This window comes from Streptomyces sp. NPDC048590, assembly GCF_043199535.1.
Lineage (GTDB): Bacteria > Actinomycetota > Actinomycetes > Streptomycetales > Streptomycetaceae > Streptomyces.
Window position 1 is genome coordinate 1 of record NZ_JBICWC010000020.1, and the last position, 57671, is coordinate 57671.

Annotated in this window: 48 protein-coding genes, 2 tRNA genes and 1 riboswitch (1 of these 51 running past the window's edge); of the genes, 23 read left to right on the forward strand and 27 right to left on the reverse strand. The window is 70.4% G+C overall.

The features are described 5' to 3' along the window. Window positions 1-347 precede the first annotated feature (347 nt). Complete coding sequence (locus ACGFNN_RS34220) at window positions 348-905, reverse strand: MarR family winged helix-turn-helix transcriptional regulator (protein WP_393561839.1); 558 nt, start codon at window positions 903-905, stop codon at window positions 348-350. A gap of 142 nt (window positions 906-1047) precedes the next feature. Here ACGFNN_RS34220 and ACGFNN_RS34225 point away from each other — a divergent pair, with 142 nt between their 5' ends. Then, window positions 1048-2367 carry an MFS transporter gene (locus ACGFNN_RS34225; RefSeq protein ID WP_393561885.1) on the forward strand — a complete coding sequence of 440 codons (1320 nt, stop codon included), beginning with the start codon at window positions 1048-1050 and terminating at the stop codon, window positions 2365-2367. A 6-nt stretch (window positions 2368-2373) separates the two neighbouring features. On the opposite strand, the gene ACGFNN_RS34230 is transcribed toward ACGFNN_RS34225, so the two are convergent. Both ACGFNN_RS34230 and ACGFNN_RS34235 read right to left on the reverse strand, forming a co-directional pair. After that, the gene (locus ACGFNN_RS34230) at window positions 2374-4032 is read right to left on the reverse strand and encodes a SpoIIE family protein phosphatase (protein ID WP_393561840.1); all 1659 of its coding nucleotides are present in this window, start codon (window positions 4030-4032) and stop codon (window positions 2374-2376) included. Between the two features lie 321 nt (window positions 4033-4353). Continuing rightward, window positions 4354-5742: an NAD(P)/FAD-dependent oxidoreductase gene (locus ACGFNN_RS34235; RefSeq protein WP_393561841.1), complete on the reverse strand. Its 1389-nt coding sequence runs from the start codon at window positions 5740-5742 to the stop codon at window positions 4354-4356. Window positions 5743-6126: 384 nt separating this feature from the next. Between ACGFNN_RS34235 and ACGFNN_RS34240 the strand changes: the two genes are divergently transcribed. Both ACGFNN_RS34240 and ACGFNN_RS34245 read left to right on the forward strand, forming a co-directional pair. Then, complete coding sequence (locus tag ACGFNN_RS34240) at window positions 6127-6921, forward strand: TetR/AcrR family transcriptional regulator (RefSeq protein ID WP_393561842.1); 795 nt, start codon at window positions 6127-6129, stop codon at window positions 6919-6921. Between the two features lie 211 nt (window positions 6922-7132). Beyond that, window positions 7133-9181: a sigma-70 family RNA polymerase sigma factor gene (locus ACGFNN_RS34245; RefSeq protein WP_393561886.1), complete on the forward strand. Its 2049-nt coding sequence runs from the start codon at window positions 7133-7135 to the stop codon at window positions 9179-9181. 76 nt (window positions 9182-9257) lie between these two features. Here the strand turns inward: ACGFNN_RS34245 and ACGFNN_RS34250 are convergent, their stop codons facing one another. Next, a complete protein-coding gene (locus tag ACGFNN_RS34250) occupies window positions 9258-11375 on the reverse strand; it encodes an asparagine synthase-related protein (RefSeq protein WP_393561843.1) in 2118 nt (705 codons plus the stop codon). Window positions 11376-12285: 910 nt separating this feature from the next. Between ACGFNN_RS34250 and ACGFNN_RS34255 the strand changes: the two genes are divergently transcribed. From ACGFNN_RS34255 to ACGFNN_RS34270, 4 genes are all read left to right on the forward strand, one after another. After that, window positions 12286-13788 carry a sporulation protein gene (locus ACGFNN_RS34255; protein ID WP_393561844.1) on the forward strand — a complete coding sequence of 501 codons (1503 nt, stop codon included), beginning with the start codon at window positions 12286-12288 and terminating at the stop codon, window positions 13786-13788. Window positions 13789-13893: 105 nt separating this feature from the next. After that, the gene (lhgO, locus tag ACGFNN_RS34260) at window positions 13894-15150 is read left to right on the forward strand and encodes an L-2-hydroxyglutarate oxidase (RefSeq protein ID WP_393561845.1); all 1257 of its coding nucleotides are present in this window, start codon (window positions 13894-13896) and stop codon (window positions 15148-15150) included. Further along, window positions 15143-16045: a tRNA (guanosine(46)-N7)-methyltransferase TrmB gene (gene trmB, locus ACGFNN_RS34265; protein WP_393561846.1), complete on the forward strand. Its 903-nt coding sequence runs from the start codon at window positions 15143-15145 to the stop codon at window positions 16043-16045. Before lhgO ends, trmB begins: the two co-directional genes overlap by 8 nt. An 89-nt stretch (window positions 16046-16134) precedes the next feature. Next, on the forward strand, window positions 16135-17580 hold the full coding sequence (locus ACGFNN_RS34270; protein WP_393561847.1) for a PrsW family intramembrane metalloprotease: 1446 nt from the start codon (window positions 16135-16137) through the stop codon (window positions 17578-17580). A gap of 75 nt (window positions 17581-17655) precedes the next feature. On the opposite strand, the gene ACGFNN_RS34275 is transcribed toward ACGFNN_RS34270, so the two are convergent. From ACGFNN_RS34275 to ACGFNN_RS34295, 5 genes are all read right to left on the reverse strand, one after another. Further along, a complete protein-coding gene (locus tag ACGFNN_RS34275) occupies window positions 17656-18600 on the reverse strand; it encodes an aldo/keto reductase (RefSeq protein WP_362671352.1) in 945 nt (314 codons plus the stop codon). A gap of 229 nt (window positions 18601-18829) precedes the next feature. Then, a complete protein-coding gene (locus tag ACGFNN_RS34280; protein WP_393561848.1) occupies window positions 18830-19870 on the reverse strand; it encodes a M23 family metallopeptidase in 1041 nt (346 codons plus the stop codon). 11 nt (window positions 19871-19881) lie between these two features. Then, window positions 19882-20034: riboswitch (cyclic di-AMP (ydaO/yuaA leader) on the reverse strand. A 233-nt stretch (window positions 20035-20267) separates the two neighbouring features. After that, entirely contained in the window at window positions 20268-21371 is a 1104-nt protein-coding gene (locus ACGFNN_RS34285) for a PP2C family protein-serine/threonine phosphatase (protein WP_393561849.1), read from the reverse strand. Window positions 21372-21555: 184 nt separating this feature from the next. Next, complete coding sequence (locus ACGFNN_RS34290; protein WP_393561850.1) at window positions 21556-22302, reverse strand: MerR family transcriptional regulator; 747 nt, start codon at window positions 22300-22302, stop codon at window positions 21556-21558. A 101-nt stretch (window positions 22303-22403) separates the two neighbouring features. Beyond that, window positions 22404-22477, reverse strand: a tRNA-Met gene (locus ACGFNN_RS34295). Between the two features lie 448 nt (window positions 22478-22925). Between ACGFNN_RS34295 and ACGFNN_RS34300 the strand changes: the two genes are divergently transcribed. The 3 genes from ACGFNN_RS34300 (at window position 22926) to ACGFNN_RS34310 (ending at window position 24947) form a co-directional block, all read left to right on the forward strand. Continuing rightward, window positions 22926-24311, forward strand: a complete 1386-nt coding sequence (locus ACGFNN_RS34300; protein WP_393561851.1) for an FAD-binding oxidoreductase — start codon at window positions 22926-22928, stop codon at window positions 24309-24311. Window positions 24312-24516: 205 nt separating this feature from the next. Beyond that, window positions 24517-24669: a hypothetical protein gene (locus tag ACGFNN_RS34305; RefSeq protein WP_393561852.1), complete on the forward strand. Its 153-nt coding sequence runs from the start codon at window positions 24517-24519 to the stop codon at window positions 24667-24669. A 56-nt stretch (window positions 24670-24725) separates the two neighbouring features. Then, a complete protein-coding gene (locus ACGFNN_RS34310; RefSeq protein WP_362671341.1) occupies window positions 24726-24947 on the forward strand; it encodes a hypothetical protein in 222 nt (73 codons plus the stop codon). 63 nt (window positions 24948-25010) lie between these two features. Here ACGFNN_RS34310 and ACGFNN_RS34315 read toward each other — a convergent pair whose 3' ends face one another. Both ACGFNN_RS34315 and ACGFNN_RS34320 read right to left on the reverse strand, forming a co-directional pair. Continuing rightward, window positions 25011-26348 carry an ABC transporter substrate-binding protein gene (locus ACGFNN_RS34315; protein WP_393561853.1) on the reverse strand — a complete coding sequence of 446 codons (1338 nt, stop codon included), beginning with the start codon at window positions 26346-26348 and terminating at the stop codon, window positions 25011-25013. 472 nt (window positions 26349-26820) lie between these two features. Then, complete coding sequence (locus ACGFNN_RS34320; RefSeq protein ID WP_393561854.1) at window positions 26821-28281, reverse strand: MFS transporter; 1461 nt, start codon at window positions 28279-28281, stop codon at window positions 26821-26823. 165 nt (window positions 28282-28446) lie between these two features. Between ACGFNN_RS34320 and ACGFNN_RS34325 the strand changes: the two genes are divergently transcribed. Then, window positions 28447-28902 carry a MarR family winged helix-turn-helix transcriptional regulator gene (locus ACGFNN_RS34325; RefSeq protein ID WP_393561855.1) on the forward strand — a complete coding sequence of 152 codons (456 nt, stop codon included), beginning with the start codon at window positions 28447-28449 and terminating at the stop codon, window positions 28900-28902. 84 nt (window positions 28903-28986) lie between these two features. Here ACGFNN_RS34325 and ACGFNN_RS34330 read toward each other — a convergent pair whose 3' ends face one another. Beyond that, on the reverse strand, window positions 28987-30534 hold the full coding sequence (locus ACGFNN_RS34330) for an alanine/glycine:cation symporter family protein (RefSeq protein ID WP_393561856.1): 1548 nt from the start codon (window positions 30532-30534) through the stop codon (window positions 28987-28989). Window positions 30535-31352: 818 nt separating this feature from the next. Here ACGFNN_RS34330 and ACGFNN_RS34335 point away from each other — a divergent pair. Both ACGFNN_RS34335 and ACGFNN_RS34340 read left to right on the forward strand, forming a co-directional pair. After that, a complete protein-coding gene (locus ACGFNN_RS34335) occupies window positions 31353-32804 on the forward strand; it encodes a molybdopterin-dependent oxidoreductase (protein WP_393561857.1) in 1452 nt (483 codons plus the stop codon). Next, window positions 32801-33304 carry a hypothetical protein gene (locus ACGFNN_RS34340; protein WP_393561858.1) on the forward strand — a complete coding sequence of 168 codons (504 nt, stop codon included), beginning with the start codon at window positions 32801-32803 and terminating at the stop codon, window positions 33302-33304. Before ACGFNN_RS34335 ends, ACGFNN_RS34340 begins: the two co-directional genes overlap by 4 nt. A 64-nt stretch (window positions 33305-33368) precedes the next feature. Here ACGFNN_RS34340 and ACGFNN_RS34345 read toward each other — a convergent pair whose 3' ends face one another. Then, window positions 33369-33656 carry a metal-sensitive transcriptional regulator gene (locus ACGFNN_RS34345; protein WP_393561859.1) on the reverse strand — a complete coding sequence of 96 codons (288 nt, stop codon included), beginning with the start codon at window positions 33654-33656 and terminating at the stop codon, window positions 33369-33371. 873 nt (window positions 33657-34529) lie between these two features. Next, the gene (locus tag ACGFNN_RS34350; RefSeq protein ID WP_393561860.1) at window positions 34530-34838 is read right to left on the reverse strand and encodes a hypothetical protein; all 309 of its coding nucleotides are present in this window, start codon (window positions 34836-34838) and stop codon (window positions 34530-34532) included. 1018 nt (window positions 34839-35856) lie between these two features. On the opposite strand from ACGFNN_RS34350, the gene ACGFNN_RS34355 reads away from it, so the two are divergent. Beyond that, window positions 35857-36408 carry an HD domain-containing protein gene (locus tag ACGFNN_RS34355; RefSeq protein ID WP_393561887.1) on the forward strand — a complete coding sequence of 184 codons (552 nt, stop codon included), beginning with the start codon at window positions 35857-35859 and terminating at the stop codon, window positions 36406-36408. Here the strand turns inward: ACGFNN_RS34355 and ACGFNN_RS34360 are convergent. Both ACGFNN_RS34360 and ACGFNN_RS34365 read right to left on the reverse strand, forming a co-directional pair. After that, complete coding sequence (locus ACGFNN_RS34360; protein WP_393561861.1) at window positions 36396-36863, reverse strand: NUDIX hydrolase; 468 nt, start codon at window positions 36861-36863, stop codon at window positions 36396-36398. The genes ACGFNN_RS34355 and ACGFNN_RS34360 overlap by 13 nt on opposite strands. Further along, window positions 36850-37623 (reverse strand): XRE family transcriptional regulator, encoded by a 774-nt coding sequence (locus ACGFNN_RS34365; protein ID WP_393561862.1) that lies wholly within the window; start codon window positions 37621-37623, stop codon window positions 36850-36852. Before ACGFNN_RS34365 ends, ACGFNN_RS34360 begins: the two co-directional genes overlap by 14 nt. Before the next feature lie 98 nt (window positions 37624-37721). On the opposite strand from ACGFNN_RS34365, the gene ACGFNN_RS34370 reads away from it, so the two are divergent. The 5 genes from ACGFNN_RS34370 (at window position 37722) to ACGFNN_RS34390 (ending at window position 41227) form a co-directional block, all read left to right on the forward strand. Further along, entirely contained in the window at window positions 37722-38414 is a 693-nt protein-coding gene (locus ACGFNN_RS34370) for an HAD family hydrolase (RefSeq protein ID WP_393561863.1), read from the forward strand. Between the two features lie 107 nt (window positions 38415-38521). Then, a complete protein-coding gene (locus ACGFNN_RS34375; protein ID WP_393561864.1) occupies window positions 38522-39424 on the forward strand; it encodes a radical SAM protein in 903 nt (300 codons plus the stop codon). Beyond that, window positions 39417-40058, forward strand: coding sequence for a hypothetical protein (locus ACGFNN_RS34380; protein WP_391774189.1), 642 nt, complete (start codon window positions 39417-39419; stop codon window positions 40056-40058). The genes ACGFNN_RS34375 and ACGFNN_RS34380 overlap by 8 nt, the downstream gene beginning before the upstream one ends. Next, window positions 39976-40623 carry an SAM-dependent methyltransferase gene (locus ACGFNN_RS34385; protein ID WP_393561865.1) on the forward strand — a complete coding sequence of 216 codons (648 nt, stop codon included), beginning with the start codon at window positions 39976-39978 and terminating at the stop codon, window positions 40621-40623. Before ACGFNN_RS34380 ends, ACGFNN_RS34385 begins: the two co-directional genes overlap by 83 nt. Before the next feature lie 16 nt (window positions 40624-40639). Beyond that, window positions 40640-41227, forward strand: a complete 588-nt coding sequence (locus ACGFNN_RS34390) for a class IV adenylate cyclase (RefSeq protein ID WP_393561866.1) — start codon at window positions 40640-40642, stop codon at window positions 41225-41227. A gap of 606 nt (window positions 41228-41833) precedes the next feature. Here ACGFNN_RS34390 and ACGFNN_RS34395 read toward each other — a convergent pair. The 5 genes from ACGFNN_RS34395 to ACGFNN_RS34415 all read right to left on the reverse strand — a co-directional run bounded on the left by ACGFNN_RS34395 (window position 41834) and on the right by ACGFNN_RS34415 (window position 47519). Next, window positions 41834-43564 carry a relaxase/mobilization nuclease domain-containing protein gene (locus ACGFNN_RS34395; protein ID WP_393561867.1) on the reverse strand — a complete coding sequence of 577 codons (1731 nt, stop codon included), beginning with the start codon at window positions 43562-43564 and terminating at the stop codon, window positions 41834-41836. Beyond that, a complete protein-coding gene (locus ACGFNN_RS34400; RefSeq protein WP_393561868.1) occupies window positions 43561-43977 on the reverse strand; it encodes a MobC family plasmid mobilization relaxosome protein in 417 nt (138 codons plus the stop codon). The genes ACGFNN_RS34395 and ACGFNN_RS34400 overlap by 4 nt, the downstream gene beginning before the upstream one ends. Before the next feature lie 474 nt (window positions 43978-44451). Further along, complete coding sequence (locus ACGFNN_RS34405; RefSeq protein ID WP_393561869.1) at window positions 44452-45324, reverse strand: DUF2637 domain-containing protein; 873 nt, start codon at window positions 45322-45324, stop codon at window positions 44452-44454. 417 nt (window positions 45325-45741) lie between these two features. After that, on the reverse strand, window positions 45742-47055 hold the full coding sequence (locus ACGFNN_RS34410; RefSeq protein ID WP_393561870.1) for a DUF3631 domain-containing protein: 1314 nt from the start codon (window positions 47053-47055) through the stop codon (window positions 45742-45744). A gap of 233 nt (window positions 47056-47288) precedes the next feature. Beyond that, complete coding sequence (locus ACGFNN_RS34415; RefSeq protein WP_014155037.1) at window positions 47289-47519, reverse strand: hypothetical protein; 231 nt, start codon at window positions 47517-47519, stop codon at window positions 47289-47291. Window positions 47520-47613: 94 nt separating this feature from the next. On the opposite strand from ACGFNN_RS34415, the gene ACGFNN_RS34420 reads away from it, so the two are divergent. Together ACGFNN_RS34420 and xerC are read left to right on the forward strand one after the other, a co-directional pair. Then, entirely contained in the window at window positions 47614-48294 is a 681-nt protein-coding gene (locus ACGFNN_RS34420; protein ID WP_393561871.1) for a helix-turn-helix domain-containing protein, read from the forward strand. Beyond that, window positions 48291-49904 carry a tyrosine recombinase XerC gene (gene xerC / locus ACGFNN_RS34425; protein WP_393561872.1) on the forward strand — a complete coding sequence of 538 codons (1614 nt, stop codon included), beginning with the start codon at window positions 48291-48293 and terminating at the stop codon, window positions 49902-49904. The genes ACGFNN_RS34420 and xerC overlap by 4 nt, the downstream gene beginning before the upstream one ends. Window positions 49905-49938: 34 nt before the next feature. Here the strand turns inward: xerC and ACGFNN_RS34430 are convergent. The 6 genes from ACGFNN_RS34430 to ACGFNN_RS34455 all read right to left on the reverse strand — a co-directional run bounded on the left by ACGFNN_RS34430 (window position 49939) and on the right by ACGFNN_RS34455 (window position 55629). Next, window positions 49939-50012: transfer RNA gene (locus ACGFNN_RS34430), tRNA-Lys, on the reverse strand. A gap of 90 nt (window positions 50013-50102) precedes the next feature. Further along, window positions 50103-51644 carry an amino acid permease gene (locus tag ACGFNN_RS34435; protein ID WP_393561873.1) on the reverse strand — a complete coding sequence of 514 codons (1542 nt, stop codon included), beginning with the start codon at window positions 51642-51644 and terminating at the stop codon, window positions 50103-50105. Between the two features lie 103 nt (window positions 51645-51747). Next, window positions 51748-53874: a DEAD/DEAH box helicase gene (locus ACGFNN_RS34440; RefSeq protein ID WP_393561874.1), complete on the reverse strand. Its 2127-nt coding sequence runs from the start codon at window positions 53872-53874 to the stop codon at window positions 51748-51750. A 240-nt stretch (window positions 53875-54114) separates the two neighbouring features. Continuing rightward, complete coding sequence (locus tag ACGFNN_RS34445; RefSeq protein WP_393561875.1) at window positions 54115-54672, reverse strand: hypothetical protein; 558 nt, start codon at window positions 54670-54672, stop codon at window positions 54115-54117. 109 nt (window positions 54673-54781) lie between these two features. Further along, a complete protein-coding gene (locus ACGFNN_RS34450; RefSeq protein ID WP_393561876.1) occupies window positions 54782-55165 on the reverse strand; it encodes a fluoride efflux transporter FluC in 384 nt (127 codons plus the stop codon). Further along, window positions 55162-55629, reverse strand: a complete 468-nt coding sequence (locus tag ACGFNN_RS34455) for a CrcB family protein (protein ID WP_393561877.1) — start codon at window positions 55627-55629, stop codon at window positions 55162-55164. Before ACGFNN_RS34455 ends, ACGFNN_RS34450 begins: the two co-directional genes overlap by 4 nt. Before the next feature lie 244 nt (window positions 55630-55873). Between ACGFNN_RS34455 and ACGFNN_RS34460 the strand changes: the two genes are divergently transcribed. After that, a complete protein-coding gene (locus tag ACGFNN_RS34460) occupies window positions 55874-56224 on the forward strand; it encodes a metallopeptidase family protein (RefSeq protein WP_393561878.1) in 351 nt (116 codons plus the stop codon). A 195-nt stretch (window positions 56225-56419) separates the two neighbouring features. Continuing rightward, window positions 56420-57671, forward strand: the 5' portion of a protein-coding gene (locus ACGFNN_RS34465) for a metallophosphoesterase (protein WP_393561879.1). It continues 278 nt past the right edge of the window; 1252 of the gene's 1530 nt are visible here — the first part of the coding sequence; it begins with the start codon at window positions 56420-56422; the stop codon falls past the right edge of the window.

The following is a 57671-nucleotide window of genomic DNA, read 5'->3' on the forward strand; positions in this document are numbered from 1 at the left end:
CAGTTCTTCGCTTTCGCGTTTCCCTTTCCGGCGAGTCCGACTCTATCAGATCCTTTCGGGCCTGATTCCCAGTCAGCGGGAGTTGTCTTCCCGGCTGTTGGGCCGTTCCGACGCTCAAACTCTAGCGGATTTTCCCGGCGGCTCATAATCGAGCCTTCGAATTGAATTTCGGCATGCCGAAATTCTCCCCGGCGGGAGATCGTGCTGAGTTTGGTTGCCGCTTTCGCGGCGGGATCGGTTGTCGTCGGATCCGTACCGGCTCCGTGACAACTCGAAGAACCTTACGGACCGGCGGGGGTCGTGTCAACCCCCGCCGGTGACGCTCCTCGCCCCGCACCCACGGCCTGTCAGCCCAGGTCGGTGAGACGGCCGCCGGCGTCCGGCTGCTCGTGCTCCACGCGGCGCAGCAGACGGATGAGGATCTCGCCCAGCGCTCCGCGCTCGTCGCCCGAGAGGTCCTGGAGCAGGTCCTCCTCGAAGGCGGTGGCCATCCGCATCGCCTCGAGCCACTTCGTACGGCCCTCGTCGGTCAGCTCGACGATGACGCGCACCCGGTTGTTCTCGTCCCGGTCCCTGGTCACCAGCCCTTCGCCCGCCATGCGGTCGATGCGGTGGGTCATCGCCGCCGGCGTGAGGCCGAGGCGCTTCGCCAGCTCGCCCGGACCCAGCCGGTACGGCGTGCCGGACAGGACGAGGGTCTTGAGGACCTCCCACTCGGCGTTGCTGATGCCGAGGGCCGCGACCTGCCTGCCGTAGGCCACGTTCATCCGGCGGTTCAGCCGCCCCAGGGCGGAGACGACCTGCTCGACCTGAGGATCGAGGTCCCGGAACTCGCGCTGGTAGGCCGCGATCTGCTCGTCGAGGCTCGGCTCCTGGAGCTCGGGCTGCTCGGTGGTGTCAGACATGGCGGGCAGTATGGCACGCCCTCGCATGCTTCGAAGTCCTTCACACTGAAGACTTCGACTTCTAACTTTAGTGCTAAAGTCTACGAGTCTGTGTTCTCAGACGTCTCTTCAGAACTTGAGGTAGGTGAGTGTGACCAGGGAGATGGGTGCCGCGCTGCGGAGGATCCAGCTGGGCAGCGCGCTGAGCGCGTTCGGCCTCGGATTCACCGTCCCGTATCTGTATGTCTACGTGGCGCAGGTGCGGGAGCTGGGCGCCGGTACGGCAGGGGTCGTGCTGGCGGTCTTCGCGATGGCGGCTCTGGCCGTACTGCCGTTCACCGGCCGTGCCCTCGACCGACGCGGTCCGCTGCCCGTGCTGATCGCCTCCTCCGTCGTCGCGGCGGTGGGCGCCTGCGCCCTGGGCCTGGCGAACGGCGTGACCTCCGCCGTGCTGTCCGCGGCGGTGCTCGGCGCCGGGACGGCCGTGATGCAGCCCGCTCTGGCGACGATGCTGGTGTGGTGCTCGGGCGCCGCCACGCGTACCCGCGCCTTCGCGACCCAGTTCTTCCTGCAGAACCTCGGGCTCGGCATCGGCGGCCTGGTCGGCGGTCAGCTGGTGGACGTCGACAGCCCGTCCAGTTTCACGGTCCTCTTCCTCATCGAGGCCGCGATGTTCCTGGTGCTCGGGGTGGTCGCAGCGACCGTCCGGATGCCGAAGGGGCCCTCACTCGGTGCCGAGGTTCCCTCCGGGAGTGCGCAGCCCAGGGCGGGACTGCGAGCGCTGCTCTCCCACGGGGCCATGGTCCAGCTCTGTGTACTGGGCTTCGTCATCTTCTTCGCCTGCTACGGGCAGTTCGAGTCCGGGCTCGCCGCCTACGGCACCGAGGCCGCCGGAATCGATCCGTCGACCCTGGGTGTGGCGCTGGCGGCCAACACCGCGGTCATCGTCGTAGCCCAGTTCGTCGTGCTCCGTCTGGTGGAGCGGCGCCGGCGCAGCCGGGTCATCGCCCTGACGGGTCTCATCTGGGCCTTCGCCTGGATCGTGGCCGGATACGCGGGCCTCGGGCACGGCAGTCAGACCATGGCCACCGCGGCGATGATCTCGACGTACGCCCTGTTCGGACTCGGCGAGGCGATGCTGTCCCCCACCGTGGCCCCGCTCGTCGCGGATCTGGCCCCGGAGAACATGGTCGGCCGGTACAACTCGGCGTTCGCCCTGGTGAAGCAGTTGGCCCTGGCCGTCGGACCGGCGGTCGGAGGGCCGATGGGTGCCGCCCTGCACGGGCCGTACATCGTGACCTTCGTGCTGTTCTCCCTGGGCATCAGCGTGCTCGCGCTCAGGCTGGGCCGTGCGCTCGCTCCCGTACAGGACAGGCCGTCGCTCGCGGGCGCGCCGTCCCGTGTGGTCGCCGTGTCCCTGCCGGAGAACGGGGCGCCCGCTCCCGTCCCGGACGCGGTGGTCGTACCGCCCGCGTCGCGCTGAGGCCGGTCAGCCGGGGAGCTCGAACTCGCACCAGACGGCCTTGCCGCCGCCGGGGGTGCGCCGGCTGCCCCATGACGTGGCGATTGTCGCGACGATGGAGATGCCGCGTCCCGCCTCGTCGGCCGGCTCGGCACGGCGGCGGCGGGGCAGGTGGTCGTCCCCGTCCGTCACCTCGATGATCAGCCTGCGGTCCGTCCGGCGCAGGCCCAGCCGCATCGGCGGGGTGCCGTGCTGGAGGGAGTTCGCCACGAGTTCGCTCGCGGCGAGGACCCCCAGGTCGCACAGCTCCACGGGAAACCGCCAGGAGGCCAGGACTCCGGTCGCGAAGGCACGGGCCCGGGGCGCGGCCTCGATACCGCCGAGCAGTTCGAGCGAGGCGTTGTGGAAGAGCTCGGCACTCGTGCCCGTGCGGGCGGGGTGCTGGACCACGAGTACGGCCACATCGTCGTCGTGCTCCGCGGTGACGCCGAGCGAACGCATCAGCCGGTCGCAGACGACCTGGGGTGCGCCCATGGCCCCGGCGAGGGCCCGCTCCAGGGAACCGACCCCTTCGTCGATGTCCTCGCTGCGGCGCTCGACGAGACCGTCCGTGTAGAGCACGGCCGTCGAGCCCGGCGGCAGGGCGATCGTCCCGGAGGTGTGCATCCAGCCGCCCGTGCCGAGTGGCGGTCCGGTCGGATCCTCCGCTCGGTGGACCACGCCGTCCTCGTCGCGGACGAGGATCGGGAGGTGTCCGGCGGAGGCGTAGACGAGGTGCCCTTCGTTGGGGTCGTGCACCGCGTAGACGCAGGTGGCGATCTGGCTGGCGTCGATCTCCGCCGCGAGCACGTCCAGGAGCTGGAGCACCTCGTGCGGAGGGAGGTCGAGGCGGGCGTAGGCCCGGACCGCGGTGCGCAGTTGGCCCATGACGGCGGCGGCGCGTACACCGCGTCCCATCACGTCGCCGATGACGAGCGCCGTACGGCCGGCTCCCAGGGTGATGACGTCGTACCAGTCCCCGCCGACCGCCGCGTCCGTGCCGCCGGGCTGGTAGGTGGCCGCAATGCGCAGGTCGTCCGGCTGCTCGAGGTCCTGCGGGAGCAGGGAGCGCTGGAGGGTCACCGCCGTCTCACGGTGACGGCGCTCGCTCGCCCTGAGCCGCTCCGCGGCCTCCGCGTGGTCGGTGACATCGGTGGCGTAGACGAGGACGCCCGCCTCGCCGTCGGTGCCGCCGGTCGTCACGGGGGTGCAGGTCACCGTGTAGGAGCCGCCGGCCCGGACCTTGCGTGACTTGACGGTGCGGGGGGTGCCGGTTCGCAGCACCTGGTTCATGAGGGGAAGCAGGCTGAGCTCGGCGAGCTCGGGCAGTGCCTCGGCCGCGGGCCCGCCGCAGACACGCGGGCCGAAAGCCGCTGTGTAGGCGGCGTTGACATAGGTGACACGGTGCTCGGGACCGTGGAGCAGCGCGACGGGAGCCGGGAGCTGTCCCAGCAGCTCACGGGCGGACAGGGCGTCCAGGGAGGCGCCTGCCGTGGCCGGCTTCCGGGGTGTGCCGTCCGGATGCGCGCCGGCGCTCCCCGGCTGTGCGGACTCGCCACGGGCGGCGGGCACGGAACCTTGGTCGTCCCGCGCGGCGGCTCGACGCTGTGTTCCAGGAAGGCGGGCGCTCCAGCGCGTGAAGTTCACGGAATTTCTGGCCTCGTGTGTCGGTCTGGTCCGCTCGGGCGAGCTTCTTCTGCTGGTCCTGCGGCCGGTCCTCGTGCCGGGTCAGGGCGTCGGGGCCGGCCACCGGGAACGCGCGGCGCGGCCGCTTCGTACTGTTCGTCGGTCCTGGCCGCCGGTCACTTCGGGTGACTGCCGTCGGATAACTCTGTGCAGGTGTGAGCCCACCTATGGTCACACGTCCAGTGTGACCGGCCGTACTGACAGTTGCCGTACGGCCGTCGGTACGCACGCTGAACGCGGGCCGGTCCCGGAGTGCGCCCGGCCGGGTCGGTGGACGCGTGGTCAGCCGGACCTGCCGGGCGGTCCTTCCTCCTTCGGCGGAGTTCCCTCCGGGGGTTCGGGCTGAGCGTGTCCGCGGGCGGCCAGGGCGAATTCGGCGCGCGGGTGCTCCAGCGAGCCGAGGGAGACGATCTCCCGCTTGAAGAGCCCGGCCAGGGTCCACTCTGCAAGGACGCGCGCCTTCCGGTTGAAGGTGGGCACGCGGCTCAGGTGGTAGACGCGGTGCATCAGCCAGGCCGGGTAACCCTTCAGCTTGCGCCCGTAGACGTGTGCGACCCCCTTGTGCAGGCCGAGTGAGGCGACGGATCCGGCATAGGAGTGCCGGTACTCCTCGGCCGGGCGTCCGGCGAGGGTGGCCACGACGTTGTCCGCGAGCACCTTGGCCTGGCGGACCGCGTGCTGCGCGTTCGGCGCGGTCTCCGTGCCCGGCTCGCCCGAGGTGAGGTCCGGTACGGCGGCGGCGTCACCCGCGGCCCACGCGTGGGCCGTGCCTTCCACGGAGAGCGTCGCGGTGCAGCGGATCCGGCCGCGTCCTGTGAGGGGGAGGTCCGTCGCGGCGAGTACCGGTGCGGGCTTCACACCTGCGGTCCACACGAGGGTGCGGGTCGGGAAGCGCGAGCCGTCGCTGAGTACCGCGACGCGGCCTTCGCAGCTGTCGAGCCGGGTCTCCAGCCGTACGTCGATGTTGCGGCCGCGCAGCTCCCTGACCGCGTACGTGCCCATGGCCTCGCCGACCTCCGGCAGGATCCGTCCGGTCGCCTCGACCAGGATCCACCGCAGGTCCGAGGGCTTGATGTTGTGGTAGTACCGCGAGGTGTAGCGGGCCATGTCCTCGAGTTCGGCGAGCGCCTCCACGCCCGCGTACCCGCCGCCGACGAAGACGAAGGTGAGCGCGGCGTCGCGGACGTCCGGGTCCCTCGTGGCCGAGGCGATGTCCATCTGTTCGATCACGTGGTTGCGGAGGCCGATGGCCTCCTCCACCGTCTTGAAGCCGATGCCGAAGTCGGCGAGTCCGGGGACGGGAAGGGTCCGTGAGACGGATCCGGGGGCGAGGACCAGCTCGTCGTAGACGATCTCGACGGCGCCGGTGCCGTCCTCGCCGGTGGCGAGCGTCGTGACCGTGGCGGTCCGCTTGGCGTGGTCGATCCGTTCCGCCTCACCGACGACGACCGTGCAGTTCTTCAGGACGCGGCGCAGTGGGACGACGACGTGGCGCGGTGAGATCGAACCGGCGGCGGCCTCGGGCAGGAACGGCTGATAGGTCATGTAGGGGTCGGGTGAGACCACCACGATCTCGGCCTCGCCGCTCTTCAGTCTCGGCCTCAGCTTCCGCTGGAGACGGAGCGCGGTGTACATCCCCACGTAGCCGCCGCCGACGACGAGAACGCGCACACGTGGCCGGGTGTCGGGGGGCGCCCCCCGGGAATCTGGTGCCATCACCATCCCATGACGCAACGGAGTCCGGGGTTTGTCCACAGGCCCGGCAAATTGTGTGACCGGAGCTCGTCGATCACCGGACGGCCGCGTGCTGCGGCGGGTTACGAAAGCCGCGCAGGTCAGGTATGCCGGGAGGGCGCGGTCGCCGGGGGCGATTCGGGGTTCAACCGGTCCTTGCTCCGATCGGGGGGCGCTCCGTGCGGAACTACCCCCTTCTGAATTGACCCGGGCTCAACTATGTTCGTACCCCGTCGGGGTGTCGGATTCGGACGAAGACCACACGCCGGCTGACAGGTGGGGAGGTCTCCGGGGGGAGACGTCATAACCGGGGGAAGAGTTATGCATATTCAGGATTTGCATGGGCCGAGTGCTGTCACCGCTACCGCCGATGACCACGGGCGGCTGAACACGGTGACGGCCATCGGTACGGTCACGGCGTCCGCGGGAAGCGCGTCGCGTTCCGCACCGCTGCGTGTGGACGCGCAGCGCAATCTCGAGCACGTCCTGCGCGCCGCGCGCGAGGTGTTCGGCGAGCTCGGGTACGGGGCGCCGATGGAGGACGTGGCCCGCAGGGCGCGGGTGGGCGTCGGTACGGTCTACCGGCGCTTCCCGAGCAAGGACGTACTTGTGCGCCGGATAGCCGAGGAGGAGACCGCCCGGCTGACCGATCAGGCCCGCTCCGCCCTCGGCCAGGAGGACGACCCGTGGTCGGCGCTCTCCCGCTTCCTGCGGACCTCGGTGGCCTCGGGTGCGGGTCGGCTGCTGCCGCCGCAGGTGCTGCGAGTGGGTACGGAGCGGGAGCAGACCGCGGCGGGTGACATCTCCGAGGACGGCACGCGGGTGCCTCACCAGCGCCGGGTGGAGACGTCGGCCGCGCAGCAGGGCGGGCTGCCCGCCGGTGCGGAGGAGGAGACGGACGGCGGCCCCGGAGCCGCCGAGCTGCTCGAGGTCGTGGGCGGGCTGGTGGACCGGGCGCGTGAGTCGGGTGCGCTGCGGGGTGACGTGACGGTGGGCGATGTCCTGCTGGTCATAGCCACGGCCGCACCCGCGCTGCCGGATCCGGCGCATCAGGCCGCTGCCTCGGCCCGGCTGCTGGACATCCTGCTGGAGGGTCTGCGTTCCCGTCCCGCGTAGCCGCGATGGCCGGCGGGGGTCCGCTCCCGTCGGCCGGACACCGGTGCGACAGACGGCCGTTGGTTCTGCCCCGCCGGTGAAGTGGCACACCTCTGGGACAGGCGAAACCCCCCGGACGAGTGGTTGATTCCGACGGGGCCTCACCGTGGCGCGGTGCTGTGGCAGTGTGGCCCCGTTGTTCGGTCCGAGGGTGCTGACGGGGGCTTCCACGATGAGCGGTGACGCGCAGCAGGAGGATCCGGCCGACGGCCACGCCATGACGGACAAGGAGCGCCGGAGCGCGGAGACCGCGGTCAGTGGCTCCGGCACCGCTGCGGAGCCGGCCGCCGTACCGAGCCAGGCGACGCCCCTGGACCGCGCGCCGCGGGGCCGGGCGAGGGCCGCGGACCCGGGCGACGGCGCCGCGGAGGCCGGCACGGTGCTGCCGGGGCCGTGGCCGACCCGCGAAGAGGGCATCGAGCGCGCGGCCGGAGAGACGGATTCCGCCACCGGGTACGCCGTCCCCCAGCAGCGCGAGGGCCGGGCGGGATCGGCCGCTCCCGGCCCCTCCGACGCCCAGTTGATCCAGGGCATGCGCGCCGGCGACGGCCAGGCGTACGAGGAGCTGTTCCGCAGGCACTCGGGCGCGGTGCGGCGGTACGCCCGTACGTGCTGCAGGGACGCGCACACCGCCGACGACCTGACGGCCGAGGTCTTCGCGCGGACGCTCCAGGCGGTGCGCGGCGGCAAGGGCCCCGAGGAAGCCGTGCGCGCCTACCTCATGACGGCCGTCCGGCATGTGGCGGCGGCCTGGACCAGAAGCGCCAGGCGCGAGCAGCTGGTCGACGACTTCGCGGTGTTCGCGGCGCAGGCCACCCGTTCCTCGGAGCTGTCGGAGGCCGACACCCTCGAGCTCGGCGCGGACGTGCTGGCCATGCACGAGGCGGACCGGTCGATGGCGATGCAGGCGTTCCGCAGCCTGCCCGAGCGCTGGCAGGCCGTGCTGTGGCACACCACGGTGGAGGAGGAGTCGCCGAGCGAGGTCGCTCCGCTCTTCGGGCTGACCGCCAACGCCACGGCGGTCCTGGCCGTCCGGGCCCGCGAAGGGCTCAAGCAGGCCTATCTGCAGGCCCACGTGAGCCGGTCGCTGACGGCCGGCGGCGACTGCGCGCGGTACGCGGACCGGCTCGGTGCCCATGCCCGTGGCGGGCTGCGGACGCGGGCCGAGCGCGGGCTGCGCAAGCACCTGGACGAGTGCGCGAAGTGCCGCCTGGCCGCAGGTGAGCTGGATCGGGTCAACGCCGGCATCCCGGCGCTCCTCCCGGTCGCCGTCATCGGATGGTTCGCCGCGGGCTACTCCCTCAAGGCGGCAGGCATCGTGGCCGGTGGTGCGGCGGGCGCCGCCGGCGCCGGAGCAGCCGCGGCAGCCACCGGAGGGGCTTCCTCCGGGGGTGGTTCGGCTGGCGGGGCGGCAGTCTCGGAGGGGCTCGGCGCTCCGCTGAAGGCCGGGATCGCAGCGGCCGTCGCCGTGGCCGTGGCCGCGGGCCTGGTCTGGGCCCTGGTCGGTGACGACCGGCCGGCACCGGAGCAGAAACCGGTGGCAGCGCCGCCGGCAGCGACTCCGGCGGTTCCCACTCCCGCGCCACCGCCCCCGTCACCGGAGCCGTCCGAACCACCGAGCACTCCGCGCCCTGAACCCACGCCGACACCGCCGGCCGAACCGCCTCGCGCCACGGAGGAGTCCGCCACGCCCGAACCCGCTCCCACCCCGGCCCCGGAGTCTCCGGCTCCCGAGCCCCCGCCCGAGCCGACACCTCCACCCGCACCGGAGCCACCCGCACCGGAGGTCTACCAGGTCGATGAACTGGCGTACTCCGTCACCGGCGACCACACGGGGCCCGAGATCCTGCTCGGCCGGAGCCTGGGCGTGTTCTGGCAGCGCAAGAACCTGTCGATCGCGTCCACGACGTACGCGTACGGGGTGACCGCTCCCTCCCGCTCGTCGGTCGCCGTCCAGCTGAACCGGACGTGCACGCGCTACGACGCGATGGCCGGGGTCGACGATCTGTCGCTGGGACTCGGCGCCCTGCGCTTCTCCGTGTACGACGGCGGCGGGACGCGGCTGTGGCAGTCCCCTGTCATGCGGGGCGGCGATCCGGCGGTACCGGTGAGCGTCGGCATCGAGGGCAGCCGGATCATCCGGCTCGTGGTGGAACCGGTGGGAGCGCTGGGCGGTGTCGCACCGGCCGACTGGGCGGAGTCCCGGATCAGCTGCCGCTGACCGCCCCGGCCACACCGGTGCGAGGGCGGGTGCGGCCGGCCGGGGACACCCGTACGCCCATGACCCCGTGGGTCCGTCAGGCCTGGAGGGTGCGGCGGGCCGGGACCACGCCCCCGGCGACCGCACGTTGGCGGGGAGCCGCGGTGCCGGTCCAGCAGCTGCCCCGGCGGGTGACCAGCCGTCGGAGCCACAGTTCGGTGGCGGCGAGTTCGGCCAGGCCGTCCAGGGGAAGGGGCTCGCCCTCGGACGCGGCGCGCAGGGCCTTGCGTACGACGCGGGCCTCGATCAGGCCGGCGTCGGCGAGCAGCGGGGCGTCGAACAGGGCGATGAGGTCAGGGAGCGCGGTGCGCAGACCGATGCGGCCGGCCGCGGTGGCCGAGGCCTGCGAGGGCGCGCCCCACCCGGGCGGCAGGTCATGGATGCCCGCACCGGCGAGGACCCTGCGCAGTATCGCGGCGCGGGCACCGGGCTGGACCCGCAGCGACTCGGGAAGGGCGCGGGCCGCGCGTACGACCTGGTTGTCGAGGAAGGGGGCGTGCAGCCGCTGGCTGCGGATCTCCGCGGCCTGTTCGAGGATCCGCTGGTCGGCGGCGTGCCGTGCCAGCGCGGCGCGTGCCCGGGCCTCACCGGGACGCTGGACGGAGGTGGGCCGGATCGCCGCCGCCTGGAGGCGGACCGACACCTCGGCGAGCGCCTCCCCGGTGAGCCAGCGGGCCGCCGGGCCGGGGCGGGACCACGCGAGGGAGGCGAGCGACGCGTCGGCGGGGGTGTCGAGGTCAGGGGTGTCGCGGTTGGCCTCGGGCAGAAGGGAGGCCGCGGTCTCCAGTCCGGTGCGGTAGGACGTCCGGGCCAGTCTGCGGGCGGCGCGGTAGACGGCGAGCGGGACGAACAGCGAGTTCGTGGAGGACCCTTCGGCTCGCGCGAGCGCGGCGACGGGCCGCAGGAGGTGGCGTCTGCGCCGGTCGAGGAGGAGGTCGGCGAGGCGGGCGGGGTGCGCGTCCAGGACCTGACGTGCTCCGGTGCCCACGAAGTGGTCGGCGCTGCCCGCCGCCAGCCGGCGGCGGTGGCGTTCGGCGACGACCAGGGAGGGAGCGGGCTCGTCGGTGAGCGGGCCGCTCTCCAGGGACGCGTAGGGCAGGGCCTCCTCGCCCGCGGCGACGACCACGTGGTGGAGGCGGGGGTTGGCAGCGATGACCCGTGCCCGCTCCAGCTCGTCCTCGCGGCCCTGGGCGGAGAGGTCGTTGAAGGTGACGGCGAGGAGGCGCTCGCCCGCGCCCGTCCCGTGGCCGAGCACCGTGCCCGGCAGCCCGGGGAGTCCCGCGGCCAGCAGGGCGAGGGTCGCGGAGGCACTGCCGCCGGAGAGGTCCGCGCCGATCCCCGGTACGGGCGCTCCCCGGGCCGCGCGGCGTTCCGCGGGGCCCATGCCGGGGACGGGTCCGGGATCCGGGGGCAGGTTCTCCGGGGCGTGGCGCGGTGCGGTGAGCCGGGCGCGTACGGCGTCGACCAGGGCGTCCCGGACGCCGTCCACCGCGCTCACCGGGTCGGTCTCGGGCGCCGCGACGGCGAGCGAGGCCACCGCCTCGTAACCGGTGATCTCGCGGGAGCCCTCCCGGAGGATCAGCGCGTGCCCCGGCGGGACCCGCTTGACCCCCGTGTAGGGGGTGCCGTCACCCAGCGCCTCCGGTGTCTCGGGGCAGGCCAGCAGTGCGCCCAGGTGGCCGATGTCCAGCTGCGCCTCGACGAGGTCGGCGAGCGGCAGGGCGGCGGTGGCGTACGCGGTGCCGTTGGCCCACGGTGTGGGCGTGTGGAAGACCGGCCGGGCACCGGCGAGGTCCGAGGCGATGGTGATGCGGCGGCCGATCTGCACGACGGCCGTGTAGCTGCCGGACCACGCGGTGAGATGGCGCAGTGCCCCGCCGCGCGCCGCGAGCAGCCCGACGCGCAGCTGTTCGTCGGTGGCGCCGCAGCAGCCGAGCACGGCGAGGCGGGTCACGGGTGCGCCCTCGGGTGTGGCGACCGTGATGACGCGGATCTCGTCGGGACGCCAGTCGCCCACCGCCCAGAGCGGATCCGGGTCGCCCCACAGGCACTGGGAGCCCACCGGCTGGACGGTGCGACCCTCGCCGCGGTGGCCCACGGCGCCCACGGTGCCGAAGCTCGCGGAGGCAGTGTTCCACCCCACCAACCAACGCATCGCCGCCTCCACAGGCTGTGGACGAACCGGCGCACCTGGACACGGGGAACGCCGTTGCGGGACATGCTGCCACGACAACGGCGCCCCGGAGGGGGTACGGGCGGCGCACAGCTGATACGCATGCGCCCCTGGCAAAGGCCTGGCCACGGCGCCGTCGGCCCCGCCACAACGGAATTGGATCTTCCGGGAGTTGCCGAGGCGAACACCGGAAGAGGCCCCTGCCTCGGCCGCTCCCGGGAACAGACGTGATCCGGCCATGGTCGGACCTCACTCGGACTGCTCGAACGACCGGCACTATTCGGCCAATCTCCGGTCGGGATCCGACCGCGCGTTTCGCTCCCAGGCGGAGTTCCGGCGGAGTTCCGGCCGCTTCCCGGCGCCGTGGGCGACCGCCCCGGAGCGTCCCGCCGATGCCGTGACGGCGTGCGGGCCGGCGCGTCCCCCCGGCGCGCCGGCCCGCACGCCCGCTCTTCACGGACCCCGCCCCTGTGGCGCACAGTCCGGGAGGTGTCATCACCTCCCGGACCGGTTCGCCGCCCGCGGGGATTGGGGCGGCGGTCTCCCCCAGCCCGCCGTGTCCAGTGCGGCGGGCCGACCCACGCGGATCCCATCGAAGCGCTTGCCCACCGGGCGGACCAGAGCGCACGGCCGGGCGCACGGCCACACATCGGGAGCACGCCGCCCGGCACGGACAACATTCCCGCCATACGGAGTTCTGCCCCTTAACGGTGGGGATGCGGCGAACTACGCTGGGTGTACCGATGTTCTCAGCAGGGCGGCATATTCCACGGGGCTCGGCCAAATGCGTGTGCGGCCGGAGTGCCCGGGACCGTAGCTGGGGAGAACACGGTACGAATGCCGCGCGCCCGACCGGTGACGCGGCGGCCGTCTGTGTGTCGAGGGGTGACGCATGTCCAGGGAGCAACGCGGGCCGAACGAGAAGCTCGGCACGGTTCTCGCCCTCGCGGGAATCAGCAACGCCGGCCTCGCCCGGCGGGTCAACGACCTCGGAGCACAGCGCGGTCTGACACTTCGTTACGACAAGACGTCGGTGGCCCGGTGGGTCGCCAAGGGCATGGTGCCGCAGGGCGCCGCCCCCCATCTCATCGCGGCGGCGATAGGGGCCAAACTCGGCCGCCCCGTTCCGCTGCACGAGATCGGACTGGCCGACGCCGACCCGGCGCCGGAGGTCGGCCTGGCCTTCCCCCGGGACGTGGGCGAGGCGGTCCGGTCGGCGACCGACCTGTACCGGCTGGATCTGGCGGGCCGCAGGGGCGGCGGAGGCATCTGGCAGTCCCTGGCCGGGTCCTTCGCCGTGAGCGCGTACGCGACCCCCGCGTCCCGCTGGCTCATAACCCCCGCCGATCCCTCGGTCGCACGGGACGCCGGCACCGCCCGGGCCTCGCTCCTCGGCCCGCAGGGCGCACCCGGGGCGCAGGGCGGACCGCCCGCGCAGCCGGGCCCGGACCAGACCGGTACGGCGGAGAGCCCCCTGCTGCGCGTCGGGCACAGCGACGTGACCAAGCTGCGCGAGGCCGCCCAGGACGCCCGCCGCTGGGACTCCAAGTACGGCGGCGGGGACTGGCGTTCCTCGATGGTCCCGGAGTGCTTACGCGTCGACGCCGCACCGCTCCTGCTGGGCTCCTACAGCGACGAGGTGGGCCGGGACCTCTTCGGCGCCTCGGCCGAACTGACCAGGCTCGCCGGATGGATGGCCTTCGACACCGGCCAGCAGGAGGCCGCCCAGCGTTACTACATCCAGGCGCTGCGACTGGCCCGCGCCGCCGCCGACGTACCGCTCGGCGGATACGTCCTGGCGTCGATGTCGCTGCAGGCGACGTACCGGGGCTTCGCCGACGAGGGTGTGGACCTCGCCCAGGCCGCGGTCGAGCGCAACCGCGGTCTCGCCACCGCCAGGACCATGAGCTTCTTCCGGCTGGTGGAGGCGCGCGCCCACGCGAAGGCGGGTGACGCGCCCGCGGCGGGGGCCGCGCTGCGGGCCGCCGAGAGCTGGCTGGAGCGTTCAAGGACCGGCGACTCCGACCCGTCCTGGCTCGGCTTCTACTCGTACGACCGGTTCGCCGCGGACGCGGCCGAGTGCTACCGCGACCTCAAGGCCCCCCGTCAGGTCCGGCGCTTCACCGAGCAGGCCCTGTCCCGGCCCACCGACGAGTTCGTCCGCTCCCACGGGCTGAGGCTCGTCGTGTCCGCCGTCGCCGAGCTGGAGTCGGGCAACCTCGACGCGGCCTGCGCGGCGGGGACCCGCGCGGTGGAGGTGGCGGGGCGCATCTCCTCGGCGCGCACCACCGAGTACGTGCGCGACCTGCTGCACCGCCTGGAGCCGTACGGGGACGAGCCCCGCGTGGCCGAGCTGCGCGAGCGTGCCCGCCCCCTGCTCGTAGCCCCGGTGTAGGCCGGTTCCCCGGACCGGGGCACCACATCACGCCACGCAGACGCCACCCGTGGTTTGAGCCCGTTGTCAGTGGGTCAGTGCACTATCGGGGTGGGAGGTGGCGTGATGACGACGCACGCGGCGTACGACTGCGACGTGCTGGTGATCGGTGGCGGGATCGTCGGTCTGTCGACCGCGTACGCCCTCACGCGCACCGCGCCCGGCACCCGGGTCACGGTGCTGGAGAAGGAGTCCGGGCCCGCCAGGCACCAGACCGGGCGCAACAGCGGGGTGATCCACAGCGGCATCTACTACCCGCCCGGCTCGCTGAAGGCTCGCTACGCCCTCCAGGGCTCCGCCGAGCTGGTCGACTTCTGCGCGGGGCACGGCATCGCCCACGAGGTGACCGGCAAGCTGATCGTGGCGACGAGCAGCGAGGAGCTGCCCCGGCTGCACGCCCTGGTGCAGCGCGGCCGGGCGCACGGCCTGCCGGTCCGGGAGCTCGGACCCGCCCAGATCGCGGAGTACGAGCCGCATGTGAGCGGCGTCGCCGCGATCCGGGTGGGGACCACGGGGGTGTGCGACTTCACCGCGGTGGCCTCCCGGTTCGCGGCCGAGGTCCGCGAGGCGGACGGACGCATCCGTTACGGCGCGGAGGTCGTCGCCGTCGACCGCCGGCCCTGGGGTGTCGCCGTGCGTACGGCGGACGGCCGGGTCGTCAGAGCCCGGGTGCTGGTCAACTGCGCGGGGCTGCACAGCGACCGGGTGGCCCTGCTCGCGGGCGACGACCCGGGGGCGCGCATCGTGCCGTTCCGGGGTGAGTACTACGAGCTGGCCCGGCCCGAGCTGGTGCGCGGGCTCGTCTACCCGGTGCCCGACCCGGCGTTCCCCTTCCTGGGGGTGCACCTCACGCGGGGAGTCGACGGCACCGTGCACGTCGGACCGAACGCGGTACCGGCCCTGGCACGCGAGGGCTACAGCCGTACGGACGTCCACCCGCGCGAGCTCGCCGCCACCCTGACATGGCCCGGTTCCTGGCACATCGCCCGAAGGCACTGGCGGTACGGCGCGGGCGATGTGCACAGGTCCCTCTCGAAGTCCGCCTTCACCAGGGCCGTCCAGCGGCTGCTGCCCGAGGTGACCGAGGCGGACCTGCGGCCTTCCCCGGCCGGGGTGCGGGCACAGGCGGTCCTCAGGGACGGCACCCTGGTCGACGACTTCCTGATCCGGGACGCCCCGCACACCGTGCACGTGCTGAACGCCCCGTCGCCCGCCGCGACCGCGTCGCTGCCCATCGGGAGGGAGGTGGCACGCCGGGCCCTGCTGCGGGCTCGCGCGACGGGATGGGTACCGCCCGCCGTAGAATCGGGTCATTGTGTCTGAGCCTGCGAACCCCACCCCAGAGACGCCCGGCCCCGCCCCGGAGGCGTCCCCCGTGCTGCCGGAGACGCCCCCCGAGGCCGCGCCCGGCACGGCACCGCTGACGGACGCCGACGCGGACGCCGACGCGGCACAGCGCCGCGCCGCCTCGTTCGAGCGCCAGCGCCGGCTGCGCCAGGAGCCCCGTTTCCCCGGTGGCCCGGCCGCCGACCCGGCGGGCTCGCACCACGAGCGCCGGATCCGCAGCTTCCAGCCACGCCGCAGCAGGGTCACGGCCGGCCAGGAGGACGCGCTCCAGCGGCTGTGGCCCAAGTGGGGTCTGGACATCGACGGACGCGGATTCCTCGATCTTCCCGCGCTCTTCGACGGTCTCCCGGTCGTCCTGGAGATCGGCTTCGGCATGGGCGAGGCCACGGCCCAGATGGCGGCGGAGGACCCGGACACAGGCATCCTCGCCGTGGACGTGCACACTCCGGGCCAGGGCAACCTGCTGGGCCTGGCGGACCGTGCGGGTGTGTCCAACGTCCGTGTTGCCAACGGGGACGCGATCATCCTGCTCAGGGAGATGCTGGAGCCCGAGGCGCTGGACGGCCTCCGGGTCTACTTCCCCGACCCGTGGCCGAAGAAGCGCCACCACAAGCGGCGCCTGATCCAGCCGGAATTCCTCGATCTGGTCGCGGGGCGGCTGAAGCCCGGAGCGCTCGTCCACTGCGCGACCGACTGGGAGCCGTACGCCGAGCAGATGCTCGAAGTACTCACGGCGCACCCCCTCTTCGAGAACACCCGGCCGGACGGCGGCTTCGCGCCCCGGCCGACGTTCCGGCCGCTGACCCGTTTCGAGGGCCAGGGCCTGGACAAGGGACATGTCGTGCACGACGTGCTGTTCACCCGTCGCTGACCGGCCGGACCGATCGGATCGGGCCGGGTCGGGCGGCGGTGGCCGGTGCACCGTGGCGAGTTGTCGGTGACCCTCGTTAGGGTCGTCAGGTGTCCGAGGGGTCCGTGCAGCACCAGCAGCCGGCCGTCCCGGTTCTCGAGGAGCAGCAGCTCGACGAGTTCCTGGGCGCCGTCCCGGAGCGAGGCCAGTGGCGATACCGGCCCCGCCGGGTCGGCATGGTCTGGCGCAGCAAGGCCTTCCGCGCCGGTGCGCTGATCACGGTGCTGGCCCTGTGCGGCCTGGTGATCCTCGCCCTGGTCCGTCAGCAGACGGGAACCGAGGGCTTCCTGGTGGGCCTGGGGCTCGCCGTACTGCCCGTGCCCCTGCTGATGTCCGCGTTCCGCTGGCTCGACAGGGTCGAGCCGGGACCCTGGCGGAACCTCCTGTTCGCGTTCGCCTGGGGCGCGTGCGCGGCGGCCCTCGTGGCGATCATCGCCAACTCCTTCGCGACCCGCTGGATAGCGACGGCGACCGCGGACCCGGCGAGCGCCGACACCCTGGGGGCGACCGTCGTCGCCCCGGTCGTCGAGGAGAGCGCCAAGGCAGTCGCGATCCTGCTGATCTTCCTCTTCCGGAGAAGGCACTTCTCCGGGATCGTCGACGGTGTGGTGATCGCGGGCTTCACCGCGACCGGCTTCGCCTTCACCGAGAACATCCTCTACCTGGGCAACGCCTTCGGGGAGGACCAGCAGCTCGGAACCAGCGGTTTCGCCTCCGTGACGGTCGGGACGTTCTTCGTCCGTGTGGTGATGTCGCCCTTCGCCCACCCGTTGTTCACGGTGCTCTCCGGCATCGCCTTCGGGATCGCCGCGACGGGCGGCGCCCGGCACCGGGTGCGCCGGGTCGTTCTCCCGGTCCTCGGACTCTCCTGCGCGATCGGTACGCACGCCCTCTGGAACGGCTCCTCGTCCTTCGGGCAGTACGGCTTCTACGTGGTGTACGGCGCGTTCATGGTGCCGTGCTTCGGCCTGGTGACCTGGCTGGCGGTCTGGTCCAGGCAGCGCGAGCTGCGCACCCTCTCCACGGAGTTGCCGGTCTACGCGGCGGCGGGCTGGCTGACCCCCGCCGAACCTCTCGCGCTGGCCTCGATGCGTGCACGGGGCATGGCCAGGGACATGGCCCGGCACTGGAACGGCCGTCCGGACCGCGCCCGGGGCAAGGAGGCGGCGCGTACCGTCGCGGAGTACGAATCGTTCGCGACCTCGCTGGCCATGCTGCGGCGGAGGGCACGCCACGACGGCGCGGGCCCAGACTTCGCCGTCCGCGAGCAGGAGCTGCTTCACCATCTCTGGCACCGGCGGGACATCGCAGGCCCGGCCCTGACGTACGCCGCCCGGGCGACCGGACGGCTGCGCGCGGTCCCCCGTGCACCGTCGTTGCCCCGTCAGTTCACCCCCGGCAGCGGGCATCCGCAGCAGCTCCCCGCACCTCACCGGCACTACGGGGGCTACAACCCCTACCTGGACGACGGCGGGCGCCGGCCACCGCCCGGCTGAGGGGGTCTCCTGGTGCGGGATTTCCACCCGCGCCAGGAGACCGCGCCGCAGGGCGACGCCGGGCGCCCGGATGGATCAGGCGGATGCCGCGTCCAGCTCGGCCAGCTCCGCCTCGGTCAGCCGAAGCCCGGCCACGGCCATCAGCGCGGGCAGCTGACCGACGGTGCGTGCGGAGGCGATCGGCGCGGCGACGGTCGGACGGGACGCCAGCCAGGCCAGGGCGACCGTGGCGATCTCCGCGCCGTGCTCCTGGGCGACCTTGTCGAGGACCGCCAGCACCTTGCGGCCGCGCTCGGTCTCCAGGTGCTTGCCCGCGCCCTCGGCGCGCGCGCTCTCGACCCGGGTGCCCGGGCGGTACTTGCCGGTGAGGAAGCCCGAGGCGAGCGCGAAGTACGGGACCGCGGCGAGCCCCGCGTCTGCTGCGGTGTCCTGGAGCGCGCCCTCGTAGGTGTCGCGCGAGACGAGGTTGTAGTGCGGCTGGAGCGCCACATAACGCGCCAGACCCTCGCGCTCGGAGAAGTCCAGGGAGGCGCGGAGTCGCTCGGGGCTGATGTTGGAGGCCGCGATCTCGCGTACGGTCCCGGCCTTCACCAGCTGGTCGAGCGCGGTGATGATCTCCTCGACGGGGACGGTCTCGTCGTCGAAGTGGGTGTAGTAGAGGTCGATGTGGTCGGTGCCGAGCCGACGCAGCGAGGCCTCGGCGGCCTCCTTGATCGTGGCGGGCGAGAGCCCCTTGTACGCCGGGTGGGCGCCCACCTTGGTGGCGATGACGACGTCGTCGCGACGGGAGCGGGCCGCCAGCCACTTGCCGATCAGGGTCTCCGACTCGCCGCCCTCGTTGCCGGGGACCCAGGCGGAGTACGAATCGGCGGTGTCGACGAAGTTGCCGCCGGACGCCACGTACTCGTCGAGGACGGCGAACGTCGTCCGCTCGTCGGCCGTCCAGCCGAAGACGTTGCCACCGAGGGCGAGGGGGAAGACCTTGAGGCCGGATGAACCGAGCGCGCGAAGAGAAGTCATGGAAGGCGTCAACGACGCAAGTGAGGCAGGTATTCCGCTTTACCGGCCGTTCGTCTTCACCGGTCGTCCGTGGGCCTCACGGCCCGCTCGCGTCGCCCCACCTGCCGCCCCGCCGGCCGCAGGTCCCGTTGATCGTGCCGTTCCGTCACAGACGGACCGGCGGCCCTGACGTCGGGGGGTTGTGCGTCAGGACCGCCGGGGTTCGGTGCGCCGGAGAGCGGCGCGGGGGTCAGATCGAGAGACCCTTGCTCTGCAGCCAGGCCATCGGGTCGATGCCGGTTCCGTCCGGAGTGTGGATCTCCAGGTGGAGGTGCGGGCCCGTCACGTTGCCCGTGGCCCCGACCCGGCCGATCGTCTCGCCGGTGGTGACCTTCTGTCCGGCGGTGACGTCCATCGACGACTGGTGGCAGTACCAGACCTCCGTGCCGTCGTCGAGCTCCAGGACCGTCCGGTAGCCGTACGAGCCGGACCAGCCGGCCGACTTCACCGTCCCGCCGTGCACGGCCTTGACCGGCGTGCCGGTGGGAGCCGCGAAGTCCAGCCCGGTGTGGTGGCCCGAGGACCACATCGAACCGGCCTGGCCGAAGGTCGAGGTGATCGTGTAGGACGAGGTCGGAACGGCGTAGCTCGCGGCGAGCTTGGCGAGACGCTCGGCCTCCGCCTTCTTCTTGGCAGCCTCTTCCGCGGCCTTCTTCTTGGCGGCGGCGTCGGCCTCGGCCTTGCTCTGCTGCTTCGCGGCCTGGGCGGCTGCCGCCTCGGCGGCCGCCTGCTCCTCGGCGGCCTTGGCCTCGGCGTCGGCGCCGGCCTGCTGCTGCTCGGCCTGCTGGAGGATGCGGGCGCGCAGCGCCTCACCCGCGTCGGTGGCGCCCTGCTCGGCCTCGGCCTCGGTGATCCCCGCGGTCGTGAGCGGGGAGGTCAGTGCGGCGGTCTGCCGGTCCGAGTCGGAGTCGCCACCCATGAACGCGCCCACGCCGGGCAGTGACTTGGCGTCAGGAAGGTTGTCGGCGATGGAATCGGGAAGAGAGATGGAGACCGGCGGCTTGCTCTGCGCGGTGGCCATGCCACCCGCGCCGACGGCCGCGATGACACCGACGCCGAGGACGGTGGAGCTACGGGCGAGACCGCGCTGCTTCGCCACGCGATGACGGCCGCGCACAGGGCGGATGGACTCCTCGGTGGGGTTCCATTCCTCCCACGACCTGTCCGGATCACCGAAGCTGCCGGTCTTGAGCGATGACGGAGCCTCGGGGGCAGGCTGGTTCGACGCCACGTGGGCGCTCTCCTTTCCTTCCTTCTCGCCTACCGGGTTAGCTGACGGGTTCGGAGCAGGAAGGTCTCCTACGGGCCCCTTCGTCTCTCTCGAGACACAGGTGCCCGATTCACCCCATGTAGGTGGTTCCCCGGTTCCCTTGCGGAATTCGGCGCCGCGCACGGTGCCGCCTCTTGCGACGACAGGTACAACCGCGCTGCGTTATCGAACGTTAATAGACACCAGGCTTTGATTCCAAGCCGTTCCGGCAGATCGTTCGGGGCTGGGGCCTGGACTTTAAGGGGTCAAACAGGCGCAACCGGGCGAGTTGAAGGCCTTCGATCCGGCCACCACTTTCTGACGGTGCGTCAAATGTTATGCGTAGTGAGACCCTTCGACTACCGAAAGTCGCGACCGGTCATTCACCGGCCCGTCCCACGATCTTCACCGTCGTCCGCCGGGCCGGCTGCCCCCGGGAGGGCCGTCCGACCGCGAGGAGCGCGAGGTCGTCCGTCGACCGTCCTCCGGTGTGCAGGCGCACGTCGTCGGTGAGCGCCGACAGCATCTCCTCGGGCCCCGGGAAGAGCCGGCCACGCAGCCGGGCCGCAGGGTCGTAGAAGACTCCTTCGGCGTTCCGCGCCTCCGAGAGCCCGTCGGTGAACGCCAGGAACGTCGCCCCGGCCGGGAGTGTCCACTCGTCCGACCGGTCGGGCCCCGCGTCGAGGCCCATGCCGAGCGGCAGGGCGGGTTCGGTCGGCGCCAGGACGTCGAGCGCCCCGTCCGCGTGCAGTACGAGAGGCTCGGGATGGCCACGGTTGACCACCCGAAGGATGTCCGAGCCGGTCGGTACCTCAGCGAGCACGGCGGTGACGAACCCCTCCACGGAATCGAAGCCGCCCCGCCTCGCGCCCTCCCTCGCCAGCGCCCGCTCCAGCCTCTGGGCGACCCCCTCCAGCGAACGCTCCTGCTCCGCGGCCTCCCGGAAGGCCCCGATGACGACGGCCACCGCCGCCACGGAGTCCAGCCCCTTCCCGCGTACGTCCCCGACCACCAGGCGCACCCCGAACGGCGTGTCGGTCACGGCGAAGAGGTCGCCGCCCACGAACTCGTCGGCCTGGGCCGCCTCGTAGCGTGCCGCGACCAGGAGCCCGCCGATCCGATCCTCGGGCGCCGGCAGCACCGCCCGCATAGCGGTCTCGGCGATGACCCTGGCCGAGGCCAGCTGCTCGTTGCCGCGTCGCACCACCCGGTTGATGACGAGGGAGAGCGCGGACACCGTGAGCACGGTGAGCAGATCGGTGATCGGGACGACCTCGTCGAGGCGGCCGTCCGAGATGCGGATGGCGAGCACCACCAGGAACGCGGCCGCCCCGGTACGGACGGTGGAGGTCAGGGAGAAGAACGGGGCGGCGATCAGCGGAGCCGCCGCGAACAGGGGGACAGCCGTGACCTCGGGCGGGGTCACCATGTCGAGCACCACCCCGACGCAGATCATCAGTGCGGGGAGGTAGCGCACGAACATCCGCGACCGCGCACCCCCGCCGGATGCCCCGCGGCGTCTCTCCTGTTTCCCCACCTGTGCACTCCTGCCCGGTCCGCCCACGGCTGCGGACGGTACCGCGCCCCACCCGGCCCTGCCGAAGCCTCGCCGTACGGCGCAACGCCGTAGGCCGAAGGGAGGAGCGTGCCGCCCCGCACCCCGGTGGTCAGCCGGGGAGCCGGTGCTGCGCGTGGATCGTCAGTGCATCCCGTACGAAGACGGCGGTTCCGTCTCCGTGGCGATCGTAGTTCCTCGCGAAGCGGGGATCGGAGACATACATCTCCGCGAGACCGGTCACGTACGCGCGCGTGACCTCCGTGGTCACCGACAGCCAGGCGCAGTGCCGGCGGGCGATCTCCTGCACCTCGTCGCTCCCCGGCCCGAGACCCGCCGCCCGCGCCTCGCCGTAGTCCCGGGCGATCGCGTCGTGCACCCCCAGGAACTCCGCCCGCTCCTCCTCCCCCAGCCCGCGCCACCAGCGGTCGCCACGCTCGTACGCCTCGCGGCCCCAGCGCTCGGTGACCTCCTGCTCGTACCGGGTGTGATCGAAGCCGTCGAACACGTCCTCGGCCATGAGTTCCTCCCCTTCCTCGATCCGGTGGAGAGTGGTCCGCACCGAGGTGATCTGCCGTCCGATGCGCTCCCGCTCCTGCTCCAGCAGGCGCAGATGGGTACGCAGCGCCACCGTGGGATCGCGCTGCCCCTCCAGCACGTCCTTGATCGCGGGCAGCGACAGTCCCAGCTCCCGGAGCAGCAGGATGCGCTGGAGCCGGACCAGGGCGTCCTGGTCGTAGTAGCGGTAGCCGTTGGCGGCGGTGCGGCTGGGCGCCAGGAGACCGATGTCCCCGTAGTGCCGGAGCGTCCGGCTCGTGGTGCCCGCGCGTCTGGCGATTTCCTGGATGGACCACTCCATGCCGGGAACGCTAGATCTTCACGTAGCGTCAAGGTCAAGCGCGGCACGAGGACAAGAACAAGGGCCCGGATCCTTGGAAGGATCCGGGCCCTTGTCTTCAGTAGCGGGGACAGGATTTGAACCTGCGACCTCTGGGTTATGAGCCCAGCGAGCTACCGAGCTGCTCCACCCCGCGTCGTTGTGAGTACAACTCTACGCCATCCCGGAGGGTGCTCCGAACCACTTTTCGTCCGGGACCCTCTCGCGTCGGAAACTCCGGGCCCCTCTCGCGTCGGAAACCGCGGGCCACCGGGCCCGGCCCTTCGGGTGTCCCGCCGGGGTGGCCGGAGCCCCTGCCCGGCGGCGTGCCCGGACCGGTGGCGGCCGGGCCGGCTCCCGCGATTGCGCGCCCACCGGACGGGCGTGACGCTTGAAGGGCAAGCCTTTCGGCGTTCGCCCGCCCACGGGCGGTGCGGGAGTTCCGGCGCCGGCTCCACGGCCGCGCCCGCTCTGGCGTACCCGTGCGAGGGAACCGGAACAGGCCGGGCGCGCATGCCCGGGGGAGTGTCTTCGACAGAGCGTCGTCCGCCTGGACGGTCCTGGGTGGCGTGCGGCCGGCCGAAGCACACGACCCGGGAGAGATCATGGACGCCACCCTGCTCGAGACCATGAGAACCACGCTGCGCGGCCCGGTCGTCGGTCCCGGCGATCCGGGATACGGGCAGGCGCGCACGGTGTACAACGCCATGATCGACAAGAAGCCCGCCGCCGTGGTCGAGTGCCGCGACATCGCGGACGTCATGGCGGCCGTGGACTTCGTCCGTGAACACGGCCTGGACGTGGCGGTACGGGGAGGCGGGCACAGCGGGCCGGGGCTCTGCCTCGCCGACGACGCCGTGACGATCGACCTCTCCCCCATGCGGGGCGTGCGGGTCGATCCCGCGATCCAGACCGCCCAGGCGGACGGCGGCGCGACGCTGGGGGACTTCGACCACGCCACCCACGCCTTCGGCCTCGCCACCCCGGCGGGCATCATGTCGACGACGGGCATCGGGGGCCTCACCCTCGGGGGCGGACACGGCTACCTGACCCGCAAGTACGGACTCACGGTGGACAACCTGGTCTCCGCCGACGTGGTCCTGGCCGACGGCAGCTTCGTGGCCGCCAACCCGACCGAGAACCCCGACCTGTTCTGGGCCCTGCGGGGCGGCGGCGGCAACTTCGGCATCGTCACGTCCTTCGACTTCGAGCTGCACCCGGTGGACATGGTGGGCGCCGGAGCCACCGTCTGGCCCCTGGAGCTCTTCCCGGACGTGCTGCGCTGGTACCGCGACTTCCTGCCGCAGGCACCCGACGACCTGTACGGCTTCTTCGCCTCGCTCTGCGTGCCGCCCGCGCCGCCCTTCCCCGAGGAGATCCACGGACAGAAGATGTGCGGCGTCGTCTGGTCCTCGACCGGGGATCCGGCCGCCCTGGAGGAGAGTCTCGCCGTGGTGCACGAACCGGGGCCGCCCGCCTTCCACTTCACCGCCCCGATGCCGTACCCCGCACTCCAGTCGATGTTCGACGAGCTCATGCCGGCCGGTCTCCAGTGGTACTGGCGCGGGGACTTCTTCGACCGGATCACCGACGACGCGGTCGACGTGCACACCGAGTTCGCCGAGAAGCTCCCCACCGGACTGTCGACCATGCACCTGTACCCGGTCGACGGGGCCGCGGGCCGTGTCGGTCCCGACGACACCGCCTGGGCCTATCGCGACGCCGCCTGGTCCGGGGTGATCGCGGGCATCGACCCCGACCCCGCGAACGCCGGGGCGATACGGGACTGGGCGGTCGGCTACTGGGAGGCCCTGCACCCGCATTCGATGGGCGGCGCCTACGTGAACTTCCTCGGCGCGGGCGAGCCCCAGGGCCGGGTCCGGGCCACCTACCGCGGCCACTACGACCGCCTCGCGGAGGTCAAGCGGGCGTACGACCCGCACAACCTCTTCCACGCAAACCAGAACATCGAGCCCGCGGCGGCACGCTGACCGTGGATCCGGGCCGCCAATTCCGAGGGAAAGCCGTGCCGGGAGGGTTACAGTCTGCGTGCACCGCACGATGATCCGGACGCCCCCGGAGCGGAGCGGCACCGGTGGTGGCACTTCGTGGCCCTGCCGGTCGGGACCCGTCCGGTGATCATGTGACGGCTCGGGCCCGGGGCTCTCACACACACCTACGTACAGGACACCCGAGATGACCGACCTGCCCGCCCGCACGACCCGGCGCCCCGCCGACACCGCGCCCCCGGCCGCCGACCGCGGTGTGGCCGCCCCTCTGCCGACACCGCAGTACTCGGGTCTGTTCATCGAGCCCGACCTCCCTCCGGCGGCCGACGAACCCGAATGACGGGCGCCACCGGGGCGTTCGGGTGACCGCCCCGGGCACCCGCTCGTTGGAAGGCCATGCGAATCCGTATCGGCGTGATCGTCCTCGCGGTGGGTCTGCTGATCGCCGCCTACCTCGCGAACCGCCCGTCCGAGGCCGAGACCGAGGCGGCCTGCCGGCGGGCCCTCGACAACACGTCGACGATGACCGAGCGTCCGGACGTCTGCCAGGAGGTGCCCGCGGAGACCTACCGCGCCTTCCTCCTCATGTACGAACTGCGGGAAGAGGGCCTGGACTGACGGGACCGCGGCCGGAGCGCCAGCCTCCTGTCCCCGGGCTCCCCGGAGACAGGAGGCCCTTCGTCAGCCCTGCTGTTCCTTCCACTCCGCCTGGGCCTCGTCGAGCTTCCCGGCGAACGTGTCCAGGAAGTCCTTCGCGCTCGTCTTGCCGAGCAGCACCTTCTGGAACCCCGCCTCGCTGTCGGCCTTCGACAGGGTGTTCCAGTCCGGCAGGTAGTAGGGGAGCTGGACGATCTTGGTGTCGCCGGAGAACAGCGCCTCGGCACCGAGCTTGGTGGTCTCCGCCTTGTCGAGCCAGGGGTCCTCGGCGGCCTCCTTGTTGGCCGGGATCAGCCCCGCGGACTCGCTGAACTTGGAGTTCGAGGCGTGCGAGGCGGCGAACTCGATGAACTTCCACGCCGCCGCCTTGTTCTCGGACGACTTCAGCAGACCGAGACCCGAGACCGGGTTGGAGACCATCACCCGCGTACCGTCGGCCAGTTCGGGCTGGGGTATCCCCCGGAACTTGTCGGCGCCGAGCGAGCTCACATGGTCCTGGTACGAGCCCAGGTTGTGGTTGAGCATGGCGATGGAGCCGGAGTCGAACTGGGCGACCATCTTGGTGAAGTCGTTGTTGAGATCGGCCTCCGGGGTGACCTTCTTGTACAGGCCGGCGTACTTCTCCAGGGCCGCGACGTTCTTCGGGTCGTCGACCGTCGTGTGCGTCCCCGACTCGTCCCAGAACGAGTCGATGCCCGACTGCCCGTACATCGCGTCCAGCGCCTGGGCGATCGAACCCGGGCCACCCCGGATGGTGTAGCCGAAGGAGTTCTTCCGCTTGTCCGTCAGCTTCGCCGCGGCCTCGTAGAACTCGTCCCAGGTGTCCGGCTCACCCAGCCCGGCCTTCTCGAACAGGTCCGTGCGGTAGTAGAGGACGCCGTTGGTGGCGGAGATCGGCACCGTGTACGTCTCGTCCCGGCCGGCGGCGCTCTTCACGTTCTCCAGCATCGCCTCGTTGAGCTTGCCCTTGAGTGAGCTGTCGGCGATCCGGTCGTCCAGCGGCTCCAGGGCGTCCTGTGCGGTGATCCCGGCGACCATCGCGGCCCCCACACCGCCGACGTCCGGGAGGCCCCCGCCCTGGATCGCGGTGTCGTACTTGGACTGGGCCTCGGTCGAGGCGATGCCCACGTACTGCACGTCGATGTCCGGATTCGCCTTCTCGAAGTCGGCGATGATCTCCTTCCAGATCGCCGTACGGACACCGCCGTTCTCGTCCCAGAACACGATCTTCCCGGTGCCGGAGCCCTCCGCCCCCTGGGCTCCGGTCATGCCGCTGCCGTCGTCACCGCAGGCGGCGGTCAGGGACAGGGCGGAGACCAGGGAAACGGCGGCGGCAAGTCGGCGGGTTCGGGGCTTGGTCATGGTCGGCTCTCTTCTCCGAGTGCTCGCGGACGGTCGCCGGACACCGGGGCGGCGCAGCGTGCGGCCGAGCGAGCGGCATGGTTCAGGGATTTGATTTGAAGGGATCGGGGCTTCGGGGCTTCCGGGTCCCGGACGATAGAAAGCGCTTGCAGTCGCCCACGGGCGCCCCAGGAGGCGGAACGGGCAGGCCCGGGCCTGAGCCGGGATGGGCGGCTACGGGCCCGCGCGGGCGCGGCGCGGCTGTCAGCGTCTCCCACGGCGCGCGAGGCCGCGGGGAGGAGGACTCATGGCTGGCTGCATACGGCGCTCGGCTCTCATATCGCGTCTCATATATGACATACGAAGGGCAACGCCAAGAACGTAAGTCGGCCCATCGCCGGGGTCAATGCCCTTGCAGCTACGAGTTCCCGGACCCCGGGCACGCGGAAGCGCCCCGCCCGGCGAACCGGACGGGGCGCTCCTCAGGTCGGCGTCAGGCCTCGACGGAGACCTTGTCGGCCACTCCGGGACCGGTCTTCCCGCCCTCGCCGCCGGCGGAAGGACGGGCCAGGCCCGGGATGAACGAGGCGACCGCGGCGGCCACCAGGGCGACGCCGCAGCCGATCATGAGACCGACCCGGAATCCGTCCTCGGAGGCGAACGAGAAGCCGCCCAGGGTGGTGGTCATCTGCGCCAGCACCACACCGATGACGGCGGATCCGATCGTCGTACCCAGCGAGCGCATCAAGGTGTTGAAACCGTTGGCCGCGGCGGTCTCCGAGAGCGGGACCGAGCTCATGATCAGGGCGGGCATCGCACCGTAGGCGAGGCCGACACCACTGTTGATGACGATACCGACGATCATCAGCCCCCAGGCGGATCCCATGAGGAACAGGGAGAGGCCGTACCCGGCGGAGATCACCAGCGCCCCGAGAACCAGGGCGATCTTCGGGCCGCGTGCGTTGATCAGCTTCCCGCCGAGCGGGGAGACGATCATCATCATCACGCCGCCGGGGGCGATCCACAGGCCCGCGGCCAGCATCGACTGCCCGAGTCCGTACCCCGTGGTCTCGGGGAACTGGAGCAGCTGCGGGGCGATCAGCATGAAGGAGTACATGCCCACGCCGACCAGGATCGACGAGACGTTGGTCAGCAGCACCCGCGGACGGGCCGTGGTGCGGAGGTCGACGAGCGGGTCGCGGGTGCGCAGCTCGTAGAACCCCCAGGCGCCGAGGGACAGGACCGCCACGGCGAACAGGCCGAGGGTCGTACCCGATCCCCAGCCCCAGTCGGCGCCCTTGGAGATCGCCAGGAGGAGGGAGACGAGTCCGATGGCGAGCCCGATCGCACCGGGCGCGTCGAAGCGCTGCCCCTTCGCTCCGGCCGGGACGTCAGGAACGAAGATCCAGATGAGCACGGCGATCATGAGTGCGAGGACCGCGGATCCCCAGAACAGCACGCGCCAGCTGGTGTATTCGGCGACGGCCGCGGAGATCGGCAGGCCGAGCGCGCCGCCGATGCCCATGGAGGCGCTGACGAGGGCGATCGAACCGCTGAGCTTCTCGGCGGGCACCACATCGCGCAGCAGCGCGATACCGAGCGGCACCATGCCCATGCCCATGCCCTGGAGACCCCGGCCGACGATCATCGGCACCACGGAGGAGGCCAGCGCGCAGATCACGGAACCGATGACCAGCGGGACCGAGCAGGCCAGCAGCATCCGGCGCTTGCCGAGGAGGTCGCCGAGCCGGCCGGTGACCGGCACGCAGACCCCGGCGACCAGGAGGGTGACGGTGACCACCCAGGCGGCGTTCGACGACGAGGTGTCGAGGATCCGGGGCAGCTCCGCGATGAGCGGGGTCACGAGCGTCTGCATGATCGCCGCGACGGTGCCGGCGAGGGCCAGCGTCGTGATCACACCGCCCGCTCCGGCTGTGGGCTTGGTGGCGTCCATGTCTCGGTGTCCTCGGCTTGTCTCTCGGAGGGACTTACTGGCATCGTGCACTTTTATTGCACCATACACATCGTGTGGCCTATGCACATCTTCGTAAACTTACGATGAATCCAGCCCGCACGACGACACCGGCCTCGCCCGGCAGGAAGCAGGAGGTGCCCGAGGATGACCAGGGCAACGCACGAGGTCGAGTACGAGCAGATGCTGCTCAGCCGCCACGGCCTGCTGAACCACAGAAAGGGCCGCCGCGCTGACGGCGTCCTGGAGCGCAGCGCGTACATCCTGCTCAGCCGCATCCGCGTCCAGGGCCCGATGTCGGTCGGCGAGCTCAGCGAGGCCTTCGATCTCGACGCGTCCACCCTCAACCGGCAGACCGCCGCGGTCATGCGGGCGGGCCTCGTGGAGCGCATCCCCGATCCGGACGGGGGCATGGCCCGCAAGTTCCGCATCACCGAGGAGGGCGCCAAGGCCCTCGACACGGAACGCGAGGGCACGGTCGCCTCACTGGAGCGGGTCATGACCGACTGGTCCGACGAGGACATCTCCGCCTTCGCCGGCTATCTGCGCCGATTCAACACGGACATCGAGCGCCTCGGCGGCCGCCCCTGGCCCCGCCCCTGAGGGCCTGTCCGTACGCACGGAAGTGGGGCGCCCCCTTCCGGGTGCGCCCCACTTCCCCGGCCCGCCGGTGCGGGCCACGGTCGGTCACACGGTCGTGCCGACCGATTCCCGGCCCTCGGGGCCCTCGGGGTCCCCGGAGATCTCCTGGCCCGCGTCACGCGCACGGACGTAGGTGAGGAAGCGGTCGAGCTCCCGCTTGACCACCGGGGCGAGCAGGTAGAGCCCGATGATGTTGATGACGGCCAGGGTGAACAGCACCGCGTCGGCCATGTCGATCAGGGTCTGCAGGGTGAGCAGCGAGCCCGCGACCGCGAACAGCGTGTAGAGGGCCTTGTAGACGGTCTCGCTGGTGCTGCTGCGGCCGAAGAGGTACGTCCACGCCTTCAGGCCGTAGTACCCCCAGGTGAGCACCGTCGAGATGGCGAACAGCATCACGGCGACGGTGAGGATGTAGGGGAACCAGGGCAGCACGGTCTCGAAGGCGTCCGAGGTGATCGTCACCCCGCCGATGGACTCACCGGCGCGGGCCTCGGCCCAGCTGGCCGGGTTGGCGATGACGATGGTCAGCGCCGTCATGGTGCAGATGACCACGGTGTCGATGAACGGCTCCAGCAGGGCGACGAGGCCCTCACTGGCGGGGTGCTTGGTCCTGACCGCGGAGTGGGCGATCGGCGCGGACCCGAGACCGGCCTCGTTGGAGAACGCGGCACGCTTGAAACCGATGATCAGCGCGCCGAGGACACCGCCCGCGACGCCCTCGGGGGCGAAGGCGCCCTCGATGATCTCGGAGACCGCCGCAGGGACCTGAGCGACGTTCACCAGGATGACGACCAGGCAGGCGACGACGTAGATGATCGCCATGGCGGGCACCAGACGGCTGGTCACCGAGGCGATCGAACGGATGCCGCCGAGCAGGACGACACCGACCAGGGCGGCGACCAGGATGCCGAAGAACAGCGCCCCGGCGGAGGAGCCGACGGCGCCGTCCTCGCCGCCGGTGACGGAGACCAGCTGCGCGTAGGACTGGTTGACCTGGAAGAGGTTGCCGCCGAAGAGACCGAAGAAGAGGATCATGATCGACGCCAGGACGGCGAGGACCTTGCCCAGGCTCCCGCCCTTCGCGCCGAAACGGTCCGCCAGTCCCTTGGGCAGGTAGTGCATCGGCCCGCCGGAGACCGTTCCGTCGGCGTGCACCTCGCGGTACTTCACACCGAGGGTCACCTCGACGAACTTGGTCGCCATCCCGAGCAGTCCGCACAGGACCATCCAGAACGTGGCGCCGGGACCGCCGATGGAGACGGCGACGGCGACACCCGCGATGTTGCCGAGACCGACGGTCCCGGAGACGGCGGCGGTCAGGGCCTGGAAGTGGTTGACCTCGCCCGCGGAGTCCTTGTCGTCGTACTTCCCGCGCACGACGGACACCGCGAGCCGGAACTTGCGGAACTGCACGAGGCCGAACCACGCGGAGAACACGAGGCCCGCCACGACGAGCCAGGCCACGATCAGCGGCAGATCGGTGCCGCCGACCGGGACGGCGTAGAAGACGACTTCGCCGAGCCACTTGGCGATGGGTTCGAAGAACCCGCTGACCCCGTCGTCGATGGATTCGGTCATGGACTCGAGTGACACGATTTCCTACCTCGATGGCGCAGGACCGGCACGTGGGGACACTGCCGGTCGATGGTCGGGTGTGGGCGACGCCGTTGTCCTTCGGTGACCCGGTCGCGCGGCGCCGCCGCGGACCTGTCCCACCGGCACCCTGGTCCGGCTACCGGCCGGGGCCGGTCACTCCCTGCCACGGCCGAGCGGGACCGTGTGCGGAGTTGGGCATGTCTACCATGCTCTTTACGGAATCTTTAGTGACGCGGATCACATGACGAGGAGTAATACCGGAATTAGCTGGTCCGGTAATCCGATCGTTATCCGGACAGCGATATGCGTGTATCGAACACTTGATGGCGCGTCATGACGCATGCCTACCCGGCGGCTCCCCACTGCCCACCACTCCGCGGACGGCCCGACCCGGATGCCCGAGCCGGCGCGCGGCGCGCGGCGCGCGGCGCGCGGACGACGGCCGCACCTGACCGAACTCGGCGCGAAGCTCAAGGCCGGATGTCACCCCGGCGGGTGTTTCTTCACCTGATCAGGTGAAGAATCACCGCATCCTTCCGCCAAGCCCATCCGGGACGCCCGCGGCTCCGAAGAAGGCGTGGAGGAGGGCGCATGACGGTGCCCTGCTCCCGGCGCTTCGGGCCGGGTCGGCAGCCTGGCAGGATCCGGCCCGAAGTCGGCCTGGGTCTGCCCCGCCCCGTACGGACCCGGCAGGCGGGCGTATCGGGCTACCTGCGGGGTGACGGCCCGGGACGACACGCTCCCTGCCCGTCGGCCGACGAAATCATCCGTGTTCCTGTTGTTTCCCACCGTTTCGCCACAGAGCGAGGGGACCGATGAACGACGAACACGACAGCGGGCCGGGTTCCACCGGTCGCGGAGACCGGGCACCCGGCCCGGACGCCCGGCGGACCGGCTCCACCCTCCGGCAGGCCGGCGGTACCCGGCCGGGGATCGCCGGCCTGCTGCGTGAGGGGCCTCCGGCCGGCCCGACCCGCCCCGGGTTCTGGCGCAGCCCGCTGCGGGGCCCCTGGCTGACCTCGGCACTCGGCGCCGTCCTGCTCGTCGGCATCCCGCTGATGTTCGTCACGGGCCTTCTCTCGTACGCCGCGTACAACCCGGACCTCGGGGGCAACGACAAGACGCCGGACCGTGGGTGGCTCGGCTTCTACCTGTTCCCCTGGCCGACCGATCCGCACTGGCTGTACCGCCTCGACCAGGGCGTGCACGTGACGCTCGGCATCGTGCTCATCCCCGTACTGCTGGCGAAGCTCTGGTCGGTCGTCCCCCGGCTCTTCACCTGGCCGCCGGTGAAGTCGGCGGCCCACGCCCTCGAACGCCTCTCCCTGCTGCTGCTCGTGGGCGGTGTGCTCTTCGAGTTCGCGACCGGCCTGCTCAACATCCAGCTCGACTACCTCTTCCCGGGCTCCTTCTACACCCTGCACTTCTACGGCGCCTGGGTGTTCATCGGTGCGTTCGTGGTCCATGTGGTCCTGCGGATCCCTTTCATGCTCCGCACCCTCCGCTCCGGCGAACTCCGCTCCGGCGAACGCGGCACGGGGAAGCGGCGGGCACCCGGCGGGGAGGCTCCCGGCGGTGACGCGCCCGGCGGGTCCACGGCGGTGGTGTCCGACCCGACGGGGCTCGCCTCCCCGGAGCCCGGCACGGCCACGATCTCCCGGCGCGGGGCGCTCACCATGGTCGGAGCCGGTTCGCTGCTGCTGTTCGCGATGACCGCCGGCCAGAGCATCGGCGGCGCCTGGCGTGCCACCGCACTGCTGGCACCGCGCGGCCAGGACCCGGGACCCGGCCCCAACGGCTTCCAGGTCAACAAGACCGCGGCCGGCGTGGGCATCCGGGCCCGTGACGTCGGCCCGGCATGGCGCCTGGTGGTACGCGGCCCGGACCGGGAGCGTGTCCTCACCCGTGAGCAGGTGCTGGCGCTGCCCCAGCACACCGCCGCGCTCCCCATCGCCTGCGTGGAGGGCTGGTCCACCGAGGACCAGCTCTGGAGCGGCGTACGGCTCCGGGACCTCGCCGCCCTCGTCGGCTTCGACGACCGGGCCCCTGACGTGTTCGTGCAATCGGCCCAGCGCAGCGGGTCGTTCCGCTCCACCACCCTGCGCGACAACCAGGTCCGCGACGCGCGCTCGCTGCTCGCCCTGCGGGTGAACGGCGCGGACCTCTCCCCCGACCACGGATATCCGGCGCGGGTGATCGTCCCCGCCAACCCGGGTGTGCACAACACCAAGTGGGTCACCACGCTGACGTTCGGAGGCGACGCGTGAAGCGGTTCAAGGCGCGCTACGGCGCCTCACCCCTCCATCTGCTCCTGGTCCTCGCGTCGTTCGCCCTGACCGGCTACGCGGGCATCCGGCTCCTGAGCGGCCAGGAGCCGTGGAAGGTCGTCCTCTGGTTCGTGGGCGCGGCCCTCCTCCACGACCTGGTCCTGGTGCCGCTCTACTCCCTGGCCGACGGCGCCGCCCGGACCCTGGTCGACGGCCGCAGGCCACCCGTCACCGCCGAGGGTGCGGCCCGCCCGGCGGGGACCCTCGTCAACTACGTCCGCGTCCCCGCTTTCCTCTCGGGGCTGCTGTTCCTGACGTACTTCCCGCTGATCCTGCGGCAGGGGGACCGCTTCACCGCCTACACCACGCTCCCGGACGACGTCTTCCTCGGCCGCTGGCTGCTGGTCTCCGCCGTACTCTTCGCGCTCTCCGCGCTCGCGCTCCTGGTCCGGGTGTTCCGGTCCCGGCCGGCGGCCGGCGGCGCGCGGCAGCAGCCGTGATGCTCGTCGACGTGGCCGTGTGAGACCGGCCGCCCTCACCACCCGGCGGATCAGGCGCGGCGGCTCAGGCCAGCGACAGGAACAGCTTCTCCAGCCGACCGCGCATCTCGTCCCGGTCCTCCGCGCTGCGGCCGCCGTCCCCCGTATCGGTCAGGCACTGCTGGAGTCCGGTGGCGATGATCGCGAACCCGGCCCGGTCCAGCGCCCGGGAAGCCGCCGCCAGCTGCGTGACGACCTCCTCGCAGTCCCGGCCCTCCTCGATCATCCGGATCACCCCGGAGATCTGCCCCTGCGCCCGGCGCAGCCGGTTCAGGACCGCCTTCAGTTCCGCACCCGCCAGATCAAGCTCCATCACCACTCCCATCGCATACCCCCAGGGGTAACCTACCCCGTGTGGGGGCACAGCCGAGAGCGAGCTCCGCACCCGCCTGCCGGACCGTCCCGGTCACACGGCAGGCCCGGTACGACGAAGCGCCCCGGCCCGCCGAGGCGGGTCGAGGCGCTGAGCCGCAGGTCGGAGGGTCACACCCCTCCACCCGCTGTCGGTAGGCCGTGTGGGACTCGAACCCACAACCAACGGATTAAAAGTCCCGGCAGAGTCCTGTCGGGACTTCCGTTGGGCACTTCGGGGATCCTAGAAAGCCCTGGTCAGCGACTCGCCCTTGCCGTCCAGTCCAGATCTGAGCGCGCCGTGCTGGCACGTCCGCTCACGCATCGCTCACGCATCCGGGCTGAGCGACGACATCACGACCCAACACGCTTTCCCGACCGGAACTGAGACCATCAGGACAGGAGCACCGAGGCCGCCCCGTCGACACGGCCACCTCTTGGCCAGCCCCGCTGCGGCTTTGCTTGCCCCCCCGAGCAGGCGCTACCAGAACCGATCGACAGTTGCCGTTGGCTGCTGGTCACCCGTCCCGGAGACGGATCACTATTACGGTTCCGTCGGCCCGGATGGACACCGCGTTCCACTGCTCTGATGAGGGGCGATAGCTTTCAAGAGCGTTCTGGTCCACGACGAGGCCCGCCTCCTGGCATGCAATCTCATCACCCGCCAAGCGAAGGCGAGATAGTCCAGCCACGGTGGGTCAGCCGCGTCTGACTACTGGCGGACCGCTACGAAAGAGCGACCACCCGCCCCCTGTGGTGCTTGGAGGCGGGTGTCGATGTCCGGCGCCGCCTACCTGAGCGGCACCCGACTCTTTCTGTTGCGCTCCTGACAAGGTCATTCAGTGGCTGGTGGCCAGGCTCGCGTGTCTAGATCCTCGATCATGGCGGTGCTGAACAGGGTTGATGCCAGCCATGATTTATCGAGAGGACCATCTGGAAGAATGATTCTACGGCGAAAGATCCATGGAGCAGCGATGCCCCGCAACTGCACTTCGGCCTCTGCCGATACTCCCTGATCATCCTCGCTGAATTTCAGCGAGTTGAGGGCCCCATATCCTTCCGAAGCTAGGGAATCAATGATCCCTTGCCTGGCGTCGAGTTCAAATTCCTTGAGGTACTCCTCGTAGCGCTCCTGTAGTGACACGTTCCTCCACTAGCATCCACAGATGGAATAGTAAGCCGTGCGTGTTTATCTTCGATATGGAGCTTTCCGAAGCCCGCTGAACCCGCCACATCGCCACGCCCGTAACGGAGGGGTGCGTCCTCTCCGTTGGGACCGAAGTGCGTAGAATACACCTTCCAGTTAGTCAGAGCCGTGATCGTCGCCGTCTGCGCCTGCGCAGTCGACGTGATTCCGACTGCGAGCACAACGCTTACTACGGCGACTAACGCTCCACGCAGACGTGTGACCATGTTCTTGGGCACAGTTCTCCCACCTCTCGCTACCGGTACCGCCTTCTGCGGCGTTTACTCAGGCGCAATAAAACACATGGACGTGAAACGGCGTCAATTGAATCCTGGACTTTTGCGTGGTGGGGCTGCCCTTTTGGGGGCGCTTATGAGTCAAATTTGAACTCCTCTCCGATTGAAAGAGCGCTCCGACCTCATACTTCCTCTCCGCTGCTGTGTAAATCAGCCGTTTCTTGTGCAGGCGGGCTGCACTGAATTCGATCTTCACTTATGAAAGTTTCCCTGCAGGCCGGGAGTAGGTGCGGCATTCACCAAGTCCGGCTCCGCTACCAAACGACCCGTTGTCTCGCGTGCAAGAACACACCGGCGCGGACGAGCGGCCATTTTTGGCCACTTCAGAGGCCAGGGATTCGACCGTCGAATGACTGCAGTCTTCGGGCGCGTGGTCGAGAAGGCGTCTGCTGAGCCGGACGGGACTTGTTTAGCGGTGACCAGCCCGACTACGACATGCGCTCGCCCGTCCAGGCAGGCCAGCTGACTGCGGTGACCCGGTGTTCCGTTGGGGAAGGATTCAGCACTTGATCTTCAGGTCGATGCATGCGCGCGGATGCGGATGAGTCACCGGCCGAGCTGCTGACGGGCGGCGCATAGGTCACCGGCTTGAGAGCACCGGCTGGATTGCACGGTGCCGGATCTATCCGGTGGGACTGACCAAGCTCGCCAATGGGCACGTACCGAGCGTGGACGGGGCGATGGCGAAGTGGGCGTGTTCAGTGGCTGAGGCTGAGTTGAGCGGGCCGCTGCCTCACCGGTGGGCGCACTCGCTAGGAGCCGCGCAGCGCGCGGCCGATGTGGCTGAGCTGGTGGACGGCGAGGAGGAGCTTCTGTTCTCCGCAGCCGTCTTGCACGATGTGGGATACGCACCACGCTTGGCCGTAACCGGCTTCCATCCGCTCGATGGTGCCCGGTTCCTTCGTGACGACCACGCTGCGGATGAGCGGTTGGTGCGGCTGGTGGCGAACCACTCGTTCGCGTTGCTGGAGGCTGAGCAGCGCGGGTTGCGGGGCGATCTGGAAGCCGAATTTCCGCTGCTCGACGACCACCGGCTCGTGGATGCCTTGGTGTATTGCGACATGACGACGACGCCCAGCGGGGAGAGCACGTCTGCCGAGGATCGGCTGGCAGAGATCATGGAGCGTTACGGCACGGACAGCCTCGTGGGGCGGTTCATCCGTCGGGCGTCGCCGGACATCCTGGCGGCCGTGAGCCGGGTGGAGGCGGCGTTGGCGGCTCAGCCCAGGTAGGGGTACGTGCCGGCGAGGTAGTCGCCGATCTGCTGGCGCATGCTGGGGTGGATGTCGTAGTCGTCCAGGTCGTTGGGCTGGACGTAGCGGACGCCGTCGGCTTCGTCGTTGATGGTGGGCTCGCCGCTCACGGGGCGGCCGATGTAGGTGTTCTCGTACTGCTGGCGGATCTCGCCGTCGGTGTAGGCCACGATGTGGTTCGGGTTCGTGTAGACCCCCAGGAAACCCGTGACTTCGGCGATGATTCCGGTCTCTTCCAGGCACTCGCGCACGGCGCACTGGGCTGCTGTCTCGCCGATGTCCTGCGCGCCGCCCGGCAGGGCCCACTGGCCGGTGTCCCGGCGGCGTTGGAGGAGTATGGCGCCGTTTTCGTCGACGACGAGGAGGTTGTTGGCGGGGATGAGCGTGTTCGCCTTGGGGGCCTTGGGGTCGTTGTAGTACTCAGTCCTGCCCATGTGACGCGGGCCCCTCCTGGTCGGGTGTCCAGGGCCGTGCGGTGGCCCAGACAGCTTCGAAACTCTGAGCGTAGTTGTCGAACCAGCCTGAGGTGTCAGCTCTGCGGAGATGCAGGATGGGGTTGGCGCTGGCCGGTTGGCCCCAGACGTGCGGGTTGGCCAGGAGGTTGTTGTCGTAGCGGAACATGGAGGTGTAGAGCGTGGTGTCGTGCAGTCTTACCTCGCAGCCTGCCTCGGAGAGTAAGGGCCGGTAGTAGGTGAGGGAGGCGCGGATCTTGGCGGCGAGGGTGTCGCCGATGCCCTCCTCCCGGCCCCGGATGGCTGCTGCCTGGCCGTTCGAGTCGCCGAAGCAGAGCCGCACTCGCACCCCGTCCGACGCGCGCTCGGCGAGCATCTTGGCGACGTGGGGGTTGGACTGGGCGAAGAAGGTGCCGGAGAAGACGAGGACGCTGATCTGCTCCTGCGCGCCTTTGAGCAGCGACAGCCATGTGTCCCGTGGGACGCTCGCTCGGTTCTGGTAGGTCGTGACGAGCTCCTGCTCCGACCCGGCGGCTTGCTGTAGGGCTGAGCGTTCCGGTGCCGGCCAGAGGAACAGTTCCTCCACCCGCAGGTGCCGGGCGACGCGGAAGCGGTGGCGGGCGTGGGGAACACGTCCGCCGAGCCATCGGCTCACCGTCTTGGGGTCTACCTCGCAGACTTCGGCGAGGGATTCGGGTGGGATGCCGCGCTGGGCGAGTACGGAGTGCAGTCGCTCGTTCACAGGCGCCATACAAGCTGAAGGGAACCGGGAGCGGCAAGGACGTTCCGGGACGTTCTGCGGGACGTCGACGGCCCGACCAGGGTGCTTACGCTGGGCGTATGGAGCTCATCGTCCTGTGGGACATCGACCACACGCTGATCGAGAATGCCGGGGTCAGCAAGGAGATCTACGCGGCTGCCTTCACAGCGCTGTCGGGGAGAGAGCCCATGGGGCCGGCGCGGACGGAAGGTCGTACGGATCGCCTGATCATGCGCGACATGTTTCACCGAAACGGTGTGTCTGAGCCGGACTGGGCTGCTGTCGAGGAGGCCCTCACGGCCGCAGGTGCCGCGCGTCTGTCCGAGCTCAGCCAACGCGGAACGGCCTTGCCCGGTGTGCGTGAGATTTTGAAGGAAGCCTCCGTACGCAGTGCTTGGGTGTCCTCGGTACTCACTGGCAATATCGCGGCCAACGCCCGGGTGAAAGTATCGGCCTTCGGCCTCGACTCTTTGCTCGATCTGCAAGTTGGCGCCTACGGGGCTGACGCTCTCCAGCGGCCGGACCTGGTTGCTGTCGCCCGTGAGCGTGCTCAGCGGCTGCGAGGTGCGCAGGCCGACGTGCCCGTCGTGCTCGTGGGGGATACGCCGAGGGATGTCGAGGCCGCGATCGCTACGGGCTCCGAGATCATCGCCGTTGCCTCCGGCGTTCACAGCGTCGAGGAACTGGCCGCTGCCGGTGCTCAAAGGGTTTTGCCCGATCTCGTGGACACCGCTCGCGTGCTCGGGATCCTGGAGACGTTCGCGGCGTCCTGAAAACGTCCCAGGACGTCCTTGGAGCGTCCCGATACGCGGTGACGGGGTCCGTACCTGTCCCGCCAATATCAGGTCTCCCACCAGGCAAACGCCCGAAGGAGACCCTCGTGATCAGCGAAGTCACCGGGATCCGCAGAATCCGGATGCTGTACTTGCAGCTGCTGTACCGCTGCAACTTCGAATGCCTGCACTGCTTCCACGGCAAGCGGCTCCAGCACGCCGACGCCTTCACCACGGACGAGGCGATCAACCTCCTCACCCTCATGCGCGACCAGTACGGCACCGCGGCTGTCACCCTGCTGGGCGGCGAACCGTTCGTCTACCGGGACCTCGCCCAGGTCGTCCAGTACGCCAAGCGGGATCTGGGCCTGCGGGTCGAGATCTGCACCAATGGCTACCGGATCGAGCGCCGGCTGACCGAGATCGCCCCCGACCTGGACCTGCTCCGGGTATCGCTGGAGGGCATCGGCTCGACCAACGACCACATCCGCAAGTTCGGAAGCTACCGCAGCGCGCTGAGCGCCCTCGAAATCGCCCAGCGGCTCGGTGTCCGCTCCGGGGCCACCATGACGGTCACCTCACGCAACATCGAAGAGGTGCTGCCGCTCGCTCGCGTACTCCAGGGTTACGGCGTGGAGCAGCTGAAACTGCACTGCCTCCGGCCGGTCGGCAACGCGGCCGATCACCCCGAGCTCCTGATCACCGACCCTGCGGCCTACACCCGCCTTCGCGGCCGGCTGGATGCGGCCGACTTGGAGATCGAGGTGATCGTCGACGAGGACCTGTCCGAGGACGGTGCCCCGAAAGCCTGCCTTCCCGACGGGGGCCCCGTCGAGATCGAGCGGATCGAGGCCGACCCCCGCGGCGCGCTCACCATGTCCTGCAAGGCAGTTGGCAAGGACTCGCACGCCTTCTGGTACGACAAGCTGGCCGACCACATCGACCACCGGCCCTCCCCCACCGACGAGCTCACGCTCGCAGTACCAGATGTGGTGTACGCCCGTGTCTGACGGTCCACTGTTCGAGAGCCTCGAAGGGCTCCGCGGCACCGGAAAGTCGACCATAGCCCCGATGCTGGCAGCGGCCCGCCGAGCCGTCCTGGTCCCGACCGTGCCGCTCTTCTACCAGCCGCTGCGCCGGGAGGTGGACCGGCGTGGAAACACCGAGGCCCGGATGTGCTTCTACCTGTCCGCGCTGTTCACCGTGACCGATGAGATCCGGCGCCTCCTGGCCGAGGGCACCTCGGTGGTCGTGGAGAGCTACTTCGCCCGCTGCCTGGCCAACCATCAGGCACTCGGCTCCAGCCTCGGCGTCAGGCTCCCACCCAGCCTGCCCCAGCCCGTGACGTACCAACTGACGTGCGGCAAGGGCGAGCGCGGTCGCCGGCTCGCCGAGCGCATCAAACCGGCCTCCCGCTGGGACGTCCTGGCGGAAGAGGCGGCAGACCGCGTTACCGACGCCTATGCCCAGTTCCCGATGCACCACGTGGACACCACACATCGGGACCCCGACGAGGTCCTTCAGACGATCTTGTCCATCGACACGCAAGGAGCCCGCCACCGTGCAAACGCAGAGCCTGTGGGAGCACACCCTCACGTTTTTCCCCCAGTTCCTCGCCGCGCTGAAGGAGCGTGCCGCTCCTGACGCCACGGTCATGGTCGTGGGGGCGAGCGACGGTAAGTTCGTCCTGCCCCTGGCCGCGGCCGGCTACCAGGTGGTCGCGGTAGAGCACGACCCGCTCGCTCTGCATGGTGGCGAGGTCATCCTCCCGGGTGACAACCGGGCCCACGCGATGGGCCTCGTCGAACGCCTCAAGCTCGAATCCCTCCACGACCACGTGCAGATCGTGGAAGAGGACTTCCTCCAATGGGAGCCTTCGGCCACGCCCTGCGATGCCATCTGGACGAGCTGCTCCTGGCATTACAGTGCCAACCATCATCGCCCGCTCGCCGATTTCGTCACCCGCATGCAGTCCTCCGTCACCCAGAGCGGCCTGTACGGCGCGGAGTTCATGATGCCCATCACCCAGCGCCAGCACCTGATCGAGCACTACACGTCCCCCGAGAAGCTCAGGCGCCACTTCATCGGCGACTGGGACGTCCTGCTGACCCTGCGCACGAACGAGTTCGCCGAACGAGCCCACATCGGCCAGCTCCAGGACCACACCCACCGGATGGGCCTGCTCCTCGCGGCCCGCACCCCCTCCTAGTACGAAGGACGAACCCGTGAAGCACGAGTACGAGGCCAAGTTCCTCGCCATCGACGTCACCGGCCTCCAGAACCAGCTGACCGCCCTGGGCGCCACTCAAGCGTTCCCGCGTACCCTCCTGACTCGCAAGATCTTCGAGAACGACGCACTCGAAGGAGGCGCTTGGGTGCGGCTGCGGGACGAGGGCACCCGATCGACGCTCACGCTCAAGCAGGTCACCGACGCCACCACGATCAACGGCACCACCGAGATCGAGACCGAGGTGACGGATCTGCACGCCATGGCGGAGATCCTGCGCAGCCTCGGCATGCGTGAGGTGCGGTACCAGGAGAACTACCGCGAGGAATGGCGCCTCGGCGAGGTCGCCTTCGACTTCGACACCTGGCCGGACCTCCCCACCTTCGTCGAGATCGAGGGCCCCGACGAGGCATCGGTCCGCCAGGCAGCCGCCCTGCTCAACCTCGACTACTCCGAGGCACGCTTCGGCAGCGTCGATGAGATCTACAAGAGCGAGTCCGGCCGGGACATCCTGGCCGAACCCACCCTCCTCTTCGCCGACGCCGACAAGCGGGCTCCGGACAGGGCAGCTGTCCCGAGCGAGTGATCTTGAGGACCGAGCTGTGTTGATAGAACTGGCCGTGGCACCACGGGTCATACCCGGCATCGCCGAGTTCGCGCGCGGCGGTCTCCCCGCCGCAGCAGACACTGACGACGGCAATACATGGACAGACGGCTTCTGCTGGCTCTACTGCGGCCAGCGATGGACCCGCGTTCTATGGATCGGCCCGGTCAGTGTCGCCGGCGCGCAGGCAGCCATGTTCGCCTGCGGCCCGTGCATCCGCGTTTTGCAGGAACAGGTCTGGCAATCCCTTCTCCTTCACGATGAACCGGCTCGTCAGACCCCGGTGAGCACGGCCCCCGCGCCCGAGCGACCTGGTGGACGACGTGTCGGAAGGCATCGGGCGCGGGGCGGCCTGTTCAGTCGTGGATGAGGCCGTCGGAGCCAGCGAGCCTGTGCCGCCGCTTCGCAGTGCTGTCGGGACGGCGCTCTCCGGTGGCTGGGCCGGTCACCAGGTGTGGTGACCGGCCCAGCCGTCGTTACGCACGCGCATCAGCGGGGTTGGCTGGCTCCAGGCTGGGTGGCGATGAGTACGGCGGGGCATGGCCTCTATTGCTGACCGGTCTCTATGGATCTGGCTCTCCTCAACGGTTAGCGGCGAGGTCGGCTCGGCTGGCTCGTGGGGGCAGTTGTCGCGCGCGGCTGGGTGCTGGGGGACGGCGCGCTGAAGGCTGCCGCCGTGCTGCTTCGTAGGCGGGCTGCTTCGGCGCAGCGGTTGGGTGCGGGGTTGCGGCTGGTGTGCTGAATGCGGGTGATCAGGACGCGGGCGGGCCTGTGGGCGGTGCCGAGCTCACGGCGGGCAGCGGCTTCCTTGAGGAGTTGGTGGGGTTTGTGGCCGCCGGCTTCGGCATCGGCGAGGACCGTGGCGAGCGCGGGCCAGCCGGGGTCGGAAAGGATCCGCTCGGCGTGTTCGGGGACAGCTGCCCGTACGTCGTTGGCCAGGATGCGACGGGTCTCCTCCTTGGAGGGCCGGGCTGCCAGTTCGGTGAGCGTCGGACTGAGCGCGTCGTCGGCCGCTGACTGCAGGTGCTGAACGGTTTGGCGGGCGGCGTCGGCCTGGTGGGCGTGCCCCTTGGCCTCGTGCCAGCGTGCAGCGAGGATGGCGGCCCAGAGGAGTGCGGCGGTCAGGGCGGCGAGGGCGCTACCGTCGGGCCAGGTGGCAGTGTTGACGATGTCGCGGGCCGCAGACCGCAGGGCGTGGGCGGCGCGGTCTTCGGCTCGGACCTGTGACCGCTGGGCACGGGCGAAGGCCCGGCTGGCCGCATGTAGTTGCGCACGGATATCTGCGGGGGCGTTCTGGGCGGTGGCTTCGATGAGTTCGCCCAGGGCGGTGATGTGTGCCTGCGCTCGTGCGTCCCCACCGTCGTCGGCGCTTGTTCCGGTGATCTCTATGTGGAGGGTGTCGAGGGCTTCGGTGGCCTGGTGCCAGGCGGTGGCGGGTCGGTTGCGCCGGGCGGTGGGGTGTTCCTCGGGGGTGATGGTCTCCAGGCGGGCCTTCAGCTTGGGCAGGGACAGGTCGGGGGCGACCTTCCCGCCGGGGTGGTAGATCTGCTCGCCGTCCTTGTTCAGGTCGCCGGGACGGCCTACGGCATAGCCGAGGAGATCTCCGGAGGGGCCGCGGCGGCGCTTGACGAGGATTTCGCCGGCTTCGAGGTAGGCGAGGAGTTCCTCGGTGGTGGTGGCGTGGGGGATGGCGGCGCGGATGCGGTCCTGGAGCCATTCTCGGCTGGTCTGCTCCCAGCCGAGGCGATTGGCTTTGTGCATCTCGGCCTGGGTGGGGCGGCGGGCCGCGGTGCGGTCGCCCTTCTTCAGTTGCCGTAGCCCGTAGTCCTTCTCAATCTGGCGGCAGGTGTCGCCGACGCGGATGCCGCTGTCGTGGAGTTTGGGGCGTCGGCCGTCTTCGCGGACGGTGGTCGCGAGGATGTGAATGTGGTCATCCGCGTGGCGTACGGCGATCCAGCGGCAGGCCAGATCGTCGCCTTCGGGGGCGATGCCGGCTGCCTGCACGATGCGCTGGGCGATCTCGCCCCACTCGGTGTCGGAGAGGTAGCGGTCTTCGGGCGCGGCACGGACGGGACAGTGCCAGACGTGGTCGGTGACAGGGTTGCCGAACTCGCTGTTGCGCAGGCGTACGGGCTCGTCGAGGTGGTGGCCGAGTTCGGTCAGCGTGGCGTGTTCGTCGCGGCCGGGGTCCGGCATGCCGAGCATGGCGAAGGCGGCGATGAGGTGCGGGTCGAGGTGTTCGTCGTGTCGGCCGGGACCGTAGAGGTAGGCGAGCAGACCACGGGTGTTGGACCCGGCCGGTTTGATGGCTGCGATCACGCTGACTGATTCTCCCTCGGGTCTGTGGGCTGACGCAGGGCCTCGGCGATCAGGGTGAGCAGGCGGTGGAGTTCGTCGAGGCGCTGGCGAATGTCAGGCGGGGTGAGGTCGCTGTTGAGCGCGCGGGCGATCTGATTGACGTTGCTACCGATGCGGTTGAGGGCGCGCATGACCTGGGCACGGAACATGTGGGTGCGGCGTCGGTCCTCGGACAGGGGGAGGTTCGCGGTGAATCGGCCGTCGACGAAGGCGAGGACAACGTCGGCGGCGAAGCCGGATGCGCCCTTGTAGCCGTGCTCGGCAGCGGCCTCCTGCAGGCTGGTGCGCTCGTCGTCGGTGAAGCGCAAGGGTCCGACGCGCTCAAGGCGCGCGTCGCCGGTGAACCGGCGAATCGTTGGCTGGACTCGCTGCACAGAGGGTTCGCCGACGACGGGGTCAGCAGGCGTCGGGCGGAGGATCGCTTGCTGGGCGGCGTGAAGCCTGTCCGGGTCGGGTCCGCCCCCGGCCCCAGCTCCCTGGTTCGGCGCCCCCTGGCGCTGGGCCGTCTCCGCCACCCCCGGGGCGGAAACCCCCGAAGACCGGCCTTGAGTCGGACTCGGGGTACTACTGGCTCCGCCAGGAGCCGTCCGTCCGAACGCCTGCCGCAGACGTTCCGTCAGCGTAGGCGGCTTCGTTGGCGGTATCGGCTCCTTAGCGTGGTGCGGGTCATGCGTCACGTGCGGGTCTCCAGGTAGAGGCGAGAGGGCAGATGGGCTTTCGGGACGGTCCGTGAGTTGTGGGTGGTCACACGAATCTGTCCGCAGTTATGGATGAGTGAGCGGCGCGCGGGTCGGTGCACCGCTTGGCCGGGTGACCGGAACGGGTTCCGGTCACCCGGTATGTGCTGGTCAGCCGCTGGCCGGCCCGCTTTCGGCGGAGGCTTTGAGTTCCTTCCGGAGGACGCCCATCACCTCAGTCAGCCGCTCACTGGAAATCGGAAGGCCCTTGTCCTCGACTGCCTTCCGGACGGTGGCCCGGGTGAGTTTTCCCTGCTCGGTACCGGCAGTCCTGCCGATCTCCACGAGTTCCCTAAGCGGGGCACCTGGCGGACGCCCGCCTCGGGGCTTGATCTCCGGAACCTCCGCAGGAAGTTCCGGAGACCCATCGGACGCGTCGACCCGTTGCTCCGTAACGGGGTCGGGTTGTGCTGCCTCCGCTGGCATTCCGGCGGACGGGAGATGTGCAGCGACCGACGCCCTCACCACCTGCCCGGAACCCGCGGGCGAGGGCCGCTCTACGAGCTGGTGGACCTGTCGCATCAGTACGGCGAAGGCCACCATCGCGGCTGCCGGGGGAACCGCCGCCACCACGTAGTCGAGAAACGGGGTATCGCCGGTATCGCGCGTGCCGCTCACCCCAGCAACGTTCAGCGCTATGGAGCCGATCGATCCGATTACGGTCACAGCGATGGCCCATCGGTCGGTGACCCGACGCAGGCCCGCGCGGAGCATGAGCAGCTCGCCCGCGACGATGAACGCGTCCAGGGTGGCGGGCCACGCCCAGCGGCGGACCGGTGAACCTCCCAGCCCGTGCTGCCCGGCGACGTCGGCCAAGTGCGCGTAGGAAAGACAGAACGCTCCGGCGGTCAGGGCGACGATGACGATGCCGGCTGCGAGAAGCGCGTAGCGCTCGGCATCGCCCCGGGGCGATGTCTGCCGTCCTTCGCCCGTCTGGCCGTCCGACGGCTGATGATGCGGGGGCGAAATGGGAGGAGTGGGCAAGCGGGTGCTCCTGAGGTCGTGGTGTGTGCGTCTTTGGCGTCTTAGCCGTTGCAAGTGCAGGTCAGGGCGGTACGGCAGCAGCTCCGGCTATCCGTCTCGGCGGCGCAGCCAGCGTCAGCTATGCCTCAACAGGGCTCAGGCAGTTCGCCGCGCCTGAGCCCGGTCCGGAGTGGCCGCCACCCGAGCAGGGGACGGCGGCCTTGCGTCTTCCGTCTCACCGACCATGGCCGTGACCTGCACTGATACGGCATGGACGCGAGAGACGGGGCAAGACGGATCCGGACAGCGTCTGGGGCGGCTACGCCGGTGGTCGTGATCGCGTTGCCGTCTTGGCCCCGGTCGCCGTCTCGGCCGCAGGCCGTTTGACCTGCGAGATCACGGCAGGGACGGCAGGGACGGCAACCAAGGCGGCGGGCCTCAGCCCCTGCCGGGGGCGGGGCTGGTCTCGACGGGGTGGACGGTGGGGCAGTACCTCCGCCAGCTGTCGAGGAACTTGTTGCGCGTGTAGCCCTTGCGCTGCGTTCCGTCGGCCATCCGGACGTTGCCCGGCCTGATGTCGAAGTCCCGCAGCAGCCTGCCTAGATCACGGGCGTTCAGCCCGCCGCGACCCCACTCCGCCCACGGGCCTTCGGGGTCCTGGCGCAAGTGGTGGAGGAGGTCTTCGGTGGACAGGCTGTCCACCTCGCGCTGGGCGGCGAAGATCCGACGGATGTCGGCAAGGATCCGTGCGCCACCGGGGTGGTCCTCCTCGGTTGCCACTTCGGCGGCGACCATCCGCGCGCATGCCACTCGGGCCCGGCGCGGCCAGGGACCCCCGGCCAGCTCGGCGACGATCACCAAGGGCTCCCAGGTGTCGGCGGCGCGGTCTTCGACCGGCATATCCGGCTCCAGGTTTGCTGCTTCCTCCAGAAGCGGCCTGGCCCACGCGTTGATCCGGTCACGCAGGTCGTGCAGGGCCGGGATGTCACGGCGGGAGCGGAAGGGCTTCACCTTCTCCCCTTCCGCCCGCCGACGCATCCGGATCACGACCGACCGGTCCATGACCGTGTCGGGCAGGTCGCCGATCCCTGCGATGGCCGCCATGGCGAAGGTGGCGAATTTGTGTGGGGTGTGGTCGTTACCGACGACCCGCGTCACGTAACGCCCTCGCTGATGACCGGCGTTGAGCAGGCCACGCGTTTCTTCGTTCCGCTCCGCCTGCTTCGGCGTACCGAAGATGGTGTCCGCCTCGTCCACCAGAAGCGTCGGCGGCTCCTCCTCGGTGATCGAGCGGAAGATCGCCGCAGGCGTGGTGTTGATCGTCAGCATCGGCTCGTGGACCGTCTCGGTCAGCACGTCCAGGAGCCGCGACTTGCCGCACCGTTTAGCCGGCCCCACCACCGCCAGGCGCGGCGCGTGCTGCCACGCGGGCTGGAGGTGCGTGGCTACCACCCACAACGTGATTGCATCCAGCGCCTCCGCTGACGGCGGGATCACGAACTGGGCTATCTGGGCATGCAGTGCATCCAGCAGCGCGGCGCCCTGCGTCGACTCCGCATCAGGCATGTTCTCCAGCCCGCTCGACGCTTGCGCCTCAGCAGCGCCAGGCGCGGGCGCATCGCCGGTCAAGCTCGGAGCGGCGTCGTCAGGCTGCGCGGCGGACAGATGGGCACCAGGCCGACCAGGGATTGCGGTGGGGGGCCAGCTCGCCTTGGCGGGCTCGGAATAGCCTTTGGGGTTCTCGGGTTCCACTGGGCAGCTCCTCGTCTGGCGGTGGCGGGCTTGCCCGCCCATTCCGCCGGGTCGGTTCTCATCGGATCGCTGGGGAGTTATGGGGCCTCCGGCGTTGCACCGCCGGGGGCTCTCCCCCTTCCCGCAGGCACTGGGGTACCGCGAGGGAACACGGACAGTACGGTCACGCCCGTCCACAGTCCAGCGTTTCTGTGTCAGCTCAGCGCAGAACCCTTTGCTACGCTTCCGGCCGCTCATGCGGCCAGGCCCAAAAGGATCAGCAGATCCGCGGTCACGACCCGATAGGCATTGCCCAGCCGCAGGACCTTGCACGGGTACGCGCCGCGCTTCGCCAGTTCGTACCCCTTGCTCCGCCCGAGCCCCAGGGCACGGTTGCTGGTTTCCAGGTCAACGGCCACGGGCAGGGCAAGCAGGTCCTCACGACTCATCCCCTTCGGCGACCCCTCTGTGCTGTTTTCGCGCATGCGCCATCCCATTCGGTACAGCCGTCGGCGAACGTGGTCATCACGTCCGGCTCCAGGCGTCTACCAATCAGGATCCACAAGCTAATGTGTCCACATGACACAACGCCGTGTGGATGATGATGCGGACGACTTCCCGGAGTGGGTGGACCGGGTCCAGGCGAACGTGGCCGGCGAAGTCCGCCGCAGACGAAAGGAGATGGGGTGGAGCGCGCAGGAGCTGGCCGACCGGTGCGAGCAGCTCGGGCACCCGATACCGCGCAACGTGATCGCCAACATGGAGTCCGGCCGCCGGGCCGGCCTGCCGCTGGTGGACGTCCTGGTCCTAGCCGCTGCCCTGGAGACGTACCCGGCCTGCCTCATCTTCCCAGTCGGCTACGTCGACCAGACCCAGGAACTCCCTTTCGAGCGGCTCGTGCCGACTTGGGACGCCCTGCGACGCTTCACCGGCGAGCAGGAAGTGCTGGGGCACGATGCCGGCCTAGTGCCCGACTTCGAGGCGCACGCCAGCCTCGTAGGGACGGCCCTGGCTGCACTCGACGAAGAAGAGCAGGCACGCTTCGCGGCCAGGACGGCAACGAGCCGCGCCCAGCAGGAAGAGGCCGAACGCAGACGGACCGCGTACGCCGACCAGGTCGTCTCGGCCAAGTACAAGCTCCGGTACCTCCGTCGCGAGCTCCGCGAAGACGGAGCCATTCCACCCGATCTCCCGCCCGCACTCCACGACGTCGACCCGCCCGAATGGGACCCCGAAACCACAACGGAGGAACGCCCTTGAAGGGATCCACCCACCGCCGCTGCTACTGCCGAGACGCCGAGACCGGCAAGCCGCTCGGCAAGAAGTGCCCCAAGCTCGCCAGCCGCAAGCATGGCTCCTACTCCATACGCCAGGAGCTCCCGCCCCGAGCCGACGGAACCCGCCGCTCCTTCAACCGCGCCGGCTACGAGACGTTGAAGGCCGCGCAAAGCGATCTGGACCACGTACGGGCCCTCATCGCCATCGCGGACTCGGACGATGATCACGACCTAGACCGGATCGCGGAGTTGCTCGAACAGGTCGCCGATGAGAAAGCTCCCCTGCCCGACATCGAGGACACCCGCAGGCGGTTCAGGGCGGGCTTGGACCTGATCGGACGGCGCACGGTGGGTGAGTGGCTCGATCAGTGGCTTGCTGCGAAGAAGTCACGGAAGACGACACTCAACGGGTACGCCTCTCACATCCGCGTCCACCTGAAGCCCCGCATCGGCCATGTCCGCCTCGACCGTCTCAACGTCGGCCACCTGGTGGAGATGTACGACGGCATAGCCGACGCCAACGAGGTGATCCAGGCGGAGAACCTCGAACGGCGCGAGCAGATCGCCAGGTGCAAGCCCAGCAGGCCGGGCCGTCCCGTCTCAGCCGAACGAGCCCTGCTCGCCCTCGAACGGGCAAAGCTCGCCGAGATGAAGCCGTTCCGGAAGATCACCGGGCCCGCTACGCAGCAGAGCGTCCGGCGCACACTGCGAGCTGCCCTGAACGCGGCAATAGCCCAGCAGTACATCACCTTCAACCCGGCCTCCCACGTCGAGCTGGAGTCCGGCAAGCGCCCGAAGCCGCTCCTCTGGACTGCGCAGCGAGTGGAGCGCTGGCGCGCCACGGGTGAGCTGCCTTCGCCGGTGATGGTCTGGACGCCGTCGCAGTTCGGAACGTTCCTGGACGCAGCCGAATCCGACCGGCTCTATGTGCTCTTCCACCTCGTGGGTACCCGCGGTCTTCGTAGGGGCGAGGCCGTCGGCCAGAACTGGACGGACGTCGACCTGGACGCCGGCCTCATCACGCCGGCCAAGGAGATCGTGGTCGACGGCTGGGATCCGTACGAATCCGCCCCCAAGACAGACGGCAGCGCCGGGACGATCGCCCTGGACAGCGTCAACGTCGCTCTCCTGCGAGAGCACCACAAGGCCATGCTGGTAGCCCGGGAGAAGTGGGACACCGCGTGGAAGGAGACCGGCAAGGTCTTCACTCGCGAGGACGGATCCTGGCTGCACCCGGAGATGGTCTCCGAGACGTTCCGGCGCATTCTCGCCACCACGGATCTGCCGCCCATCACCCTGCGCGATCTACGCCACGTTGCGGCCACCCTCACCCATGGCGGGGGCGGCGATCTGCACACGATCAAGGAGACGCTGCGTCACTCCACGATCACGTTGACCTCTGACACCTACACGAGCCTGCTACCAGAGGTCGACAAGGCTGCCGCAGAAGCCGCCGCCGCTCTGGTGCCCCGTGCCCGTAAAGCCCCCTTCGTAGCACCTGCTGTCGGGCCGTCCGCTCACGCATCGCTCACGCAAGAGGCCGGGAAAGACGAAGCGCCCCGACCAGCCGAAGCCGATCGAGGCGCTAAGTAGCAGGTCAGAAGGGGTACCCCTTCCCTGCGGTCGGTAGGCCGTGTGGGACTCGAACCCACAACCAACGGATTAAAAGTCCGCTGCTCTGACCAATTGAGCTAACGGCCCCTGATGGATCACCCACGAGCATAGCCCCACCGGGCCCGGCAGCCGATCGGGTATCGGGTGCCGGGCCCTGTCGCGCCCGAAGGGAGCGGTTCAGCCGGTGGTCTCGTCGGAGGCCGCCGCCTTCTGGAGGGGGACGGCGGGCTTCAGGAACCAGTGCCGTGCGGAGACGAACCACCAGACGGCGGCGAAGCCCAGGACCACCAGGACGGCCAGCGGGGCGTAGTTGAAGCTCTCCCAGGTGACCGGGGAGACCTGGGGCAGCATGAAGAGCACCGTGATCACCCCGACCCAGACCACGGCGACGACACCGATCGGCCTCGACCACCGGCCCAGGTGCCACGGGCCACGCACGAAGTCGTCACCGCGGACCAGCCTGAGCAGGGTGGGGATGACATAGGCGATGTAGAGGCCGATGACCGCGATGGACGTCACCGCCGCGTACGCGGTCACATTGATCAGGTACGGCAGCCCGAGGGCCAGCGCCCCGAGAGCCGCCAGCCAGACAGCAGCGACGGGGGTACGGGTCCTCGGGCTGACCGTGTGCCAGAGACGGGAGAAGGGCAGTGCCCCGTCACGCGAGAAGGCGTAGATCATGCGGCTGTTGGCGGTCACCGAGGCCATCCCGCAGAAGAGCTGGGCCCCGATGACGACGAGCAGCAGGAGCTTTCCCGTGGTGGCGCCGAGCGCGTCGAGGAGGATCTGCGCGGGCGGGGCACCGGTCGGGGAGTTCAGGGCGCCGTCGTAGGACCGGATGGCGAAGGTGAAGCCCAGCAGCAGCACGAAGCCGGCGATCCAGGAGGTCCAGATGGACCGCACGATGCCCCGTGGTCCGGCCACCGCCGCGTCATGGGTCTCCTCGGTCATATGGGCGGATGCGTCGTAGCCGGTGAAGGTGTACTGCGCCATCAGCAGGCCGATCAGCACGACGTAGAAGCCGCTGCCCCAGCCGGTGTTGTTCACGAACTCCGTGAAGACGAACGACGCCGACCGGTGGGAGTCCGGTACGAAGGTCAGCGCGCCCACGATGACGGCGACACCGCCCACGTGCCACCACACGCTGACGTTGTTGAGGAAGGCGACGATGCCGACCCCGAAGGTGTTCAGCAGGCCGTGCAGCACCAGGATCGCTGCGAAGAGCAGGATCGTCCGGCCAGGTGTGACCTCGAAGCCGAACTGCAGGTTCAGGTACGCCCCGAGGAAGGACGCCGCACCGAAGTCGATCCCCGCGGTCACCGCGACCTGGCCGAGCACGTTGAACCACCCCGCGAACCAGGCCCACGCCGCGGCCGAACGCGGTGGCGCGAGGCGGTGGGCCCAGAAGTAGAGGCCGGCGGAGGTCGGGTACGCCGAACAGATCTCGGCCATCGCCAGTCCGACGAACAGCGTCATCAGGCCGACGCCGACCCAGCCCCAGGTGATGACCGCGGGACCGCCGGTGTTCATGCCGAACAGGTACAGCGTCAGACAGCCGGAGAGCACCGAGATGATCGTGAACGAGACGGCGTAGTTGGAGAAGGCCGACATCCGGCGGGCGAGGACCTGGGTATAGCCGAGTTCGGCCAGCCGTTCCTCGTCCGCCGTGGGCACGGGAGCGTCGGGCGGAGGCGCCGCCACTGCTTCGTCGTTTGTCATGCCCCCAGCGATGCCCTCACCGGACACCCGGAAACACCTCGGGGCCCGTACGGCACCGAAGTGCTGTACGGGCCCCGAGGGACACTCAGAGGCTCAGCCCGACTCAGCCGTTGCGCTTCCAGCGCGGCTTGTCGTCACGGCGGCCGAAGGTGCCGGTCCCCGTGCCGGAACCACCGCGGTGGTCGTCACGGCGGCCGTGCGGGCGGTCGCCGCCACCGGAGCGGAAGCCGCCCGAGGGACGGTCGTCACGACGGTCGCGGTTGAACGGACGGTCGCTGCCACCGGAGCGGAAGCCACCGGAGGGACGGTCGTCACGACGGTCGCGGTTGAACGACGGACGCTCGTCACGACGCTCGAAGGAACGCCCACCACGGTCGTCACGACGGTCACCACCGGAGCGGAAACCACCCGACGGACGGTCGTCACGACGGTCGCGGTTGAACGACGGACGGTCATCACGACGCTCGAAGGAACGCCCACCACGGTCGTCACGACGGTCACCACCGGAGCGGAAACCACCCGACGGACGGTCGTCACGACGGTCGCGGTTGAACGACGGACGCTCGTCACGACGCTCGAAGGAACGCCCACCACGGTCGTCACGACGGTCACCACCGGAGCGGAAACCACCGCGGTCGTTGTTACCGCGGTAACCGCCGCGGTCGTCACGGCGCTGGAAGTTGCCGCGGTCGTCACGACGGTCGTCCCGCGCGTCCGGCTGCTCCGGGACGGACACGGCGGCCACGAGCGCGGCCTCGGCCTCGGCGGCCACCTCGGCCACCGCCGCCTCCGGGTCGTCGCCCCGCTCGCGGGCGGCACGGGCGACCAGACGGTCGGCCTCCTCGCGCAGCTCGACGGCGCGGCGCTGGACGCGCTCCAGCTGCTTGGTGAGGTCGGCCGCCTCGCGCTCGGCCTGCTTGGCCGCGTTGTTCGCGGAATCGGCCTGGACCTCGGTCAGCGAACGGGCACCGGTGATCTCGGCGACCTCGGGCTCGAAGACACCCGCGCCCTGCACGATGTGGCGCGAGGCGTCGACGCCCGCGTCCTCCATCAGACGGAAGATCTGGCGGCGCTGGTGCGGGAGCGCCAGCGACACGACGACACCGGAGCGGCCGGCACGGGCGGTACGGCCCGAACGGTGCAGGTAGTCCTTGTGGTCGCCGGCCGGGTCCACGTTCAGCACCAGGTCGATGCCGTCGACGTGGATGCCTCGGGCGGCGACGTCGGTGGCGACCAGGGCGTTGACGTAGCCCTTCTTGAAGTCCTCGAGGACGCGGGTGCGCGCACCCTGCGTCATGCCGCCGTGCAGCGCGTCGGCCTTCACGCCGGACTCGATGAGCTGCTCGGCGATGCGGTCCGCGCCCAGCTGGGTGCGGACGAAGATGATCGTGCGGCCCTTGCGGGCGGCGATCGCGGCCGTGACGGGCGCCTTGTCCTTCGGCTTCACGACGAGGACGTGGTGCGACATGGTCGTCACGTTGCCCTGGGCGCTGTCGACCTCGTGGGTGACCGGGTTGCTCAGGTAGCGCTTGACGAGGGTGCCGATCTCGTTCTCCATGGTCGCGGAGAAGAGCATGCGCTGGCCGCCACCGGGGATCTGGTCGAGCAGCTCGGTGACCTCGGGCAGGAAGCCCAGGTCCGACATCTGGTCGGCCTCGTCGAGGACCGCGACCTGGACGTTCTCCAGGGAGCAGGCGCCACGGTTGATGATGTCGCGCAGCCGGCCCGGGGTGGCGACGAGGACGTCGACACCGCGCTCCAGTGCGTAGATCTGGTTGCCCATCGACGTACCGCCGCAGACGACCTTCATCTTCAGGCCGAGCACGTCGCCGTAGGGCTGCAGCGCGTCCGCGACCTGCATCGCGAGCTCACGGGTCGGGGTGAGGATGACCGCGCGGGGCTTCTTCTTCTCCGTGTGACCGCCGGCCAGGGCGGCCAGGGTCGGCAGACCGAAGGAGAGCGTCTTGCCGGAGCCGGTGCGGCCACGGCCCAGGATGTCCTTGCCGGCCAGGGCGTCCGGGATGGTCGCGGCCTGGATCGGGAAGGGGGTGGTCACACCGTTCTGCGCCAGCTTGCGGACGATGCCCTCGGGCAGGCCCAGGTCGCCGAAGGTGATGGTCGGCTCTGCGTCTGCGGCCTCGGTGACCTCGGCCTCGGCGGCCGTGACCTCGGCCTCGGCGGCCTCCACGACCTCGATGAGCTCGACGTCGTTCTCGGTGTTCTCAGGCATGACGGTGTGGTCAGAACTGGAAATTGACATGCGAAATGCGAAACCTTCCGGAGTCTCGGCACGCGCCCGTAACTCCGTGATTTCGCAATGTCGACCGCCTCAATGCGGTCCAGCCACGGCAAGGGAGAGTACGCGCCACACGGCGCTCTTCTGTGTCGGCGCCGGGCAATGGGATCAAACGATCTACTACCATACGCACCCTCCCCCACTTCTTGCAAACCGGGTCCACCGCGACCTGGCTCACACCGGCGCCACCTGCGGTGACACCCGCGGTGTCGGCCACACCCCGGCCCGCCCCGGCGCGCCCGCCGCGTCGTTCCGGAACTGCGCCGCGGGCGAGGCGGAGGGCGGCTCCGGCGGCTGGGAGGGCTCAGGCTCCGAGGAGGGCGCGGGCGGCTCCTCGGAGACAGCGGGGGGCGGCGGCTCGCCGGGCCCGGGCGCGCTGGGCTCCGGAGTGTGAGGAGGGCCGGCCAGGGTCGGCTGCGGGGTACCCGGCCCGGCGGGCGCGGGACGCGCGTCCTCGGCCCCGGCGGACGGGGTGCGCCCCGAGGCCTTCGCGTCCGGCCTGCGGGAGCCCTCCCGCTCGGACTGCGCCTCGGCCCGGCCACCGCCGGAGCCGGACCGGCCGCCACCGGAGTCCGGCGCCCCGTCGGACCGGGCCGGTACGCCCTTCTCGTCCGCGGAACGCGCGGGGGAGGGCTTCTCCGTGTCGTCGCCGACACTCACACAGCCTGTGGCGGCCGCGATCGTCAGCGCGGTGACGGCGGCCCAGCGGACACGGGCGGACAACTGGCGCACGGGGTGGCACCTCCGGGGAGGGGGACGGGAGAGCGATGTGTCCAACTCCCACGGACCCACCGGAGACACGCCCGGACACAACACCCGCACACCCGTCCGCCGCCGCGGCTCACCCGCCGACGCCCCCGGGACCGGCTGTCAGCTCCACGCCCAGGAACACCGCACCGAGCCCCACCAGCAGGGACACCAGCACATTGGCCACCGCGAGGAAGGCGCGGCCGGTCTCGGCCAGCCGCAGGGTCTCGTACGAGAACGTCGAGTACGTGGTGAGGGCCCCGCACAGCCCGGTGCCCAGCAGGGCGTGCAGCGGCCCGGAGAGCGAGACCCCCGTCAGCACCCCGAGCAGCAGGCTGCCCACCGCGTTCGCGGTGAGGGTCCCCCAGGGGAAGACATAGGCCACCCCCCTCCCCTGCCGGGCCTGAACCGCACGGTCCGTCAGATAGCGCAGCGGCGCCCCGACGGCTCCCCCGCAGACCACCAGAAGCCATGTCACGCCGTACGCCCTCCGCTCCCCGTGCTCCGGTCCAGCAGGGCCCGAGTCACCACGGCGGCCGCCCACACCGCCGCGATCGCCGCGAGCGTCGTCGCCACCACGTACGCCAGTGCCACCGCGACCTCCTGACGCACCAGCAGGGCGAAGACACCGGTGGCGTACGTCGAGAAGGTGGTGAAGCCGCCGAGCACACCCACGCCGAGGAAGGGCCGCACCAGCGGGTTGGTCACCCGGCCCCGCTCGACGGTCAGCACCATCAGTGCGCCGATCAGGGCGCAGCCGGTCACGTTGACCGCGAACACCGTCCACGGGAAGCCGCCGTCGCGGTCCGGCCGGAGCACCAGGGCCCCGTAACGCGCGAGCGCCCCGAGCGCGCCACCGGCCGCGACCGCGGCCAGCACCCTCCCCTGCGGGGCCGTGGGCGGGCCGGGCTCCGGCAGCTCCTCGGGTGTCCGCCCGCTCATCCGTGGGCCTGTCCGTGCGGGCTCTCGCCGCTCTCAGGGCGGTGGGCGGTCCCGCGGACCGCGTCGTCACCGAACATCACTCACCGCACCGTCCACAGGGCCACCAGCACCGACCGAGCCTAACGGCAGGGCGGCGAGGCTTCCGAGCGGTGCCGCCGTGCCGCGCGCGGGCTCCGATCGCCGCGGCGCGGACGGATCGCGCCTCTCCCACCCCGAAACGCCGTCGCTCACGGAGAATGGCCACGTGCTGGAGATGACGCGAGAAGCCTTCGAAGAGCTGGTGGCCGACGCCCTGGACACGATCCCGCCCGAGCTGACGCGGATCATGGACAACGTGGCGGTCTTCGTCGAGGACGAACCGCCGGCCGAGGACCCGGAACTCCTGGGACTCTACGAGGGGACCCCGCTCACGGAGCGCGGCGAGTGGTACGCGGGCGTCCTGCCGGACCGCATCTCGATCTACATGGGGCCGACGCTGCGGATGTGCGAGGACCCCGACGAGGTCGTGCACGAGGTCGCCGTGACCGTGGTCCACGAGATCGCGCACCACTTCGGCATCGACGACGAGCGCCTGCACGAGCTGGGCTGGGGCTGATCCCGGCACCGGTCGGGCTCACCAGCGCGCCTCGCGGGCGGGACGGAGACCAGGCCCGAGGGCCGTGGACCGTGCCAGGGCGCGGTCCACCGCCGCCAGGGCCTGCGACGGAACCGCCCCCGGACGGCCACCCGCCCGGCCCACAGCATCCTCCGCGCCCGCATGCCGGGCCCCCGATCGGGGCATACGCGCCCAATGGCACGCCTGTTCCACGCCGCAGCCGCCCGTGTCCGCCGACTCCACCGCTCACCCGCCGCAGAGGCCTCCGGCGGCATCGCCCCGGCCGCCCGTCCCTGGAAACGGGCGTTCGGCCTGCTGGCCGTGGTCGTGCTGGGCGCCTGGCTCGGGCTGCTGGTCGTGGGCAATGTGCGCGTCCCCGTCGGCCCGATGGACACGACGATGACCCTGCGGCCGTCGGTGAGCGGCGGAACCAAGATCAACGTGTCGCCGCTGGGCGCCCTGGAGCTCGACTCGCACCACGCCCCGCTCCGCCTCGACGTGGACGTGGACCAACTGGACCCGGAGCGGTCCCAGGCCCTGGTCAAACACCCCGAACGCCTCTCCGGCCTTCAGGACGAGGTCACCGGCGACGTCGCCACCGGCACCCGTGAGCTGGCCGTGCGCGCCTGCGTGGCCGTGGTCTCCGGCGCCACCGCCCTGGGGCTCGTCGTCTACCGCCGTCCGCGCCGCGCACTGGCGGCCGGGGGACTGGCGCTGCTGCTGCTGGGTGCCACGGGAGTGAGCGCGTACGCGACGTGGAACCCCAAGTCGGTCCTGGAGCCGAAGTTCTCGGGGCTGCTGTCCAGCGCCCCCTCGGTGGTGGGCGACGCCCGCTCCATCGTCACCGACTTCGACGTCTACCAGCGGGAGCTGGCCCGGCTCGTCACCAACGTCACCAAGCTCTACGACGCCACGTCCACGCTCCCCGTCTACCAGCCGGACCCGGAGACGATCCGGGTCCTTCAGGTCTCGGACATCCACCTCAACCCCGCGGCCTGGCACATCATCGGCTCGCTCGTCGAGCAGTACGACATCGACGTGATCATCGACTCGGGGGACACGATGGACCACGGGACGGCCGCGGAGAACGGCTTCCTCGACCCCATCCGCGACCTGGGCGCCCCCTACGTGTGGGTGCGGGGCAACCACGACTCCCAGGAGACCCAGAACTATCTGCGGAAGATGAAGAACGTGCACGTGCTGGACGAGGGCAGGGCGGTCTCGGTGGCCGGTCTGCGGATCGCGGGCACCGGTGACCCCCAGTTCACCCCGGACCGCACCCGCCCCCTCGGCGGCAAGGCGTCCGAGGAGCTCGCCGGAATGCGTCTCGCCTCGGCGGTGCGCGACCAGAAGCGCGCGGGCACCCCGGTGGACATCGCGGTGACCCACGACCCGACCGCGGCGCGCCAGACGGACGGCGCCGTCCCGCTGGTGCTGGCCGGCCATG

What these genes read in the sequence shown, in the direction of transcription:
- ACGFNN_RS34220 (WP_393561839.1), bottom strand. Translation starts at nt 905, where the DNA reads ATGTCTGACACCACCGAGCAGCCCGAGCTCCAGGAGCCGAGCCTCGAC.
- ACGFNN_RS34225 (WP_393561885.1), top strand. Translation starts at nt 1,048, where the DNA reads ATGGGTGCCGCGCTGCGGAGGATCCAGCTGGGCAGCGCGCTGAGCGCG.
- ACGFNN_RS34240 (WP_393561842.1), top strand. Translation starts at nt 6,127, where the DNA reads ATGCATATTCAGGATTTGCATGGGCCGAGTGCTGTCACCGCTACCGCC.
- ACGFNN_RS34245 (WP_393561886.1), top strand. Translation starts at nt 7,133, where the DNA reads ATGAGCGGTGACGCGCAGCAGGAGGATCCGGCCGACGGCCACGCCATG.
- ACGFNN_RS34250 (WP_393561843.1), bottom strand. Translation starts at nt 11,375, where the DNA reads ATGCGTTGGTTGGTGGGGTGGAACACTGCCTCCGCGAGCTTCGGCACC.
- ACGFNN_RS34255 (WP_393561844.1), top strand. Translation starts at nt 12,286, where the DNA reads ATGTCCAGGGAGCAACGCGGGCCGAACGAGAAGCTCGGCACGGTTCTC.
- lhgO (WP_393561845.1), top strand. Translation starts at nt 13,894, where the DNA reads ATGACGACGCACGCGGCGTACGACTGCGACGTGCTGGTGATCGGTGGC.
- ACGFNN_RS34275 (WP_362671352.1), bottom strand. Translation starts at nt 18,600, where the DNA reads ATGACTTCTCTTCGCGCGCTCGGTTCATCCGGCCTCAAGGTCTTCCCC.
- ACGFNN_RS34285 (WP_393561849.1), bottom strand. Translation starts at nt 21,371, where the DNA reads ATGTTCGTGCGCTACCTCCCCGCACTGATGATCTGCGTCGGGGTGGTG.
- ACGFNN_RS34290 (WP_393561850.1), bottom strand. Translation starts at nt 22,302, where the DNA reads ATGGAGTGGTCCATCCAGGAAATCGCCAGACGCGCGGGCACCACGAGC.
- ACGFNN_RS34300 (WP_393561851.1), top strand. Translation starts at nt 22,926, where the DNA reads ATGGACGCCACCCTGCTCGAGACCATGAGAACCACGCTGCGCGGCCCG.
- ACGFNN_RS34305 (WP_393561852.1), top strand. Translation starts at nt 24,517, where the DNA reads ATGACCGACCTGCCCGCCCGCACGACCCGGCGCCCCGCCGACACCGCG.
- ACGFNN_RS34310 (WP_362671341.1), top strand. Translation starts at nt 24,726, where the DNA reads ATGCGAATCCGTATCGGCGTGATCGTCCTCGCGGTGGGTCTGCTGATC.
- ACGFNN_RS34315 (WP_393561853.1), bottom strand. Translation starts at nt 26,348, where the DNA reads ATGACCAAGCCCCGAACCCGCCGACTTGCCGCCGCCGTTTCCCTGGTC.
- ACGFNN_RS34320 (WP_393561854.1), bottom strand. Translation starts at nt 28,281, where the DNA reads ATGGACGCCACCAAGCCCACAGCCGGAGCGGGCGGTGTGATCACGACG.
- ACGFNN_RS34325 (WP_393561855.1), top strand. Translation starts at nt 28,447, where the DNA reads ATGACCAGGGCAACGCACGAGGTCGAGTACGAGCAGATGCTGCTCAGC.
- ACGFNN_RS34335 (WP_393561857.1), top strand. Translation starts at nt 31,353, where the DNA reads ATGAACGACGAACACGACAGCGGGCCGGGTTCCACCGGTCGCGGAGAC.
- ACGFNN_RS34345 (WP_393561859.1), bottom strand. Translation starts at nt 33,656, where the DNA reads ATGGAGCTTGATCTGGCGGGTGCGGAACTGAAGGCGGTCCTGAACCGG.
- ACGFNN_RS34355 (WP_393561887.1), top strand. Translation starts at nt 35,857, where the DNA reads ATGGCGAAGTGGGCGTGTTCAGTGGCTGAGGCTGAGTTGAGCGGGCCG.
- ACGFNN_RS34360 (WP_393561861.1), bottom strand. Translation starts at nt 36,863, where the DNA reads ATGGGCAGGACTGAGTACTACAACGACCCCAAGGCCCCCAAGGCGAAC.
- ACGFNN_RS34370 (WP_393561863.1), top strand. Translation starts at nt 37,722, where the DNA reads ATGGAGCTCATCGTCCTGTGGGACATCGACCACACGCTGATCGAGAAT.
- ACGFNN_RS34415 (WP_014155037.1), bottom strand. Translation starts at nt 47,519, where the DNA reads ATGCGCGAAAACAGCACAGAGGGGTCGCCGAAGGGGATGAGTCGTGAG.
- ACGFNN_RS34420 (WP_393561871.1), top strand. Translation starts at nt 47,614, where the DNA reads ATGACACAACGCCGTGTGGATGATGATGCGGACGACTTCCCGGAGTGG.
- ACGFNN_RS34435 (WP_393561873.1), bottom strand. Translation starts at nt 51,644, where the DNA reads ATGACAAACGACGAAGCAGTGGCGGCGCCTCCGCCCGACGCTCCCGTG.
- ACGFNN_RS34440 (WP_393561874.1), bottom strand. Translation starts at nt 53,874, where the DNA reads ATGCCTGAGAACACCGAGAACGACGTCGAGCTCATCGAGGTCGTGGAG.
- ACGFNN_RS34455 (WP_393561877.1), bottom strand. Translation starts at nt 55,629, where the DNA reads ATGAGCGGGCGGACACCCGAGGAGCTGCCGGAGCCCGGCCCGCCCACG.